54 protein-coding genes and 4 pseudogenes (1 of these 58 cut by a window edge) are annotated in these 54487 nt (G+C 71.6%); 33 read left to right on the forward strand and 25 right to left on the reverse strand.

Annotation, left to right across the window (positions count from 1 at the left end):
• Positions 1-349 precede the first annotated feature (349 nt).
• Positions 350-1942, forward strand: coding sequence for a phosphoglycerate dehydrogenase (serA, locus tag ACZ4D5_RS35685; RefSeq protein ID WP_467776645.1), 1593 nt, complete (start codon positions 350-352; stop codon positions 1940-1942).
• Positions 1943-2060: 118 nt separating this feature from the next.
• Here the strand turns inward: serA and ACZ4D5_RS35690 are convergent, their stop codons facing one another.
• Together ACZ4D5_RS35690 and ACZ4D5_RS35695 are read right to left on the reverse strand one after the other, a co-directional pair.
• Complete coding sequence (locus tag ACZ4D5_RS35690) at positions 2061-2432, reverse strand: SH3 domain-containing protein (RefSeq protein WP_467776646.1); 372 nt, start codon at positions 2430-2432, stop codon at positions 2061-2063.
• A gap of 111 nt (positions 2433-2543) precedes the next feature.
• Positions 2544-3752 (reverse strand): PucR family transcriptional regulator, encoded by a 1209-nt coding sequence (locus tag ACZ4D5_RS35695; RefSeq protein WP_467776647.1) that lies wholly within the window; start codon positions 3750-3752, stop codon positions 2544-2546.
• A 193-nt stretch (positions 3753-3945) separates the two neighbouring features.
• Here ACZ4D5_RS35695 and ACZ4D5_RS35700 point away from each other — a divergent pair, with 193 nt between their 5' ends.
• Both ACZ4D5_RS35700 and pruA read left to right on the forward strand, forming a co-directional pair.
• Positions 3946-4872 (forward strand): proline dehydrogenase family protein, encoded by a 927-nt coding sequence (locus ACZ4D5_RS35700; RefSeq protein WP_467776648.1) that lies wholly within the window; start codon positions 3946-3948, stop codon positions 4870-4872.
• Between the two features lie 53 nt (positions 4873-4925).
• A complete protein-coding gene (gene pruA / locus ACZ4D5_RS35705) occupies positions 4926-6557 on the forward strand; it encodes an L-glutamate gamma-semialdehyde dehydrogenase (RefSeq protein WP_467776649.1) in 1632 nt (543 codons plus the stop codon).
• An 86-nt stretch (positions 6558-6643) separates the two neighbouring features.
• Here pruA and bla read toward each other — a convergent pair whose 3' ends face one another.
• From bla to ACZ4D5_RS35720, 3 genes are read right to left on the reverse strand one after another with little or no spacing between them, the layout of a single operon-like run.
• A complete protein-coding gene (gene bla / locus ACZ4D5_RS35710; RefSeq protein WP_467776650.1) occupies positions 6644-7537 on the reverse strand; it encodes a class A beta-lactamase in 894 nt (297 codons plus the stop codon).
• On the reverse strand, positions 7534-8475 hold the full coding sequence (locus ACZ4D5_RS35715) for an alpha/beta fold hydrolase (protein ID WP_467776651.1): 942 nt from the start codon (positions 8473-8475) through the stop codon (positions 7534-7536). The genes bla and ACZ4D5_RS35715 overlap by 4 nt, the downstream gene beginning before the upstream one ends.
• Positions 8476-8526: 51 nt before the next feature.
• Positions 8527-8889: a MerR family transcriptional regulator gene (locus ACZ4D5_RS35720; protein ID WP_467776652.1), complete on the reverse strand. Its 363-nt coding sequence runs from the start codon at positions 8887-8889 to the stop codon at positions 8527-8529.
• A 90-nt stretch (positions 8890-8979) separates the two neighbouring features.
• Between ACZ4D5_RS35720 and ACZ4D5_RS35725 the strand changes: the two genes are divergently transcribed.
• The gene (locus ACZ4D5_RS35725) at positions 8980-10107 is read left to right on the forward strand and encodes an alkene reductase (RefSeq protein WP_467776653.1); all 1128 of its coding nucleotides are present in this window, start codon (positions 8980-8982) and stop codon (positions 10105-10107) included.
• Here the strand turns inward: ACZ4D5_RS35725 and ACZ4D5_RS35730 are convergent.
• The 4 genes from ACZ4D5_RS35730 to ACZ4D5_RS35745 form a co-directional block, all read right to left on the reverse strand.
• Positions 10086-10793 carry a nitroreductase family protein gene (locus tag ACZ4D5_RS35730; protein WP_467776654.1) on the reverse strand — a complete coding sequence of 236 codons (708 nt, stop codon included), beginning with the start codon at positions 10791-10793 and terminating at the stop codon, positions 10086-10088. The two genes, ACZ4D5_RS35725 and ACZ4D5_RS35730, sit on opposite strands and share 22 nt — an antisense overlap.
• 103 nt (positions 10794-10896) lie before the next feature.
• On the reverse strand, positions 10897-12048 hold the full coding sequence (locus ACZ4D5_RS35735) for a lysophospholipid acyltransferase family protein (RefSeq protein ID WP_467776655.1): 1152 nt from the start codon (positions 12046-12048) through the stop codon (positions 10897-10899).
• Between the two features lie 107 nt (positions 12049-12155).
• Positions 12156-13019 (reverse strand): phosphatidate cytidylyltransferase, encoded by an 864-nt coding sequence (locus ACZ4D5_RS35740; protein ID WP_467776656.1) that lies wholly within the window; start codon positions 13017-13019, stop codon positions 12156-12158.
• Entirely contained in the window at positions 13016-13615 is a 600-nt protein-coding gene (locus ACZ4D5_RS35745) for a CDP-alcohol phosphatidyltransferase family protein (protein WP_467776657.1), read from the reverse strand. Before ACZ4D5_RS35745 ends, ACZ4D5_RS35740 begins: the two co-directional genes overlap by 4 nt.
• A gap of 76 nt (positions 13616-13691) precedes the next feature.
• On the opposite strand from ACZ4D5_RS35745, the gene ACZ4D5_RS35750 reads away from it, so the two are divergent.
• The 4 genes from ACZ4D5_RS35750 to ACZ4D5_RS35765 all read left to right on the forward strand — a co-directional run bounded on the left by ACZ4D5_RS35750 (position 13692) and on the right by ACZ4D5_RS35765 (position 18539).
• On the forward strand, positions 13692-14219 hold the full coding sequence (locus ACZ4D5_RS35750; RefSeq protein ID WP_467776658.1) for a GNAT family N-acetyltransferase: 528 nt from the start codon (positions 13692-13694) through the stop codon (positions 14217-14219).
• Between the two features lie 238 nt (positions 14220-14457).
• Positions 14458-15261, forward strand: a complete 804-nt coding sequence (locus ACZ4D5_RS35755) for an SDR family NAD(P)-dependent oxidoreductase (RefSeq protein ID WP_467776659.1) — start codon at positions 14458-14460, stop codon at positions 15259-15261.
• 203 nt (positions 15262-15464) lie between these two features.
• Positions 15465-16409, forward strand: a complete 945-nt coding sequence (locus ACZ4D5_RS35760) for a PP2C family protein-serine/threonine phosphatase (RefSeq protein WP_467776660.1) — start codon at positions 15465-15467, stop codon at positions 16407-16409.
• Between the two features lie 84 nt (positions 16410-16493).
• Positions 16494-18539 carry an ATP-binding protein gene (locus ACZ4D5_RS35765; protein ID WP_467776661.1) on the forward strand — a complete coding sequence of 682 codons (2046 nt, stop codon included), beginning with the start codon at positions 16494-16496 and terminating at the stop codon, positions 18537-18539.
• A gap of 48 nt (positions 18540-18587) precedes the next feature.
• Here the strand turns inward: ACZ4D5_RS35765 and ACZ4D5_RS35770 are convergent, their stop codons facing one another.
• Entirely contained in the window at positions 18588-19598 is a 1011-nt protein-coding gene (locus ACZ4D5_RS35770) for an NADP-dependent oxidoreductase (RefSeq protein ID WP_467776662.1), read from the reverse strand.
• A gap of 149 nt (positions 19599-19747) precedes the next feature.
• On the opposite strand from ACZ4D5_RS35770, the gene ACZ4D5_RS35775 reads away from it, so the two are divergent.
• Together ACZ4D5_RS35775 and ACZ4D5_RS35780 are read left to right on the forward strand one after the other, a co-directional pair.
• A complete protein-coding gene (locus ACZ4D5_RS35775) occupies positions 19748-20677 on the forward strand; it encodes a LysR family transcriptional regulator (protein ID WP_467776663.1) in 930 nt (309 codons plus the stop codon).
• A 210-nt stretch (positions 20678-20887) separates the two neighbouring features.
• Entirely contained in the window at positions 20888-21016 is a 129-nt protein-coding gene (locus tag ACZ4D5_RS35780) for a hypothetical protein (RefSeq protein ID WP_467776664.1), read from the forward strand.
• Here ACZ4D5_RS35780 and ACZ4D5_RS35785 read toward each other — a convergent pair.
• Positions 21010-22602 (reverse strand): purple acid phosphatase family protein, encoded by a 1593-nt coding sequence (locus ACZ4D5_RS35785; protein ID WP_467776665.1) that lies wholly within the window; start codon positions 22600-22602, stop codon positions 21010-21012. The two genes, ACZ4D5_RS35780 and ACZ4D5_RS35785, sit on opposite strands and share 7 nt — an antisense overlap.
• A 163-nt stretch (positions 22603-22765) precedes the next feature.
• Between ACZ4D5_RS35785 and ACZ4D5_RS35790 the strand changes: the two genes are divergently transcribed.
• Together ACZ4D5_RS35790 and ACZ4D5_RS35795 are read left to right on the forward strand one after the other, a co-directional pair.
• Positions 22766-23806, forward strand: a complete 1041-nt coding sequence (locus ACZ4D5_RS35790) for a 3-isopropylmalate dehydrogenase (protein ID WP_467776666.1) — start codon at positions 22766-22768, stop codon at positions 23804-23806.
• A gap of 268 nt (positions 23807-24074) precedes the next feature.
• The gene (locus ACZ4D5_RS35795) at positions 24075-25166 is read left to right on the forward strand and encodes a branched-chain amino acid aminotransferase (RefSeq protein ID WP_467776667.1); all 1092 of its coding nucleotides are present in this window, start codon (positions 24075-24077) and stop codon (positions 25164-25166) included.
• Positions 25167-25248: 82 nt separating this feature from the next.
• On the opposite strand, the gene ACZ4D5_RS35800 is transcribed toward ACZ4D5_RS35795, so the two are convergent.
• A complete protein-coding gene (locus tag ACZ4D5_RS35800; RefSeq protein WP_467776668.1) occupies positions 25249-25875 on the reverse strand; it encodes a TetR/AcrR family transcriptional regulator in 627 nt (208 codons plus the stop codon).
• Positions 25876-26004: 129 nt separating this feature from the next.
• Between ACZ4D5_RS35800 and ACZ4D5_RS35805 the strand changes: the two genes are divergently transcribed.
• Positions 26005-26934, forward strand: coding sequence for a zinc-binding dehydrogenase (locus ACZ4D5_RS35805; protein ID WP_467776669.1), 930 nt, complete (start codon positions 26005-26007; stop codon positions 26932-26934).
• A 7-nt stretch (positions 26935-26941) separates the two neighbouring features.
• On the opposite strand, the gene ACZ4D5_RS35810 is transcribed toward ACZ4D5_RS35805, so the two are convergent.
• Positions 26942-27154, reverse strand: a complete 213-nt coding sequence (locus ACZ4D5_RS35810) for a hypothetical protein (RefSeq protein ID WP_467776670.1) — start codon at positions 27152-27154, stop codon at positions 26942-26944.
• Positions 27155-27243: 89 nt separating this feature from the next.
• A complete protein-coding gene (locus tag ACZ4D5_RS35815; protein WP_467776671.1) occupies positions 27244-28521 on the reverse strand; it encodes an FAD-dependent monooxygenase in 1278 nt (425 codons plus the stop codon).
• A 79-nt stretch (positions 28522-28600) separates the two neighbouring features.
• Here ACZ4D5_RS35815 and ACZ4D5_RS35820 point away from each other — a divergent pair, with 79 nt between their 5' ends.
• The 8 genes from ACZ4D5_RS35820 (at position 28601) to ACZ4D5_RS35855 (ending at position 38126) form a co-directional block, all read left to right on the forward strand.
• Positions 28601-29194 (forward strand): TetR/AcrR family transcriptional regulator C-terminal domain-containing protein, encoded by a 594-nt coding sequence (locus tag ACZ4D5_RS35820; protein WP_467776819.1) that lies wholly within the window; start codon positions 28601-28603, stop codon positions 29192-29194.
• Between the two features lie 233 nt (positions 29195-29427).
• Entirely contained in the window at positions 29428-30456 is a 1029-nt protein-coding gene (locus ACZ4D5_RS35825) for an agmatine deiminase family protein (RefSeq protein WP_467776672.1), read from the forward strand.
• 13 nt (positions 30457-30469) lie between these two features.
• Positions 30470-31078 carry a TetR/AcrR family transcriptional regulator gene (locus ACZ4D5_RS35830; protein ID WP_467776673.1) on the forward strand — a complete coding sequence of 203 codons (609 nt, stop codon included), beginning with the start codon at positions 30470-30472 and terminating at the stop codon, positions 31076-31078.
• Between the two features lie 142 nt (positions 31079-31220).
• Complete coding sequence (locus ACZ4D5_RS35835) at positions 31221-32258, forward strand: TolB family protein (protein WP_467776820.1); 1038 nt, start codon at positions 31221-31223, stop codon at positions 32256-32258.
• A gap of 41 nt (positions 32259-32299) precedes the next feature.
• The gene (locus ACZ4D5_RS35840) at positions 32300-33319 is read left to right on the forward strand and encodes a TolB family protein (protein WP_467776674.1); all 1020 of its coding nucleotides are present in this window, start codon (positions 32300-32302) and stop codon (positions 33317-33319) included.
• A 130-nt stretch (positions 33320-33449) separates the two neighbouring features.
• A complete protein-coding gene (locus tag ACZ4D5_RS35845) occupies positions 33450-34718 on the forward strand; it encodes a hypothetical protein (protein ID WP_467776675.1) in 1269 nt (422 codons plus the stop codon).
• A 327-nt stretch (positions 34719-35045) separates the two neighbouring features.
• Positions 35046-36650, forward strand: a complete 1605-nt coding sequence (gene cimA, locus ACZ4D5_RS35850) for a citramalate synthase (RefSeq protein ID WP_467776676.1) — start codon at positions 35046-35048, stop codon at positions 36648-36650.
• A gap of 84 nt (positions 36651-36734) precedes the next feature.
• Positions 36735-38126: a hypothetical protein gene (locus ACZ4D5_RS35855; RefSeq protein WP_467776677.1), complete on the forward strand. Its 1392-nt coding sequence runs from the start codon at positions 36735-36737 to the stop codon at positions 38124-38126.
• Here ACZ4D5_RS35855 and ACZ4D5_RS35860 read toward each other — a convergent pair.
• The 3 genes from ACZ4D5_RS35860 to ACZ4D5_RS35870 are packed head-to-tail and all read right to left on the reverse strand — an operon-like array spanning position 38123 to position 40113.
• Entirely contained in the window at positions 38123-38872 is a 750-nt protein-coding gene (locus tag ACZ4D5_RS35860) for a hypothetical protein (RefSeq protein WP_467776678.1), read from the reverse strand. The two genes, ACZ4D5_RS35855 and ACZ4D5_RS35860, sit on opposite strands and share 4 nt — an antisense overlap.
• Before the next feature lie 19 nt (positions 38873-38891).
• Complete coding sequence (locus ACZ4D5_RS35865) at positions 38892-39461, reverse strand: hypothetical protein (RefSeq protein ID WP_467776679.1); 570 nt, start codon at positions 39459-39461, stop codon at positions 38892-38894.
• Between the two features lie 37 nt (positions 39462-39498).
• Positions 39499-40113: a YceI family protein gene (locus tag ACZ4D5_RS35870; RefSeq protein WP_467776680.1), complete on the reverse strand. Its 615-nt coding sequence runs from the start codon at positions 40111-40113 to the stop codon at positions 39499-39501.
• Positions 40114-40159: 46 nt separating this feature from the next.
• Here ACZ4D5_RS35870 and ACZ4D5_RS35875 point away from each other — a divergent pair, with 46 nt between their 5' ends.
• The 8 genes from ACZ4D5_RS35875 to ACZ4D5_RS35910 all read left to right on the forward strand — a co-directional run bounded on the left by ACZ4D5_RS35875 (position 40160) and on the right by ACZ4D5_RS35910 (position 48525).
• The gene (locus tag ACZ4D5_RS35875; RefSeq protein WP_467776681.1) at positions 40160-40360 is read left to right on the forward strand and encodes a hypothetical protein; all 201 of its coding nucleotides are present in this window, start codon (positions 40160-40162) and stop codon (positions 40358-40360) included.
• A 91-nt stretch (positions 40361-40451) separates the two neighbouring features.
• Positions 40452-40997, forward strand: a complete 546-nt coding sequence (locus ACZ4D5_RS35880; protein ID WP_467776682.1) for an Arc family DNA-binding protein — start codon at positions 40452-40454, stop codon at positions 40995-40997.
• A gap of 65 nt (positions 40998-41062) precedes the next feature.
• Positions 41063-41902: a DUF4097 family beta strand repeat-containing protein gene (locus ACZ4D5_RS35885; protein WP_467776683.1), complete on the forward strand. Its 840-nt coding sequence runs from the start codon at positions 41063-41065 to the stop codon at positions 41900-41902.
• A 204-nt stretch (positions 41903-42106) separates the two neighbouring features.
• Positions 42107-43072: an ATP-binding cassette domain-containing protein gene (locus ACZ4D5_RS35890; protein WP_467776684.1), complete on the forward strand. Its 966-nt coding sequence runs from the start codon at positions 42107-42109 to the stop codon at positions 43070-43072.
• Complete coding sequence (locus ACZ4D5_RS35895; RefSeq protein WP_467776685.1) at positions 43069-43917, forward strand: ABC transporter permease; 849 nt, start codon at positions 43069-43071, stop codon at positions 43915-43917. The genes ACZ4D5_RS35890 and ACZ4D5_RS35895 overlap by 4 nt, the downstream gene beginning before the upstream one ends.
• 188 nt (positions 43918-44105) lie before the next feature.
• Complete coding sequence (locus ACZ4D5_RS35900; RefSeq protein WP_467776686.1) at positions 44106-46469, forward strand: polysaccharide lyase 8 family protein; 2364 nt, start codon at positions 44106-44108, stop codon at positions 46467-46469.
• 218 nt (positions 46470-46687) lie between these two features.
• Positions 46688-48280 carry an acyl-CoA carboxylase subunit beta gene (locus ACZ4D5_RS35905; protein WP_467776687.1) on the forward strand — a complete coding sequence of 531 codons (1593 nt, stop codon included), beginning with the start codon at positions 46688-46690 and terminating at the stop codon, positions 48278-48280.
• A 50-nt stretch (positions 48281-48330) separates the two neighbouring features.
• Entirely contained in the window at positions 48331-48525 is a 195-nt protein-coding gene (locus ACZ4D5_RS35910) for an acyl-CoA carboxylase subunit epsilon (protein WP_467776688.1), read from the forward strand.
• A gap of 62 nt (positions 48526-48587) precedes the next feature.
• On the opposite strand, the gene ACZ4D5_RS35915 is transcribed toward ACZ4D5_RS35910, so the two are convergent.
• Positions 48588-49475, reverse strand: coding sequence for a LysR family transcriptional regulator (locus tag ACZ4D5_RS35915; protein WP_467776689.1), 888 nt, complete (start codon positions 49473-49475; stop codon positions 48588-48590).
• Positions 49476-49588: 113 nt separating this feature from the next.
• On the opposite strand from ACZ4D5_RS35915, the gene ACZ4D5_RS35920 reads away from it, so the two are divergent.
• Entirely contained in the window at positions 49589-49975 is a 387-nt protein-coding gene (locus ACZ4D5_RS35920; protein ID WP_467776690.1) for a tautomerase family protein, read from the forward strand.
• A 67-nt stretch (positions 49976-50042) separates the two neighbouring features.
• Here ACZ4D5_RS35920 and ACZ4D5_RS35925 read toward each other — a convergent pair whose 3' ends face one another.
• Positions 50043-50627 (reverse strand): GTP-binding protein, encoded by a 585-nt coding sequence (locus ACZ4D5_RS35925; RefSeq protein WP_030361923.1) that lies wholly within the window; start codon positions 50625-50627, stop codon positions 50043-50045.
• Positions 50608-50736 (reverse strand): annotated as a pseudogene (locus ACZ4D5_RS35930) (DUF742 domain-containing protein); the annotation flags it as partial. The pseudogene ACZ4D5_RS35930 and the gene ACZ4D5_RS35925, both read right to left, overlap by 20 nt.
• Before the next feature lie 268 nt (positions 50737-51004).
• Between ACZ4D5_RS35930 and ACZ4D5_RS35935 the strand changes: the two are divergent.
• The 3 pseudogenes from ACZ4D5_RS35935 to ACZ4D5_RS35945 form a co-directional block, all read left to right on the forward strand.
• Positions 51005-51136 (forward strand): annotated as a pseudogene (locus ACZ4D5_RS35935) (DUF742 domain-containing protein); the annotation flags it as partial.
• Between the two features lie 122 nt (positions 51137-51258).
• Positions 51259-51369 (forward strand): annotated as a pseudogene (locus ACZ4D5_RS35940) (roadblock/LC7 domain-containing protein); the annotation flags it as partial.
• A 160-nt stretch (positions 51370-51529) separates the two neighbouring features.
• Positions 51530-51932 (forward strand): annotated as a pseudogene (locus ACZ4D5_RS35945) (nitrate- and nitrite sensing domain-containing protein); the annotation flags it as partial.
• On the opposite strand, the gene ACZ4D5_RS35950 reads toward ACZ4D5_RS35945, so the two are convergent.
• From ACZ4D5_RS35950 to ACZ4D5_RS35970, 5 genes are all read right to left on the reverse strand, one after another.
• Positions 51896-52243: a hypothetical protein gene (locus ACZ4D5_RS35950; RefSeq protein WP_467776821.1), complete on the reverse strand. Its 348-nt coding sequence runs from the start codon at positions 52241-52243 to the stop codon at positions 51896-51898. The pseudogene ACZ4D5_RS35945 and the gene ACZ4D5_RS35950 overlap by 37 nt on opposite strands.
• A 483-nt stretch (positions 52244-52726) precedes the next feature.
• Positions 52727-53311 carry a GTP-binding protein gene (locus ACZ4D5_RS35955; RefSeq protein ID WP_467776691.1) on the reverse strand — a complete coding sequence of 195 codons (585 nt, stop codon included), beginning with the start codon at positions 53309-53311 and terminating at the stop codon, positions 52727-52729.
• Positions 53292-53696, reverse strand: coding sequence for a DUF742 domain-containing protein (locus ACZ4D5_RS35960; protein ID WP_467776692.1), 405 nt, complete (start codon positions 53694-53696; stop codon positions 53292-53294). Before ACZ4D5_RS35960 ends, ACZ4D5_RS35955 begins: the two co-directional genes overlap by 20 nt.
• Positions 53697-53836: 140 nt before the next feature.
• The gene (locus ACZ4D5_RS35965) at positions 53837-54250 is read right to left on the reverse strand and encodes a roadblock/LC7 domain-containing protein (protein ID WP_467776693.1); all 414 of its coding nucleotides are present in this window, start codon (positions 54248-54250) and stop codon (positions 53837-53839) included.
• A 9-nt stretch (positions 54251-54259) separates the two neighbouring features.
• Positions 54260-54487 carry the end of a sensor histidine kinase gene (locus ACZ4D5_RS35970; protein WP_467776694.1) on the reverse strand. 3663 nt of this gene lie beyond the right edge of the window, so only the last 228 of its 3891 coding nucleotides appear in the window; its start codon lies off the right edge, out of view; the stop codon is at positions 54260-54262.

Raw genomic sequence — 54487 nt, forward strand, 5'->3', positions numbered from 1 at the left:
TCTTTAATATCCCCTCGTCACACCCCCGCCGGTGCGCCCCCCGGGGCTGGGCCGGCCCCGGGGGGGGGGGGGGGGCCCCCCCGGCGGGGGGGGGGGGGGGGGGGGGGGGGCGCGCCCCCGCACCCCGCTCCTCGAACGCCGGAGGGATGACTTTCCCGCTTGTCCGCGCTGTCCAGCCACGGACGAGTGATCCTTCCAAAGAGGCGCATGAGGAGCCCCGTAACGCCACTACACTTCTGTTCAACATTCGCGTCGGGCCCACAGCGTCGTGCGTCTTCCACGCGGCTAGCACCCTCCACCGCCTGCGGCCGTCGGGACGGCCGTCCGCATTGGACTTGTGAGGACTCACGTGAGCTCGAAACCTGTCGTACTCATCGCTGAAGAGCTGTCGCCCGCCACCGTCGACGCCCTGGGCCCGGACTTCGAGATCCGCCAGTGCAACGGCGCTGACCGCGCCGAACTGCTGCCCGCCATCGCGGACGTCGACGCGATCCTGGTCCGCTCCGCGACCAAGGTCGACGCCGAGGCCATCGCGGCGGCCAAGAAGCTGAAGGTCGTCGCCCGCGCGGGCGTCGGTCTGGACAACGTGGACGTGTCCGCCGCCACCAAGGCCGGCGTGATGGTCGTGAACGCACCGACCTCGAACATCGTCACCGCCGCCGAGCTCGCCTGCGGCCTGCTCCTGGCCACCGCGCGCAACATCCCCCAGGCCAACACCGCCCTGAAGAACGGCGAGTGGAAGCGCTCCAAGTACACGGGCGTCGAGCTCGCCGAGAAGACCCTCGGCGTCGTCGGCCTCGGCCGCATCGGCGCCCTCGTGGCACAGCGCATGAGCGCCTTCGGCATGAAGGTCGTGGCCTACGACCCGTACGTGCAGCCCGCGCGCGCCGCGCAGATGGGCGTGAAGGTGCTGTCCCTCGACGAGCTGCTCGAGGTCTCCGACTTCATCACCGTGCACCTCCCCAAGACGCCCGAGACCCTCGGTCTCATCGGCGACGAGGCGCTGCACAAGGTCAAGCCGACCGTCCGCATCGTCAACGCCGCGCGCGGCGGGATCGTCGACGAGGAGGCGCTGCACTCCGCCCTCAAGGAGGGCCGCGTCGCCGGCGCGGGCCTGGACGTGTACGCGAAGGAGCCCTGCACGGACTCCCCGCTCTTCCAGTTCGACCAGGTCGTCTGCACCCCGCACCTCGGTGCCTCCACGGACGAGGCTCAGGAGAAGGCGGGCATCGCCGTCGCCAAGTCCGTGCGCCTCGCGCTCGCCGGCGAGCTCGTGCCCGACGCGGTGAACGTGCAGGGCGGTGTCATCGCCGAGGACGTGCGCCCCGGTCTGCCGCTCGCCGAGAAGCTCGGCCGCATCTTCACCGCCCTCGCGGGCGAGGTCGCGGCCCGCCTCGACGTCGAGGTGTACGGCGAGATCACCCAGCACGACGTGAAGGTGCTCGAACTGTCCGCGCTGAAGGGCGTGTTCGAGGACGTCGTCGACGAGACCGTCTCGTACGTCAACGCTCCGCTGTTCGCGCAGGAGCGCGGCGTCGAGGTCCGCCTCACCACCAGCTCCGAGTCGCCGGACCACCGCAATGTGGTCACCGTGCGCGGCACGCTCTCGGGCGGCGAGGAGATCGCGGTCTCCGGCACCCTGGCGGGCCCGAAGCACCTGCAGAAGATCGTCTCCATCGGTGAGTACGACGTGGACCTGGCGCTCGCCGACCACATGGTCGTCCTGCGGTACGCCGACCGTCCCGGCGTCGTCGGCACGGTGGGCCGCGTCCTCGGCGAGGCGGGCATCAACATCGCCGGCATGCAGGTCGCTCGCGCCGACGTCGGCGGGGAGGCCCTCGCGGTCCTCACCGTGGACGACACGGTGCCGCAGCCGGTCCTCACGGAGCTTGCGGAGGAGATCGGGGCGGAGTCCGCACGAGCGGTGGACCTCACGGACTAGGAGCCCGCGGGACCACGGCTTCGGTTGCCGTGGATCACCGGCTTCGCCGAGTTCGTCCTCAAACGCCGGACGGGCTGGATATTCCAGCCCGTCCGGCGTTTGTCGTGGACGAGCCTGATCAGAACTTGATGCAGGCCTTGGGGACCCAGCCCTCCTTGTTGGAGCTGTACGGGCCGCCCCAGTACCACTTGTCGCTCGTCTTGCCGCAGAGCGTGTACTTCTGTCCCTTGGTCGGCTTGAGGGGGTTGCAGATGCCGCCCTTCTTGCCCTTGGGCCACAGGCCGACGGCGGTGCTGCTCAGCTTCGTCGACTTGCGGATCTTCACGCTCTCCCTGGCGGGGACGTTGATGATGGCGTCGTTGCAACTGGGCTTGCCGGCGGCGGCCTTGGCCACCGGGGCGGCGGACACCTGGGCCGAGGCGGCGCCGGTCAGGGTGGTGCCGACGAGCGCGACGGCGGCGACGGCGGGTCCGAGCAACCTGTACTTCATGGGTGGTTCGTTCTCCCCTGTGGAGTCGTGAAGCGGTCGGGGAAAACCTAGCGGCCCAAGATCACCGAACCGGTCGGCTGTTGCGGTCCGTTGCCGCCCGTTGCATGTCCATTACAGCCGTGACGACTTCAGGACCATGTGCAGCAGCAGCCGGTCCTCGCCCTCGTCCAGATCGAGACCGGTCAGCTGCTCCACCCGCGAGAGGCGGTAGTACAGCGTCTGGCGGTGGATGCCCAGCTCCGCGGCCGTGCGGCCGGCCTGGCCCGCGCAGTCGAGGAACACCTCGGCGGTGCGGGCCAGTTCGCGGTGGGCGGGGCTCAGGAGCTGCTGCCCCACCGGGTCGTGCGCGGCCTCCGGGGGCAGGGCGGTCAGCAGGCGGTAGGGGCCCACGTCCGACCACTGGGCGACCGGGCCGAAGCGCCGCTCGGCGAGGGCCGCGCGGGCCGCGCCCGACGCCTCCCACCAGGCGGCGCCCAGGTCCTCCAGGCCGTGCCGGGCCCCGGCGATCCCCGCGGCGGCACCCGGCGCCGCGTCCAGGAGGCGCGAGGCCGCCGTGTGCGCGGGGGAGAGCACGTCGGCCGAGCGCAGCCGCACCAGTGCCGCGAGCGACTGCGCGGTCGTGCCCCACGGCACCGTGCACACCGCCGCCGCGCCCGGCACCGTACGGGCCGCCGGGGCGTCGTCCGGGTCCGCAATGGGGTCTCCCCTGCTCGAGCGAAGCCGGGAGCTTGGGGAACGCCACGGGGCCAGGCACACCACCGCGTGCAGGCCCTCGGCGCGGGGACCGAGCGCCGTGCGCAGGGCGGCCACCGCCATGTCGCGCTGCCAGCCCCGCTCCGCGGTGAGGACCGCGCGGAACTCCCGGGTCAGGTCGGCGCCCGCCTGTGCCTCGTCGGCGAGGAGGGCGCCGATCCTCGTGGCGGCCTCCATGGCGGCGGTCAGCTGCTGGTCGCTCGGCCCCGGCTCGTCGTCCAGGAGCCATACGTATCCGAGGGCGAAACCCCGATGGCGTACCGGAAGGCAGATCCGTCCGCGGTAGACGCCGGCCTCCGGGGTGGGCGGGATGCGGACCGGGGCCGTGGCGCGGGTGATGCCGAAGCTCTCGAACCAGGCGCGGACCTCGGCGGTGGAGCGGCGGGTCAGGATCGAGCGGGTCCTGACCGGGTCGAGGACCGTCGCGTCGAAGCCGCTGTCGCCCCCGCCGTCGTGCGCGCCGAAGGCGATGAGCTCGAAATCCCGGTTCTCCAGGGTCGCGGGGGCGCCGAGCAGCGCCGAGATCTCATCGACCAGTTCTTGGTAGTCGCCCTTCACGACGACCATTGTGGCGCAGTCCGCCCCCTCCTTCAGACATCTGTCTGAGATCCAGGGCACGGATGCGTGACAGCTGTCGATGGCTCAGGATCGGAGGGATCCTTAAATTTCACGGTGGTTCTCCGTGCCGTACCGCCGCATTACCCGTATGTAGGGCTATGTCGGTAGGGCACCCGATTTCGTTCTCCCGTGGAGGTGCCCCGTGCTGGGTCCCGTGATCCTCGCCGCGTCACGCAGCGACAAGATGCGCCGTTTCGTCTCGGCGGCCCCCGGCACCAAGCAGGTCGTCGCCCGGTTCATCGCCGGCGAGAGTGTCGACCAGGTCGTGCCGATCATCGTCGACGCCGCCGACAAGGGCCTGGAGGTCACCCTCGACGTGGTCGGTGAGGACATCACCACCGTCGAGCAGTCCCACGCCGCCCGCGACGCGTACCTGGAGCTCGTCGAGCGCCTGAAGGACCTCGGCCTCGGCACCAAGGCCGAGATGTCCGTGAAGCTGTCGATGTTCGGCCAGGCGCTTGAAGGCGGCCACGAGCTCGCGCTGAGCAACGTGCGCCCGGTCGTGGAGGCCGCCGCCGCCATCGGCACCACGGTCACCCTGGACGCCGAGGACCACACCACCCTCGACTCGATGTTCGCCATCCACGAGGAGCTGCGGAAGGACTTCCCGCAGACCGGCTGCGTCATCCAGGCCTACCTCTTCCGCACCGAGGCCGACGCCCGGCGCCTGGCCGCGAACGGCAGCCGTGTCCGCATCGTGAAGGGCGCCTACAAGGAGCCCGCCGAGGTCGCCTTCCAGGACAAGGCCGAGATCGACAAGGCGTACGTCCGCATCCTGCGCATCCTGATGGAGGGCGAGGGGTACCCGATGATCGGGTCCCACGACCCGCGCCTGATCTCCATCGCGCAGGAGCTCGCGCGGCGCGCGGGGCGCAAGCTGGACGAGTACGAGTTCCAGATGCTGTACGGCATCCGCAGCGACGAGCACCTGCGGCTCGCGGCCGAGGGCCACCGGATGCGCGTCTACACCGCCTACGGCACCGACTGGTACGGCTACTTCATGCGCCGTCTCGCCGAGAAGCCCGCCAACCTGCTCTTCTTCGCCCGCTCCATCCTCACCAAGGACTGAACCAAGGGCTGAGCTCCCAACCCCCTCGACCCTCTTAAGGAGATACGGAACTCATGGACGCTGTGACCCAGGTCCCCGCCCCGGTCAACGAGCCGGTACACGGTTACGCCCCCGGCTCCCCGGAGCGCGCCCGCCTCGAGGCCAAGCTCAAGGAGCTGGCCGAGAACCCCATCGAGCTGCCGATGACCATCGGTGGCGTCAAGCGCCTCGGTGGCGGCGAGCCCTTCCAGGTCGTGCAGCCGCACAACCACAAGGCCGTCATCGGCACCGGCCGCGGCGCCACGCAGCAGGACGCCCAGGACGCGATCGACGCCGCCCTGGCCGCCGCCCCGGCGTGGCGCGCGATGTCCTTCGACGACCGCGCCGCGATCATCCTGCGCGCCGCCGAGCTGCTCTCCACGACGTGGCGCGAGACCATGGCCGCCTCCACGATGCTCGGCCAGTCGAAGACCGCCCAGCAGGCCGAGATCGACACTCCCTGTGAGCTCGTCGACTTCTGGCGCTTCAACGTGAAGTACGCCCGTGACCTGCTCGCCGAGCAGCCCCCGGCGAACTCCACCGGTGTCTGGAACCGCCTGGACCACCGCCCGCTGGAGGGCTTCGTCTACGCGATCACGCCGTTCAACTTCACGGCCATCGCGGGCAACCTGCCGACCGCCCCGGCCCTGATGGGCAACGTGGTCGTGTGGAAGCCGTCCCCGACGCAGACCCACGCCGCCGTGCTGCTCATGCAGCTCCTGGAGGAGGCGGGTCTGCCCAAGGGCGTCATCAACCTCGTCACCGGTGACGGCATCGCGGTCTCCGAGGTCGCCCTCAACCACCGCGACCTGGCCGGCATCCACTTCACCGGCTCGACCGCGACCTTCCAGCACCTGTGGAAGACGGTCGGCGAGAACATCTCCACGTACCGCACGTACCCGCGTCTGGTCGGCGAGACGGGCGGCAAGGACTTCGTCGTCGCGCACCCCAGCGCCGACCGCGCCGTCCTGAAGACCGCGCTGACCCGCGGCGCCTTCGAGTTCCAGGGCCAGAAGTGCTCCGCCACCTCGCGTGCGTACATCCCGGCCTCCATCTGGAACTCCGGCTTCAAGGAGGAGTTCGCGGCCGAGGTCGACGGCATCAAGATGGGTGACGTCACCGACCTGTCGAACTTCATCGGCGCCGTCATCGACGAGCGCGCGTTCGCCAAGAACAAGGCGGCCATCGACCGCGCGAAGTCGGACGCCTCCTGCACGATCGTCGCCGGTGGCACCTACGACGACTCCGAGGGCTACTTCGTGCGCCCGACCGTCGTCGAGTGCACCGACCCGGAGAACGAGGTCTTCACGACCGAGTACTTCGGCCCGTTCCTCGCCGTGTACGTCTACGAGGACGACAAGTACGAGGAGATGCTGACCCAGATGGAGTCGGCCTCCGACTACGCCCTGACGGGCTCGGTCATCTCGGGCGACCGCGCCGCGGCCGCGTACACGATGGAGAAGCTCCGCTACGCCGCGGGCAACTTCTACATCAACGACAAGTCGACCGGCGCCGTCGTCGGCCAGCAGCCCTTCGGCGGCGGCCGTGCCTCCGGCACCAACGACAAGGCCGGTGCCCCGCAGAACCTGCAGCGCTGGACGCTGACCCGCGCCATCAAGGAGACGCTGGTCCCGCCGACCGAGTACGGCTACCCGCACATGGGCTGACGCCCACCCCAGGGCCGCACGGCCCTCCCTGAACCCCGCCTCCGACTTGGGCCCCACCCCGGTCGGAGGCGGTGTCATGTCCGGGGTCAGCCGCCGAGCGCGTCGACGACGATCCTGGTGATGTCCTCGGCGATCCGGTCCTCGCCCGGGGTGTCCGGGTCGAGGCGGGTCGTGTAGACGGAGATCACCAGCGGTGCCTGGTGCGGCGGCCAGGCCACGGCGACGTCGTTGACCCCTCCGTAGGCGGGGGACCCGGTCTTGTCGCCGACCCGCCAGTCCTTCGGGAGCCCGGCGCGGATCCTCTGGTCGCCGGTGGTGTTCTCCACGAGCCACCGGGTCAACTGGCCGCGGTCGAGCGGGTGGAGGGCGTCGCCGACGATCAGCTTGCGCAGGTTCTCGGTCATGACCGCGGGGGTCGTGGTGTCGCGCCGGTCGCCGGGGATGTTGGAGTTGAGGTCGGTCTCCCACCGGTCGAGGCGGGTGTGCGGGTCGCCGAGCGAGCGCGCGAACTCGGTGATGCCGGACGGGCCGCCGATGCGCCGCATCAGCAGGTTGGCGGCCGCGTTGTCGCTGTACGTGATGGTCGCGTCGCACAACTCCCGTACCGTCATGCCGGTTTCGAGGTGCATCTCGCAGCGCGGCGAGTGGGTGACCAGGTCCTCGCGGCCGTACCGGATCAGTACGTCGAGCAGTCCGGGCTCCTGTTCACGCGCCCTGCGCAGGATCGCGGCGGCGGCCAGGACCTTGAACGTGGAGGCGATGGCGAAGCGTTCGTGCGCGCGGTAGCCGACGGTGGCGCCGGTTCCGGTGTGCAGGGCGTGCACCCCGATGCGTCCGGGATAGTCCTCTTCCAGCGTGCGCAGTCGGCGCCGGACGCCGGGCGCGGCGGCCGTGGCGTGCGCGGCGGCGGGCATCGAGAGGAGTAACGGCGTCACGGCGGCGGCGCCGAGGAGCGTCCTGCGGGAGGGGATCGAGTTCATGATCCCGACGGTACCGGGGCGGTGAGGCGCCGGCTCAGGAAGTCCTCGATCAGGGCGGCGATCTGCGCGGCGTGCGTCTCCAGGGCGAAGTGCCCGGTGGGCAGCAGGTGCACCTCGGCCTCCGGCAGGTCCCGGAGGAAGGCGAGGGCGCCCTCCCGCACGAAGATCTCGTCATGGGCTCCCCAGGTCGCGAGCAGCGGGACCTGGGACTGGCGGAAGTACTCCTGGAAGGCCGGGTACAGGTCGATGTTGCTGCCGTAGTCGCCGATCAGGGCCAGCTGGATCGCGTCCTGTCCCTCGCGCGCCATCAGCGCGGCGTCGTGGTGCCAGGCGTCGGGGTTCAGCAGGCTCTGGTCCGAAACCCCCTGCGTGTACTGCCACTTGATGCCCTCCAGGGAGCGGATCTCCCGGACGGGCGCGGCGGTCTTCTCGGTCGGGTCCGCGATGTACGCGAGGACGGGGGCCCAGGCCTCGGCGCCGAGCCCTTCCTCGTAGGCGTTGCCGTTCTGCGTGACGATCGCCGTGACGCGCCCGGGGTGGGCGAGGGCGAGGCGCAGGCCGATCGGGGCGCCGTAGTCCTGGACGTACAGGGCGAAGGAGGTCAGGCCGATCTGCTCGGTGAACTCGGCGGTGAGGGAGGCCAGTTCGGCGAAGGTGTACGTGAACTCGTCGGCGGACGGCGTCGCCGAACGGCCGAAGCCGATGTGGTCGGGGGCGATGACGCGGTAGCGGTGCGCGAGTAGGGGGAGGAGGTCGCGGAACATGTGCGAGCTGGTCGGGAAGCCGTGCAGCAGGAGGAGGGCGGGGGCGTCGGTGGGGCCCGCCTCGCGGTAGGAGATCTCGTGGCCGCGGACGGTGGTGGAGCGGTGGTGGATGCTCACGTCTAACCCCTCAAATTCGTTTCGGCGGTTGCGATGAGACGAGTAGAGCACGCTCATGACTAACCGGTCAATGAACTTTTAAGGGTTAGGTGTCCGGCGGTCGGGTGCTCAGTGGCTCCCCGCGGCCGCCGTGATCACTTCGTCCAGGACCTCGCGCGCCCGCAGCAGGTCCTCCACCTGGCGGTCGATGCGGGCCCGTTCCCGGGACAGCTCGTCCACCAGCCACGGCGTCGCCGTCTCGGACGGGCCGCCGTCCCTGTCCCGCATGCACGGCAGCAACTGGTGGATCTTCGCGCTGCACAGGCCCGCCGCGAACAGCTCCTGGATGTGGACGACGCGGTCCACCGCCGCCTCCGGGTAGTCGCGGTGGCCGCCGGGGGTGCGGTCCGCGTGCAGCAGGCCCTGCTTCTCGTAGTAGCGCAGGGACCGCTCGCTCACCGCGGTACGCTTCGCCAGCTCGCCGATCCTCATGTCCCGCGCTCCCTCGTCATCCATGTGCTCGTGCTCGTACGCGAACTCGGACTTGAATCTGACACCTGTGTCAGCTTCTACCGTTCCGGCATGACGAACACCTCGCTTCTCGCCCCGTATTCCGCAGGCCACCTCGGCCTCCTGCCCAACCGCATCGTCATGGCCCCCATGACCCGCGCCCGCGCCGCCGAGGACGGCACCCCGCTGCCCGTCGTCGCCGACCACTACGCCCAGCGCGCGAGCGCCGGGCTCATCGTCACCGAGGGCATCTGGCCCAGCAGCCGGGGTCAGAGCGGCTGGCGCTTCCCCGGGCTGCAGACCGCCGCCCACATCGAGGGCTGGCGGCACGTGACCGACGCCGTGCACGCCGCGGGGGGCCGCATCTACGCCCAGTTGATGCACGGCGGCCGCAACGGCCACCCCCTGGCCCGCATCGACGGCGACCTGCCGCTCGCGCCCTCGGCCGTCACCCCGCCCGGACACGCGCACGGCCCGGACGGCAGCAAGCCCGACTACGTCGCCCCGCGCGAGATGAGCCTCGACGACATCCGCACCGCGGTCCAGGACTTCGTGGACGCCGCCCGCAACGCCGTCGAGGCCGGCTTCGACGGCGTCGAACTGCACGGCGCCAACAGCTACTTGATCCACCAGTTCCTCGCCGACAACACCAACCTGCGCGACGACGCGTACGGCAAGGGATCGGTCGCCGACCGCATCCGCTTCGCCGTCGAGGTGGTGCGCGCCGTCGCCGAGGCCGTCGGCGCCCAGCGGCTCGGCCTGCGGCTCTCGCCCGGCAACCCGCAGTTCGGCATGGCGGAGGCCGACCCCGGACCGGTCTACCGCGCGCTGCTCGACGAGATCGACGGCCTCGGGCTCGCCTACCTCCACCTCACCGACAACGACACCTACCCCGCCCTCGCCGACCTGCGCCCGCACTGGCACGGCCTGCTCATCGGCAACGTCGGCGAGAACGGCGACCCGACCACGCGCGAGGCGGGCGAGGCCGTCCTCGCGTCCGGCCGCGCCGACCTCGTCTCGTACGGGCGGGCGTTCATCTCCAATCCCGACCTGCCCGAGCGGTTCGCGGTGGGAGCGCCCCTCCAGGACATCGACCACGCGCACCTCTACACGCACGGCGCGCAGGGGTACACCGACTACCCGTCCCTGGACGGCCTGTTGGTGTCCGCCCAGGCCGCTCAGACCTCCACGAGGACCTGATCGAGGGACTTCCGTACGAGGTCGGGGACCTGGCAGTCCGCCGCCGGGTAGCCCACGGGGATCACCGCGAACGCCTTCTCGTTCTCCGGCCGGCCGAGCACCTGGGACAGGAACCGCATCGGGCTCGGCGTGTGGATCAGCGCGGAAAGGCCCGACAGGTGCAGCGCGGACAGCAGCATCCCCACGGCGATGCCGACCGACTCGTCCACGTAGTAGTGCTTGTGCTTGGTGCCGTCGTCGCCCAGCCAGTACCGCTGCTGGAAGACGACGATCAGCGCGGGCGCGTCCGTCAGGTGGGTCTTCACCTCGTCCGTGCCGAGCGGGCGCAGGGCGGCGAGCCACTCCTCGCCGAGCCGCCCGTCGTAGGAGATCCGCTCCTCGTGCTCGGCGGCCTCGCGGATGCGGCGCCGCACCTGCGGGTCCTGGACGAGGACGAACGTCCACGGCTGCTGGTGCGCCCCGGACGGCGCGGTCGCCGCGCACGCGATGGCGTCCCGCACGACCTGCGTGGGCACGGGGTCGGGCGCGAACTGCCGCACCGTGCGCCGCTCGTCCATCCGCGTCCTCAACTCGGCGGCGTGCGCGAGGGATTCGGCCTCGGGCATGCGCTCCGGGCGGTAGGGCACGGAACGGTAGGGCTCACCGTGGATGGGGGCCCACTCTCGCTGCTGCTGGTTCTCAGGCATGGGTCAGATTCTGGGGCGCGCCACCGTGCCCGCGCCATGGTGCAGACCAATTTCGGACCCCCGTCGGCCGGAACGGCCCGGTCGGCTCCACCCCGCCGCCCGGTCAGCTCCACTCCGCCACGATGAGCGAGAGCCCGACGGCGAAGCCGGTGCCGAGCAGCGGCAGGTACAGCCCGTAGAACCGCCGCATCCGGTGCGCGAGGAAGCCGAAGGCGCCGAAGGCGATCCCCACCGTGAGGGTGCGTGAGCCGCGGGAGAGCGCCGAGTGGGCCAGCCAGTCGGACGGGGCGACGCCGGCGCGGCCCGCCTCCTGTGCGTACACCTTGAACGGGATGCCGTTCCACGGCTGGTGGCGCACGGCAGCCGCCGACTCGACGGACAGCTCGTGGCGCACCTCGGCCCGCATCCGGTCCGTGGTGAGCGGCTGCGGCAACTGCACGCCCGAAGTCGCCAGTTGAAGAGCGAGCAGACCTCCCGCAAGGCTGCCGGCGAGCGCCGCCAGCGACAGCTTCAGGGCCTGCCGCGGCACCGCGACGCACGCCACGGCGAGGAACAGCTCCGGCATCAGCGGCCAGCTCAGCGCCTCCGCGCACGCCCACGCGAAGCCGAGCGCCAGGCCGGCCCCGGAGCCCGCGACCGCGGCGACCCGCTTGCGCACGGCGGAGTCGGCGAGCGGCTCGGACGTCGTACGAAGATGCAGTGCCGCCACCGCGTCGCGGGCCTCCTCCGGCGTGGCCGACGCGGGCAGCGGCGCACCGATGGCGACCCGCACCAGGGCGGGGCGGAGCCTGCCGTGCTTGGGCAGTAGCCGGTCCGTGCCCGCGATGGCGACCGGCACGACCGGCACGCGCGCGTGCTCGGCGAGCACCAGGGCGCCGCGGTGGAAGGACCCCAGCTCGCCGTCCCGCGCGCGGGTGCCCTCGGGGAACAGGACCACGGCACGGCCCGCGCGCAGGTCGTCCGCCCTGGACAGCAGGTCGTCCATGCCGCCGCCGGTGCGGCGCACGGGGAAGCCGGCGGCCAGGCGGCTGCAGATCCGCCTGCGCCACGGCGAGGCGAACCAGTAGTCGGCGGCCGCGCCGATCGCGGGGGCGTGCCGGGCGTCGAGGGCGGCGAGCAGGGCCGCGGTGTCCGCGTGGGAGGAGTGGTTGGCCACGACCACGCAGCCGCCTCGCGGCAGACGGCCGCGCCGGGTCACACCTCCGGTGAGGGTGAGCAGGGTCCACCACAGCGCGCGGCGGATGAGCGCCGACACGGGGGGCCGGGGGCGGACCACGTGGCTCGGTCGGTCACCGGCTTCGCCGAGTTCGTCCTCAATCGCCGGACGGGCTCGATCTTCTGCCGCGCGGGCCGAATGTGTCCTCACAGCGTCACCACCATCGTCAGCAACAGCGCCACCAGCAGCGAATCGATCCGGTCGAGCAGCCCGCCGAACCCGGGCAGCCAGCTCCCCGCGTCCTTCACGCCCGCCTCGCGCTTGACCATCGACTCCAGCAGGTCGCCGAGTACGCAGCCGACGAGCACCGTCGCCCACAGCGCGGGGGAGAACGCGCCGACCGCGGCCAGCGCGGCGGCCGTCGCCGCGGCGGCTCCCACGACACCCGCCCAGGTCTTGTTGGGCGACAGCGGGGACAGCGCGCGGGACAGCGGCCCCGTGCGGCCCAGCGCCGTGCCGCCGCACCACGCGCCCACGTCCCCGAACGCCACCGCGACGCCGACCGCCACCGCCGTCTCGCCGAGCAGGACGAGGCCGCTCAGCGAGACCGGGATCCACAGGAGCCCGAAAGCCGTGCGGCACGCGCGCGTGAAGCCCTGCGAGGCGTCCCCGGAGAACAGCGCCACCGCGGCCGCGGCGATCAACAGCGCCCCGGCCGCCCGCAGATCGAGGGCGCCCGGCGCCGCCCACGCGAGGCCGGGCACGGCCACCGCCGCGCCGCCGAGCACCGCGCGCTCGCCCCGGGGCAGCGCCGCCATCCGCGCGTACTCGCCCACCGCGACCACACCGAGCCCCGCCGCGAGCGCGAACGCCCCCGCACGGCCCACGAAGAACGCCCCGAGGAACAGCGGCGCCGCCAGCGCCCAGGTCCGCCACCGCTTGCGCAGCTCGGCCCGCATCCGTACCCGCGAGGGCAGCGCCGCCACCGCGACCCCGCCCGCGCCGAGCACCCCGGCGACCACGGGCACGGCACGCCCCGCGACCTCCCCCGCGACGAACGCCGCGCTCATCGGGTGCCGCCGGTGGCGGACGCGGTGCCCAACTCCCGCCAGAGCCGCGCGAGACGCAGCAAGGCGGTCAGCGCCGACCCCGCCGCGATCACCGCGAGCACCGGCACGACCCACCCGGCAGCGGCCGCCACCACGACCAGCGCGCAGCGCTCCGTCTTGCCGACGGGTCCGCCGTTCAGCCGCCCCGCGCCCGCCGCCGCGCCCGCGAGCGACACCCAGGACGGCAGCGTCGCCGCGAGCCCCGCCGTCGCCACCAGCCACAGCGGGGCCAGCGGCAGGAAGCCCGCGAGGACGATCAAGTCGGCTGCGCGGTCGCCCAGTTCGTTGAGGAGCGCACCCCTGCGCGTCGTGCCGCCGGTGTCACGGGCGAGCGCGCCGTCGAGGTTCGCGAACGCCAGGCGCGCCGCGAGCAGCACCGCGACCAGCGGCGCCGAGACCCCGAGGGGCAGCAGGCCGAGGGCGGCGGCAGCGCCCGCCGCGCACACCACCCCGGCCGCCGTGAGGGTGTCGGGCGACACCTCGCGACGGACCAGCGCGGCACGTACGCCGGACAACTTGTCCGCGTACCAGGGCTTGAGAGCGTAGAGGCCGTTCATGGGACCGACTCTGCCGCCGGGCGGCCGCGGGCAGATCGGTGTGCGTACTCAGATCCCGGCTGAGTACGGTAGGTGCGTGAACACCCTGCGTACGGCCCACACCAGCGATCTGGCGGCGGCCGAACTGCGCGCCGCCCGCGCCCTCCTGGACGAGGCCTTCGACGGCGACTTCAGCGACGAGGACTGGGACCACGGCCTCGGCGGCATCCACGCCCTCGTCCACGACGACGCGGGCACCCTGCTCGCGCACGGCTCCGTGGTGCAGCGCCGCCTCCTGCACCACGGCCGTTCCCTGCGCGTCGGTTACGTCGAGGCGGTCGCCGTCCGCCCCGGCCTCCAGCGGCAGGGCATCGGCGGGCGCGTGATGGGCGCGCTGGAGCGCGTCATCGACGGGGCGTACGACCTGGGCGCGCTGTCGGCGTCGTCCGAGGGCGAGCGGATGTACCTGTCGCGCGGCTGGGTGGAGTGGAAGGGCGCGGTCGGCGCGCTCGGCCCCACCGGCGCGATCCCCATGCCGGAGGAGGACCCGCCGCTTCTGTGGGGCGCGGACCTCGACCCCTCGTACGAGCTGCTCTTCGACTGGCGCGACGGGGACGTCCTGTGACGCGGCGGCCTTTCGGGGCGCGGTGCGGCTGCCCGACCAGGCCGGCTCCGTCGCCCCCCGCCGACTGGCCGCAGACGCCAGCACCTTAGCAACTCCCGTGCGCCCGGGGAGAGTTGTCGCGGCGACTGCGGCGGATGGCCGACGGAGCCTCCTATGGTGTGGCCCACGTCACGCGACCCGGCGATTCGCGCGGGGCGCGGGGACGTGTCACAGCGGCCGGCCGTAGGAGGAGACCCCCATGAACGTGTACGACCTGACGGGGCGCAAGGCTCTGGTCACCGGGGGAGCGCAGGGGCTCGGGGCGGGGATGGCCGAGGCGCTCGTGCGCGCGGGCGCCGCCGTCGTCGTCGGCGACATCCGGGAGGACGCGGGCGGCGAGACCGTCGAGGTGCTGCGGAAGGCGGGGGGCACGGCGCACTTCGTGCCGCTCGACGTGGCCGACGAGGCGAGCTGGGAGTCGGCCGTCGGCCGCACCGTGGACGAACTCGGCGGTCTGGACATCGTCGTCAACAACGCCGGTGTCGAGATTTCCGGTCTGGTCGTCGACCTCGACCCGCGGGACATCCGCAGGATGCTCGACGTCAATGTGCTCGGTGTCGCGCTCGGCACCAAGCACGCCTTCCGCGCGATGCGCCCCGGAGGCGCGGCCGGGAACGGCGGCGCGGTCGTCAACGTCTCGTCGGTGGCCGCGACGATCCCCTTCCCCGGGATCGCGGGCTACTCCGCGACGAAGTCCGCGGTCGACAGGCTGACCAGGGTGGCCGCCCTGGAGTCCGGCAAGCTGGGCTACGGCGTCCGGGTCAACTGCCTCTACCCGGGCCTGGTCCCGACGGAGATGGGGACCAGGCTCGCCCAGGACATGGAGACCCTCGGGCTGTGGCCGAGCGCGTCGGCGGCCGTGGCGGACGTGGTCGGCCTGACGCCGCTCGGGCGGCTCGGCGAGGTCGGCGACATGGCCGACGCGGTGGTCTTCCTCGCTTCCGACGCCGCCCGTTTCATCACCGGCGCGGGACTTCCGGTCGACGGCGGCATGGGCATGTGAGGGTGGCCCGGGGAAACGGCGGATTCACGGCGTCGATACTGGGCGAATATGTCAAAGGGGCATGTGCGGCGCCATGTCGAGGTCTAGGATTCCGAAGGAACCTGTGTCGGACAAGGCGCTTTCGGTGAACCGAATCAACCCGGTGATGTTGATCCCTCTGAAGAATATGCGGCGTTGTCTCGGCGTGCGCGGGAACGGCTTCCATGGATATGTGCCTTGAGTTCCCCTCGAATCTCGCCGGCGGCGGGGCGAGCGTCCTCTGCTGCGCGCTGCTGGCTCTGACGGTCGGTGCGGCGGCGGTGAAGCTGCGCCGTCAGGCGGGCGCGCTCGACTCGATGCGCGCGGTGGCGCAGACCTTGCAGGAAGGCATGCTGCGGCCGCTGCCGAGCCGGGTGGGCGGGCTGCGCACCGAGGTCCGCTACCTGGCGGCCCAGCCCGGGGCCCAGGTCGGCGGGGACGTCTACGACGTGGTCAGGACGCCCTTCGGGGTGCGGGTGCTCGTGGGCGACGTCATGGGCAAGGGCATGCCCGCGGTCGGCACCGCCATGGACACCCTCGGCGCCTTCCGTGAACTGGTCCAGTGCGAGGCCCGGTTGCCGGTGGTGGCCCAGCGCATGGACGCGGCCCTGGCGCGCAGGGAGAGCGGCGAGGGCTTCGTCACCGCACTGCTGCTCGGCCTCGCCGACGCCGACGACAGCGCCGAACTGGTCTGCTGCGGCCACCCGCCGCCCCTGCTGATCCGCGACCGCCGCGCCACCTTCGTGGACGCCCTGCCGCCGTCGCCGCCACTCGGCCTGTTCGGTCTGCAGGACGAGTGGTGCCGGTCGAGCTCGGTGCCGCTGAGCGAGGGCGACCGGCTGGTGCTCTACACCGACGGCGTCACCGAGGCCCGGGACGGCAAAGGGGAGTTCTACCCCCTCGCGGAGCGGGCGGTGGCGCTCTACAGCGAGGACCCCGAAGCGTTCCTCGACGCGCTCTCCGCCGATCTGCTGAACCATGCGAAGGGGCGGCTGAAAGATGATGCCGCTCTCTTGTTGGTCGATTATGGAGATGTTCGGTCAAGCGGCGGTCAATTTCTGTCGCAGGGGCGGCAATTGAGGCGAAGCCGCGACATGAAATCGACAGGAAATGCGTGGAGGATACGCTAGCCGTCACCTCGCTCCCCCTTTCCGACTCCTGACCTTCCGGCTCCCATTGGCTCCCGCCCTCTGGCTGCCCGAGACGAGGCGACCGTGGTCGACCATCTGCCTGCGGAGAACACCCCTTTCATCGGCCGTCGCCGTGAGCTCACCGAGCTGCGACACCTGTGCGCGCGCTTCCGGATGGTGACCGTGACCGGGCTCGGCGGCGTCGGGAAGACCCGCATCGCCCTGCGCGCCGCCGCCGGCATGGCGGACGGATTCGCCGACGGCGCCTGGTTCGTCGAGCTGTCCGGGCTGCAGGACGCCGAGCTGCTGGTGCACGCGGTCGCCACCACCCTGCGGGCCACCGACCACACGACCAGGCCCCAGCGGGAGGTGCTGGCCGAGCACCTCGCCGACAAGCACCTCCTGCTCGTCCTCGACACCTGCGAACACCTCGTCGAGGCCTGCGGGGAACTCGCCGCGCTGCTCCTGCGCTCGGCCCCTCACCTGCACATCCTCGCCACCAGCCGGCAGCCGCTCGGCAGCCCGGGCGAACACCTCCTCGCCGTCGAGCCCATGCCGGTGACGGCCGACGCGGTACAGCTCTTCGCGCAGCGCGCCGGCGAGGCCTGCCCCGGATTCGCGCTCACCGCCCACAACAGGCCGACGACGGAGCGGATCTGCACCCGGCTCGACGGCATCCCGCTCGCGATCGAACTCGCCGCAGGGCGTCTGGGGAGCGAAGCGCCCGAGGAACTGCTCACCCTGCTCGACGACCGCTTCCGGCTCCACGTCGACGAGCCGGGACACACCAGTCGGCACAGCACACTGCGCACGACGATCGGCTGGAGCCACGAACTCTGCCCGCCACTCGAACGGCTGCTGTGGGCCCGCCTCTCCGTCTTCACGGGAAGCTTCTCCGGCGAGGCCGCGAAGGACGTGTGCGCCGACGCCGCGATCGACCGGACCGCGATCGACCGCCTGCTCGGCGGACTCGTCGACAAGTCCCTTCTCGTACGGGAACACGGCCCCGACGGCGACCGCTTCCGGCAGCTCGACACCGTCCGCGACTACGGCGCCGAGTGGTTGCGGCGGCTCGGCGAGGAGCTGCCCGGACGCGTCCGCCACCTCGCCTGGTGCCAGGAGCTGGCCGAGCGGGGCGAGGCGTCCTGGTTCGGGCCCGGACAGGCCGCCGTCTTCCACGCCACGCGGCGCGAGCACGCACAGCTCTTCGCCGCACTCGACTTCGCCCTGTCGACACCGGGCCGGGAGCGGGCCGGGGCACGGCTCGCCGGGACGCTCTGGTTCTACTGGGTGGGCTGCGGACTCCTCGGCGACGGCCGCTACTGGCTCGACCGCGCGCTCACCGCGGCGCAGGGCCTCAGCCGCGAACGGCTCAAGGCGCTGTGGGTGGGCGGCTACGTCGCCATCCTCCAGGGGGACACGAAGGCCGCGGCGGCCATGCTCACCGACTGCCGGTCCGGAGCCCTGCGCGCCAACGACGACACGGCGTACGCGTACTCCACCCACCGGCTGGGCTGCGCCGCACTCGTGCGCGACGAACACGGCACGGCGGAGCGGTACTTCAATGCCTCCCTGGTCAGCTACGCCGACCTCGGCGAACTCAACAGCAACGTCATGATGGCCCGCATCGAGCTGGCCATGGCCCTCGCGTTCCAGGGCGACCTGGAGACGGCCGTCCGCCTCTGCCAGGAGGCCCGGGCCACCTGCGAGGCGCACGGCGAGCGCTGGGCGAAGGCCTATGCCCTCTACGTCCTCGCCTTCGCGGCGTGGGCGGCGGGCCGGGGCGCGGAGGCGGCACGCCTGGCCAAGGAGTGCCTGGAGATCAACTACGAGTTCCGTGACCTGGTCGGGATCGTGCTGCCCGTCGAGGTCATCGCCCTGCTGCGGGCGTCCGTCGGGGACTGCGAGGAGGCCGCCCTGCTGCAGGGTGCGGCACGGCGGATCTGGGACCGCGTGGGGCTGCCCCTCTTCGGCTCCGCGTACTTCAACGCGCCGCACGACACGGCCGTCGGCCTCGCTCGCCAGAGCCTGGGCGACCAGGGGTACGAGGCGGCGTTCGCGCGGGGCGGGTGCCTCGGTCTGGACGAGGTGGTGGCACTCGTCCTCGAACGGGCGCACGACCGTTGCTGACCCGCCGTCCCCTGCCCCGCTGTCCCAGCCGCCTTTGGGGACGCCCCTCTAGGCTCCCGCGCCGCTCGCGCGGACGATCATCTTCCCCTGGTTCTCGCCCCGCAGCATCCCCAGGAACGCGTCCACGATGTGGTCGAACCCCTCCACCACCGTCTCGTCGAGCCCGACCCGCCCGCTCTGCAGATGCGGCACCACGAACTCGTACAACTCCTCCTGCGCGTCACGGTGGTTGCTCACCAGGAAGCCCTCCATCCGCAGGCTCTTCTCGACGATGTCGGGCAGGTTGCGCAGCGCGTACGGCGCGCCCGTGGCGTTGTACTGGGCGAGGGTGCCGATGCGTACGATCCGCCCGTACTCGCGCAGCGAGGAGATCGCCGCCTCCAGGTGCTCGCCGCCGACGTTGTCCATGTAGAGGTCGATCCCGTCGGGCGCCGCCTTCGCGAGGAGGTCGGCCGTGGGGCCCGTGCGGTAGTCGAAGACCTCGTCGTAGCCGACGTGTTCGGTCAGGTAGGCCGCCTTCGCCGCCGTGCCCGCGCTGCCGACGAGCCGTCCGGCGCCCATGAGGCGCGCGAGCCGCCCGGTCGCCGTGCCGACGCCGCCGGCCGCGGCGGAGACGAACAGGTCCTGTCCCTCGCGGAGTTCGGCGACCCGGGTCAGGCCCACGTATGCGGTCAGGCCGGTGCCGCCGAGGATGCTCAGGTGCGCGGAGAGCGGCACGCCGTGGAAGCGGGGGACGGGGCGGGCCTCTTCGGGGGTGACCACCGCGTGCGTGCGCCAGCCCCGGCGGTGGAAGACGATCTCGCCCTCGGCGAGGGCGGGGGTGCGGGACGCGATGACGCGGCCCAGCGTGCGGCCCTCCAAGGGGGCGTGCAGCGCGAAGTCGCCGTCCATCATCTCGCGGTGGTAGGGGTCGACGGACCAGTAGAGGTTCTCGACGAGGGCCGTGCCCGGCGCGGGCTCGGGCACCGCCGACTCGACGAAGGCGAAGTGGCCGGCGGTCGGGAAGCCGTGGGGGCGGGCGGTCTGGTGGACGGTGAGTGCGGTGGCGTCGCTGTTCATGCCGGTGACAGTAGGAAGGAATGCCGGGCCGGGGGAGAGGGTTGCGCTCATGGAACGGCCCAACCCATGAGGGCCCCTCATAGAAGCAGGTGAGCCCCTTGGCGAGCATTCCGCCAACGAGGAAACCCGCGCCGACGAAGCCGGCCTCCGTGAAGCCGGCCCCGGCGAAGGCCCCCCTCGCCGCCACCCCCCTCGCCACCGCCTCGCTCCCCGCCGATCTCGCCCCGCACGAGCTCCGGGTCCTCGCTGCCGTCGACCGCGAGCGTGGGTTCACGGCGGCGGCGCGGGCGCTCGGGCTCACCCAGTCCGCGGTGTCCCACTCGATCCGCGGCACCGAGCGCAAGATAGGCGCCGTCCTCTTCGAGCGGGGCCGCAAGGGCGCGACGCCGACCCCCGCGGGCGCCACCGCTGCCGCCCACGCCCGGCGCGTGCTGCGGCTCCTGGACACCCTCGTGGCGGAGGCCCGCGGCGCCGAGAGCGGCGAGGTCGCGGGCCCGCTGCGCATCGCCGCCTTCCGCAGCGCGGCCCTGTACCTGCTCCCGGAAGCCCTCGACCGGCTGACCGCGCGCCACCCCGGCATCGAGCCGGAGGTCCGCGTGGTGCGCGAGATCGGCGCGGGCACGGCGGGCGAGGTCGCCGAGGGCCGCGCCGACGTGGGCATCGCGACGATCGGCGGGACCTCGCCGGTGCCCGCCGGGCTCATCGGCGACGTACTCCTCGAGGAGCCCTACGCGCTCGTGCACCCGGCGGGGCACCCCGACCCGCGCTCGCTGCCGCTCGTGGACTGGCACGAGAACTGCGGTTCCTACACCAGGGACTGGTGGAGGCGACAGGACTGGATCCCCCGCGCGACCGTCCTGACCGAGGACGACGGAGCGGTGCTCTCGATGGTGAGCCATGGTCACGGGATGGCGATCATGCCCGCGCTCTCCCTGACCGGAGCACCGGACACCGTCGAGATCACTGATCTCGGAACGGAGCGCCCACAGCGCTCCGTCGGCTATGTCACCACCCCTGAGCTGGCCTCTTCCCTTGTCGTACGGGCGCTGATCCGCGAGCTGAGAGCGGTACGCGGGTGAAGCCCGTCTCAGATAGTAGGAAGTCCGAGTAATTGTGGAGACAGACGCTCCGTCCTCCCTTAGCTTTGTAGGAGCCGAACGTCTCGCTCGATCAAGCGAATGGCGGCCGTGAGCCGGAGCCCCACGCAGGCGAACCCTGCGGCTCCACGGCTTCCCGCCCTTTCCGGCGTCTCGAATGAATACACCCTTCCCTCAAGGAGTGGATCCCCCATGGCCGAGACGACCGTCCGCCGAGTCCGTCACCTCTCCCGCACGAGCGACACCGAGCGCAAGAACGCCGCCGCGGCCCTCCAGCGAGCCCTCGACCGCAGGGACAACGGCGGCGAAACAGGTCACTGAGTCCCGCGTACGACCTCGAAGTGGTCGATGCGCTCCCCGCTCTCGGCGAGCGCGGAGACCGACATCTTCGGGTGCGCCCCGGCGGTCACCTCCACCGCGAGGAACGAGAAGCCGGTGTACCGCACCCGTGACCACTCGACGGTGTCCGGGTCGGGCACCCGTGACTTCGTCCAGTGGAAGCTCACGATGTGGTCGCGGTCGTGGACGTTGCCCTCGTAGCTGTCCTCGACCCCGGGCCCGAAGCCGTAGAGGTCCTTGCCCGCGCCGCCCGCGGTGACGTACACGATGCCGTCGCGCGTCGGATCGGTCGACGCGCCGACCGGCACGGGCTTGCCGACCTCGCCGCCCCTGATCGCGTCCGTGCGCTCGTACACGTGGTTGTGGCCGTTGACGACCAGGTCCACCTGGTGCCTGGTGAACAGCTCCAGCCACGCGTCGCGCACCCCTCCGTCGGAGGCGTGCGTCGACGTCGAGTACACGCAGTGGTGGAAGAAGACGACGACGAAGTCGATGTCCTCGTCCGCCCGCAGCTCGCGCAGCCGCCGGTCGAGCCAGGCGGTCTGCTTCCCGTCCGTGTAGCCCCTGTTGGCGGGTATCTCGTACGAGACGTCGTTGGCGTCGAGGGCGACGACACCGACGTTCCCGTACCGGAACGAGTAGACGCCCGGAGCCTTCACCGGGTCGAAGCCGTTCTCGGGCAGCGACCAGCGCGCGGACTGGCCGCCGTAGCCGTTCGGCGAGTACCACGCCTCCATGTCGTGGTTGCCGGTCGTCACCATCCACGGCACCGACTTCGCCACCGACTCCGTCTGCGCGAGGAAGGTGTCCCACACACGCGCGTCGTAGGTGTCCGACTCCTTGCCGTGCCCGGTGCCGTCCGCGTAGCAGATGTCGCCCGCGTGCAGATGGAAGGACGGGTTCTGCCCCAGGATCACCTGGTCGTTGGCGAGCGCGTGATAGCTGACGCCCTGGTCGCCGAAGGCGGTGAAGACGAACGTCTCCGGCCTCGCGGGCGCGGTCCTGAACGACCCGATCGTCGCCATCCGCTCGGCGGACGCCGGGTCGAAGCCGTCGTGGCCGACGCCGTAGTAGTACGTCGTGCCGGGCTCCAGGCCGTCGAGGGCCGCGTGCAGGTAGTACTGCTCGACCGCGGGCAGCTTCTTCGACAGCGCCGGTGTGTGCAGGTCGCGCACCTCCGCCTCGATCTTCCGGCTCAGCTCCCAGGGCTTCAACCCGACCAGTACACAAGGGGACTTGACCGCGAACGGCACCTGCCAGGAGATCCGCATCTGCGTCTTCGGGTCGGCCCCGAAGGCGAGGTGGCGGCCGAAGGGCGCGACCAGCCTGCCGTCGACCCGGACCGGCGCGGACGGCGCGGCCAGGGGGCGCGCCGCCGACGCGCCCCCGCCGCTCGCGGTACCCGAACTGCCGGCGAGCAGACTCACCCCGCCCACCACCCCGGCCGTGGCGAACGAACTGGCGAGCACCCTGCGGCGGGAGAACTTCCTGCGCAGGTACTCGTGCTGCTCGGGCATGCTCATCCGGTTCGCGAGCCGCTCCGGAATGCCGACGTCGGGAGTGTCCATGTCCACCGAACTTCCCAGCGGATCCCAACTCCCGCCAGGCCCCGAGGTGAAGAGCGGGTGTCCAAGTGGTGGCGTACGCGAGGGCGTATGCGCGGGGCGACCAGGGGTGTCCGTATGCCGGACACCGAGTGTCATCCCGTGGGACGAAGAGTAGGGTGCGGACATGTCTCGCAGCATCAATCTCGCAGTCATCCCCGGCGACGGCATCGGCCAGGAGGTCGTGGCCCAGGGGCTCAAGGTCCTAGGCGCCGTGCTCCCGCAGGACGTGAAGCTGGAGACGACCGAGTTCGACTTCGGCGCCAAGCGGTACCACGCCACCGGTGAGACCCTCACCGACACCGACGCCGAGGCCCTCAAGCAGCACGACGCGATCCTCCTCGGCGCGATCGGCGACCCCTCGGTCCCGTCCGGCGTCCTGGAGCGCGGCTTCCTGCTGAAGCTCCGCTTCCTCTTCGACCACCACGTCAACCTGCGGCCCTCGAAGCTGCTCCCGGGCGTCGCGACCCCCCTCAAGGGCCAGCCCGAGATCGACTTCATCGTCGTACGCGAAGGAACCGAGGGCCCCTACACGGGCAACGGCGGCTCGATCCGCACCGGCACCCCGCACGAGGTGGCCACCGAGGTCTCGGTGAACACGGCCTTCGGCGTGGAGCGCGTGGTCCGCGACGCGTTCGCCCGCGCCCAGGCCCGCCCGCGCAAGAAGCTGACGCTGGTCCACAAGAACAACGTCCTCGCGTACGCGGGCCACCTCTGGACGAACGTCTTCAACGCGGTGGCCAAGGAGTTCCCCGAGGTCACCACCGACTACATCCACGTCGACGCCGCGACGATCTACCTCGTCACCGACCCCGGCCGCTTCGACGTGATCGTCACCGACAACCTCTTCGGCGACATCATCACCGACCTCGCCGCGGCCGTCTCCGGCGGCATCGGCGTCGCGGCCTCCGGCAACATCAACCCGAGCCGCGAGTTCCCGTCCATGTTCGAGCCGGTGCACGGCTCGGCGCCGGACATCGCCGGCCAGGGCAAGGCCGACCCGTCGGCCACCGTCCTGTCCGTCGCCCTCCTGCTGCGCCACCTCGGGTTCGAGGCCGAGGCCGCCCGCATCGAGGAGGCCGTCTCCGCCGACCTCTCCGAGCGCGGGGAGAGCGTGCGCAGCACCGAGCAGATCGGCGACGCGCTCGCCGCACGAGTAGCGGGCTGACCCGCTCGCTCGTCGTCACGGACACAAGCCGCCGGGTCCCGCAAGGCACCCGGCGGCTTCTCGTATGCCGTCCCTGGGTGCCACCATCGACTCCCGGGCCGCATTCATGCCGTTTCTTCCTCGGGACCCCAGGAGCGATAATCGAACGTGGGGCCGTGAAAGACAGGGAAGCTCGGACGTCCTGGTACCGGATTCAGTGCCGGACCGGTGCCGGACGCACGGGCGTGAGCGCGGTCCGTCACCATCACACGTGAAGGACGAAGTACTCATGACGACGACGCCGACCATCGAGCTCAAGCCCTCCTCGACGCCGCTGGCCACCGCCGAGCGCGAGGCGATCCTGGCCAACCCCGGGTTCGGCCGCCACTTCACCGACCACATGGTGACGATCAAGTGGACGGAAGGCCGCGGCTGGCACGACGGTCAGCTCGTGCCGTACGGCCCGCTCGCCCTCGACCCGGCGACGAACGTCCTGCACTACGCCCAGGAGATCTTCGAGGGACTCAAGGCCTACCGCCAGCCCGACGGCACGGTGGCCACCTTCCGCCCCGACGCCAACGCCCGCCGCTTCCAGGCCTCCGCGCGGCGCCTCGCCATGCCGGAGCTGCCCGTCGAGACGTTCATCGAGGCGTGCGACCTGCTGGTCAAGCAGGACAAGGACTGGGTTCCGGCGCACGGCGGCGAGGAGTCCCTGTACCTGCGCCCGTTCATGATCGCGACCGAGGTCGGCCTGGGCGTGAAGCCCGCCAACGAGTACCTCTTCGTCGTCATCGCCTCGCCCGCCGGCGCGTACTTCCCCGGTGGCGTGAAGCCCGTCTCGATCTGGCTCTCCGAGGACCGCGTGCGCGCCGTGCCCGGCGGCATGGGCGACGCCAAGACCGGCGGCAACTACGCCGCGTCGCTGCTCGCGCAGGCCGAGGCCGCGGCGAAGGGCTGCGACCAGGTCGCCTACCTCGACGCGGTCGAGCACAAGTGGGTCGAGGAGCTCGGCGGCATGAACCTGTACTTCGTGTACGGGAACAAGATCGTCACCCCGACCCTGACCGGCTCGATCCTGGAGGGCGTCACCCGCGACTCGCTCCTGGCCGTCGCGCGTGACCTCGGGTACGAGTCCGAGGAGGGCCGCGTCTCCATCGAGCAGTGGCAGCGCGACTCCGAGAACGGCACCCTGACCGAGGTCTTCGCCTGTGGCACCGCCGCGGTCATCACGCCGGTCGGCACGGTCAAGTGCAAGGCCGGTGAGTGGCAGCAGAGCGGTGGCGAGCCGGGCGAGGTCACGATGAGGCTGCGGGACGCGCTGCTGGACATCCAGCGGGGCACGGCGAAGGACCGGCACGGCTGGATGCACGACCTCGGCTGAGGCCGGGGGGCCGCTGCGGGCGGCGTTCGGCCGCGGGTGCGTCGTGGCTGGTCGCGCGGTTCCCCGCGCCCCTCAAGGCCCTTCAGCGGGCCGGGAGCGCAAGGCTTCCCGGCACCGCGGCACAGGCACTCCGAAACCCACTCGCGAGGTTCTCGCGCGTGGGTTTCGGCGTCTTCGCCCAGCTCTCCAGCGCCCGGTGGAACGCCGCCACCAGGAGGTCGATCGCGAGCCGGGGCCGTAGATCATCCGGCCCCGGCAGGGAGAAGCGGGCTCGCGCGACATCCACCGCCGCCCGGCTGGTCCGCTCGCAGAAGGCGAGCCCGTGCGCGTCCATGGACGGGGTGAGCGCGGTCAGTCTGCGGCTGAGCAGGACGCGGTCCGTCCACCCCTGTGCGGGCATCTGGTCCAGCGCCGCCAGCAACACGTCCCGCAGGACCTCGAACAACGGCTGCCCGGGGGCCGGTTCGGCTTCCTCCAGCTCCGCCAGGAACGCCGCCCACAGGTCCTGCGTCGGCGCCATCGCCACGTCTTCCTTGCTGCTGAACGTACGGAAGAACGTCCGCTTGGAGACATCCACCGCATCGCACAGCGCGTCGAGCGTGACGCCGTCGAAGCCGCGCTCCGTGAACAGGTTCAGGGCGGTGTCGACGAGCGCCTGCCGTGTCCGCAGCTTCTTGCGCTCCCGCAGGGGCAGCTGGTCGATGTCCATGGAGGAAGTGTAGCCGGGGAGCGAATGCCCCTTGATGGCTTCTGCCACTCAGTGGCACTATGGCGGCGGCCGGGCCTCGCCCAGGTGTCCCCGGCTCTTCTTCGGCGTACGCAGAAAGGCACAACTCCCATGCGCGCACTGCTCATCGACCCCTCGGCCCGCGGCGGCCTCCGCCTCGGCGAGGCCCCGGCCCCCGAGCCCGCCCCGCACCAGGCCCTGGTCCGCGTGCGGGCGACCTCCCTGAACTACGGCGAGGTGAAGTGGGGCATCGAGGGCTCGCCCGCGGGGGCCGTGCTCGGCTGGGACGCCGCCGGAGTGGTCGAGAGGGCCGCCGCCGACGGCTCGGGCCCGGCGGTCGGAACGCCGGTGGTGACCCTGGGGGAAGCCGGCGGCTGGGCCGAACTCCGCGCGGTGGACACGGAGTTGATCGGCACCGTGCCGGAAGGTGCCGACCTGGGGGCGATCAGCACGGCCCCGGTCGCCGGGGCGAGCGCGCTGCGGGCCCTGCGCCGGATCGGTCCGCTCATGGGCAGGCGGATCCTCGTCACGGGAGCCACCGGCGGCGTCGGGCGGTACGCGCTGCAGCTCGCGCGGCTCGGCGGGGCGCAGGTCGTCGCGGTGACGCGGGACCCCGTGGCGCAGGGGGACGAGCTCCGGCGCCTCGGCGCGCACGAGGTGGTCGCCTCGCCCGGTGCCGCGAGCGCCCCGGTGGACGGCGTGGTCGATGTGGTGGGAGGGCGTCAACTGGTGGAGGCCTTCGGCCGGTTGGCGTCCGACGGCACCCTGGTCTCCGTCGGCCACACCGGCGGCGACGACGAGCACTTCCCGTACGGCGCGCTCTTCGGTGACGGCGGCCGCCACAACCGCACCATCGCCACGTTCTACCTGCTGGACTGCCCTGGCCTGGGCCCGGACCTGACGTGGCTGGCCGCCAGGATCGCGGCCGGCGAACTCGACGCGGGCCAGGCGTGGCGGGGCGCCTGGGAGAAGGCGCCGGAGGCGGTCGACGCACTGCTCGACCGCCGCCTGCACGGCAAGGCGATCCTGGACATCGCCTGAGGGTTCCTTACCCCTCGGCCCCGCCCTGCTTCTCGTCGCCGCCCTCGGCCCCGTCCTCGTCCTTCGTCTCGCCCCTCGTCTCGTCCTTCGCCTCGTCCTTCTTCTCGCCCCCGCCGACGGACTCCCCGCCCGGCGAGTGGCTGAAGACGTCGACCAGGCCGAGGACCGCCGATCCTGCGCCCTTCGCCGCGCGTACGCCGAGTTCGATCAGCTCTTCCATGCGTCGTGCTCCCCGTGTTCGTGTTCGTTTCCGCTGGTCAGTGCGGTGCTCTCAGGCTACGAGGTCCGCGGCCCGCGCCGTACGCGGGGTCATCGCGGGGCCTTCACCCGTGCCTGGGCGGACGGGCGGATCGCGTCGGTGTACGCCGGGAGCCGCCAGTTGCCGCCGCGGTCCTCCTTGGAGAAGCGCGCGACCAGCTCGGGGACGCGGAGGAAGCAGGCCAGGGCGGTGGCCGTCTGGAAGGCGCTGATCGCGTGCTGGTTCCTGGGCATGCCCACGCGCAGCAGGCGGGGGTTGACCTCGGCCTGGATCTCGTCGACGAAGGGCCGCAGGACACGGTCGTAGTCGGCCAGGGCGGTGGGCAGGTCCTCGCTGTGCCGGTTGATCTCACCGGCCAGGACGTAGGCGCCGACCAGGCCGCCGGAGACGCCCATGCCGCTGTAGGGGGAGGCGCAGTGCGCGGCGTCACCTGCCAGGACCACGCGCCCCTTGGACCAGGTGTCGGTGCGCACCTGGGCGATCTCCTGGGAGTGGAAGAACGGGCTCGTCCTCATGCCCGCGATGAAGCGCTCGGTCTGCCAGCCCGCGTCGCAGAAGCGGTCGGCCCAGAACTTCTGCTGCTGCTCGACGGGCGCACGGTGGATCGCGGAGGCTTCCGCCGACTCCTCGCGCATCACGAAGTACACCTGGGTCTCGGTCGCGTTGTGGCTGCGCCGCATGATCTGACGGCCGCCCGGGACCATGTAGGTGTCGCGGATGTTGCTGTCGGAGGCGATGCGCGGGACGAACCAGTAGGCCATGTGGATGCCGACGCGCCAGTACGGGGCGAGCCCCTCGGGCAGGAGCGCCCGCCGGATGCGTGAGCCCTGGCCGTCCGCGCCGATCAGCAGGTCGTACGCGCCGGAGGTGCCGTCGGAGAAGTGGGGGGTGACGTGCCGCTCGTCCTGGTCGAAGCCGTCGACGCTCTTGCCGAAGACGTACTCGGCGTCGTCCTTGGTCGCGTCGTGGAGGATGCGCACGAGGTCGCCGCGCATGATCTCGTACTCGGAGGTGAGGGTCTGGCGGCCCTTGCCGGAGGTGTTCGCCCTGATCGTCGCCTTCGGCTTCCCGCGGGAGTCGACGAACGCGACGCCCGCCTCGTCCACCAGCCGACCGCGCACGGTGTCCAGCAGCCCCATGCGTGCCACTGCCTCGATGCCCTGCCCGCGCAGGTCGACCTGGGCGCCGGAGGCGCGCAGTGCCGGGGAGCGCTCGACGACCGTCACCCGGTGACCGCCGCGGGTGAGCCAGAAGGCCAGCGCCTGTCCGGCGACGCCGCCACCCGCGACGAGAACCCGCAGAGCACGCTTGGTGATCTTGTCCGCCATGACGCCCACCTCGGAATCTATCGGTGATCGATTCTCTTTCAGGGTCATCTATCACCGATAGAATGTCAACGTGACCAAGATGAACCGCGAGACCGTCGTCACCGAGGCGCTGGACCTGCTCGACGAAGTGGGTCTGGAGGGCGTCAGCACCAGGCAGCTGGCCAAGCGGCTCGGCGTGGAACAGCCGTCGCTCTACTACCACTTTCGAACCAAGAAGGACCTCCTGGCGGCCATGGCGGGGGCCGCCATGGCCCCCCACGCCACCGCAGCGCTCCCGTCGCCCGGGGACGACTGGCGCGCGTGGTTCCTGGAGAACGCGCGCAGCTTCCGTCGCACGCTGCTGATGCGCCGTGACGGCGCCCGGCTGCACGCAGGCAGCACCCCGGCCGGTGACCTCGACCGGATCCGCCACAAGATGAACTTCCTGATCACCTCCGGCGTGCCCGAGCGCGCCGCGCAGACGGCGATGCTGGCCGCCGGTCGGTACACGGTCGGCTGCGTCCTGGAGGAGCAGGCGGAACCGGATCCACCCGGCGGCGAGGACCTTCCGGACGGCGTCCCCGCCCTCGACCCTGAAGCGGCGTTCGAGGCGGGCCTCGCGCTCCTGCTCGGCGGCCTCGAACAGCACATCGCGCCGAGCGCCGCGACGGGCGGCCGGGAACCGGGGCGCTGACACCGGGCGGCCCCATGGGCGGCGCGTGGACGAGGGAGAGCGGCAGCCGGCCGAAGGCGATCACCCGGAGCGCCCCTGGCGCTCGCCGGTCCCGATGATCGCCCTATGTTTGAGCATCACTCGATGTGGTGTGCGTGGTGTGTCGCGTACATCCACGTCAATGCTTCCCGCACGCGGATTCCGTCGTTAGAGTGACACTCTAAAGTCCTTCTCCCCTCCTGAAGGTGTACGCCATGACCGCTGCCGCCGACGGCTTCCGCATGCCCCCCGAGTGGGCCCCGCACGAGCGCACCTGGATGGCCTGGCCCGGCCCCAACCCCACCTTCACCACCGAGCGGGAGCTCGCCGACGCGCGCGAGGCCTGGGCGGGCGTGGCCCGCGCCGTGCGCCGCTTCGAGCCCGTCACGATGGTCGTCGGCACCGGCCAGAGCGAGTCGGCCCGCGCGCTGCTCGGACCCGACGTGGAACTCGTCGAGCGCGCACTCGACGACGCGTGGATGCGGGACATCGGCCCCACCTTCGTCCGCGACGGCGACAGGCTCGCCGCCGTGGACTGGACGTTCAACGGCTGGGGCGCCCAGGAGTGGGCCAGGTGGGAGCACGACGCGAAGATCGGCCGGCACGTCGCGGACCTCGCGGGCGTCCCCGTGCACCCCTCGCCGCTCGTCAACGAGGGCGGCGGCATCCACGTGGACGGCGAGGGCACCGTACTGCTCACCGAGACCGTCCAGCTCGACCCGCACCGCAACCCCGGCCTGACCCGCGAGCGCGTGGAGGAGGAGATCCACGCCCGCATCGGCACCGAGAAGGCCATCTGGCTGCCGCGCGGACTCACCGGTGATTACGGGCCGTTCGGCACCCGCGGCCACGTCGACATCGTCGCCGCCTTCGCCGCGCCCGGCGTGGTCCTCGTCCACTCCCAGCAGGACCCCGCCCACCCCGACTTCGAGGTCAGCAAGGAGATCGTCGCGACCCTGCGCGGACAGACGGACGCGCGCGGCCGCGCCCTGCGGATCGTCGAGGTGCCCGCCCCGACCGTCCTGAAGGACGAGGAGGGCTGGGTCGACTACTCGTACATCAACCACTACCTCTGCAACGGCGGTGTCGTCCTGTGCGCCTTCGACGACCCGAACGACGAGGTCGCGGCGGACATCTTCCGAGGCCTCTTCCCGGACCGGACGGTCACGCCCGTCGACGCCCGTACGATCTTTGCCGGGGGCGGTGGCATCCACTGCATCACCCAGCAGCAGCCCAAGGTGTGATCGAGGAGCAGACATGGCCGGACAGGTCCGCGCGCGGAAGAACGCCCCACCGCGTGAGGACGTCCTGGCGGCGGCCATGGAGATGATCGCCGGGCGCGGCCTGGAGAAGCTCACCATGGCCGCGCTCGGCCGCGAGGTCGGCATGAGCTCCGGCCACCTCCTCTACTACTTCCGCACCAAGGACGAGCTGCTCCTGCGCACCCTGGAGTGGAGCGAGGGCCGCCTCGGCGCCGAGCGCGGCCGCCTCCTCGCCCGCTCGGGCACGGCACGCGAACGCCTCGACGCGTTCGTCGAGCTGTACGTCCCCGACCGCGTGGGCGACCCCCACTGGACGCTCTGGCTGGAGGTCTGGAACCGCTCCCTGAACGCCGACGAGGAGGGCCGCGACCGGCAGGCCGCGATCGAGGGCGCCTGGCACCGCGACCTGGTGGCGCTGCTCGCCGAGGGCGTCTCGCGCGGCGAGTTCGGTGCGCTCGACCCCGACCGCTTCGCCGCCCGGCTCAGGGCCCTGCTCGACGGGTTCTCCATCCATGTGGCGATCGGCCTGCGGGGCACGGGGCGCGACCAAGTCCTCGCCCACGTACGGGAGTTCCTGGACGGAGCGCTCGCGTCGGGTGCGTGAGGACGCCCGGCGGCCTGTCTAGGTTGTACGCAGTACAGCGGATTGCCCGACGCCTTGTGGTGCGCTTGTATCCCCGTGGGCCCTGACGTCGGGCCGGGGGAGAGACAGGTCTTTGGGGGAAGCCATGTCCACTGCCAGGCGTGTGTCCTTGAGTGCCGCCTCACTGGTCGCGGTACTCGGCACCACGGTCCTGCCGGCCGCCTCGGCGCATGCGGCGCCGCCCGCGCCGAAGGTCGAGCGCGTGAGCGTGGCGCCCGACGGGACCGAGGCCGACGGCGCATCGGGCGGCGCGACCCTGTCCGGGGACGGCCGCCATGTGGCCTTTCGCAGTGACGCCAAGAACCTGACGGAAGGTCACCATGGGCCGTACGACTACGGATTCGTGCGCGACCTGACGACCGGCGAGGTCACCCGGCTCAAGAACTCCATGGGTGCCCCCGTCATCAGCGACGACGGGCGGTACGCCGCGCACACCGGCTGGGGCGTGCACGGCATCAACGTCTTCCTCACCGACCTGAGCACGGGGAGGATCGAGCAGATCGACGGCAAGGGCTTCAAGGACAGCGCGTCCTCGCCCGCCATCAGCGCCGACGGCCGCCACGTCGCCTACGACCTGCAGCCGCGCCACCCCGGCGACCCCGCGCGGGTCGAGGTCTACGACCGCGAGAGCGGCACCCGCGAGGTCATCAGCGACGGACCGCCCGACTCGGCCCGCGACATGGTGGACCCGTCCATCAGCGCCGACGGCCGCCACGTCGCCTACGAGGACAAGGGCACCCGGCAGGTCTGGCTCCGCGACCGTGTCACGGGCACCCTCACCCGCGTCGACGACGGCACGCCGTCCACCCTGGCGCAGGTCGACGGCCGCACGGTCGCGATGAACTCCGCGGACGGCGCCTACGTACGCGACCTGCGCACCGGAAAAATCCAGCGCTTCCCCGGCAGGAACGCCCTGGCCGTCAGCCGCGACGGGCGCCAACTGCTCTACGGGGACGCCGAGTCGGCCCTCGTGCTCCGGAGCCTCCGCGGCGGCCGCGAGGTGACCGTCGGCCACGGCGCGGCCACCGCCGGCGCGATCGCCGCCAAGGGGAAGGGCGTCGTCTACAGCTCGGCCGACACGGACGTGGTGCCGGGCGACACGAACGGCTTCCGCGACGTGTTCATGTGGACGCCGCGATGAGGGCGCGGGCCGCGACGGCCGTGCTGGGGACGGTGGTTGTCGTGTCCCTCGCCGGGGCGAGCGCGCAGGCGGGGCCGCACGCGCCGCGCACCGAGCGGGTCAGCACCACGAGCGCGGGCGCGCAGCTGGACGGCTACTCCCACCAGGGCGTCCTGAGCGACGACGGCCGGTATCTCGCCTTCTTCACGAAGGCGGCCGAGTTCGGCTGCCGCCAGAACACCTCCACCTGCCTCCAGTTGAAGGACCGCGGGACCGGCGAGGTGACCGCGGTGCCCGGCGCGGGCGGATTCTCCTGGGCGCCGCCGGTCATCAGCGGCGACGGCCGCCACGTCGGCCACACCTCCGGCACCAAGGTCCCCGTCCCGTACGTGTACGACCGCGCGACCGGCATCACGCACGAGGTCCTGCCGGAGTCCGACCCCGAGGCCTGGACCGGTGAGCTGTGGTCGCTCACCCGCGACGGCGGCCATGTCGCCTACGGCGCGGGCAGCCGTCACCGGCCCACCCAGCGCCTGTACGTGCGCGACCTGGCCACCGGCGCCGACGACCTGATCTCCGGCGAGGCGGACGGCGACAAGGAGTTCGCCTCCCTGAGCGCCGACGGTACCCGCGTCGCATACCAGGTCCGCACGGCGGGCGACGACCGCGCCGACGTCCTCGTCAGGAACCGCGCCACCGGAGATGTCGTCCATGTCGACAAGGGCCTGGGCAGGGGCAGCCTCGTCCGGCTCGGCGACGACGGACGGCACGTCGTCTTCGCCGCCGACGGCGGCACCTACGTACGCGACCTGCACACCGGCAGGACCCGCCACGTCGCGGACACGCCGGCGACCTCCGCGAGCCGCGACGGGCGGTACGCGGTCCTCACCGCGGCCGAAGGGGACACCCTGACGCTGCTCGACCTGCGCACGGGCCGCCGCACGCCCGTGGGCCCCGGCGAGGCCGTGCCGGGCGCCGTCACCGCCAAGGGCCGAGAGGTGGCGTTCACCTCCGGGGCCACGGACCTGGTGCCCGACGACACGAACGGCGACACCGACGTCTTCGTACGCCACACACGCTGAGTACGCCACACACGCTGATTCGTACGCCACACGCCGAACCACACGGTGGGAGCGCTCCCGGCACACGCGGAGCGCTCCCGGGACAACCACGCACAGCCCCACCACGAACAGAAAGCACGGGGGACCCACCATGTACTGCACCCACCGCAAGCGACTCGCCCTGGCCCTCGCGGCAGGCGTCGTCGCGACCACCGTCACCGCCCTGCCCGTCGCCGTCGCCGCGGCGGCCGAGGGCAGGGCGCCCCGCACCGAGGGCGTCAGCGTCACCGCCGAGGGCAAGGCGGGCAACGACCGCTCGTCGGACGGATCCGTCAGCCGCGACGGGCGGTACGCGGCGTTCGGCTCCGCGGCGAGCGACCTGGTGGCCGGGGACACGAACGGGCGGCGCGACATCTTCGTACGCGACCTGCGCGCCGGCACGACCGAGCGGATCGCCCTTCAGGGGCGCGAGTTGAGCAGCCCGTCGCTGAGCGCCGACGGGCGGTACGTCGCCTTCGTCGCGGCGACCGTCGAGGGCCATCCGACCGTGCGCGACGTCCACCTCTACGACAGGAGGACCAGGACCTTCGAGCGCCTCGACGTCGAGCTGCCCGACGGCTTCCCCGGCGACAGCGCGGGCAGCGTCTCGCTGAGCGCCGACGCGCGGTACGCCGTCTTCAGCACGGACGGCCCGCAGTTCGACGGCACGGCGGTCTTCCTGCGCGACCGGAAGACCGGCACCACCGAGCGGATCAGCCACCCGTACACGGGCGGCGACGGCGAGCGCGACGCCCACGCGCCGACCGTCAGCGACGACGGCCGCCACGTCGTCTACGCCACCTCCTTCGTGAACGGCCCGCGCGGCGACGACTGGAGCGACCTGTGGCTGCGCGACCGCACGACGGGCAAGCTCTCCCAGGTCGACCGCTCCCACGACGGCGCCAGGACCGAGAAGGAGTCCCTGTCCTCGTCCATCAGCGGCGACGGCCGCACGGTCGTCTTCGAGTCCCGCGACACGCACCTGGTGCCCGACGACAACGACGCCGCCTGGAACGTCTTCGTCCACGACGTCGCGTCCGGCAGGAACCAGCGCATCCACGGCACCCAGGGCGGCCCCGGCGAGGCCTACACCCGCTCGCCCGCGATCAGCGCCGACGGCCGCTACCTCACGTACATGACGGAGCTCGCCGAGCCCGGCAGCGAGTACGGCAAGGAGTGGCCTACCTACCTCAGGGACCTGAAGAAGGGCACCACCACGCTCGTGTCCCCGGACACCGCGGGCGGCGCCGCGACGGCGAACGTCCTGCCCGGCGGCATCGCGCGCAACGGCGCCCGCGTCGTCTTCGAGTCGTCGGACGAGACCCTGCTTCCGGGTGACACCAACGACGGGTACGACATCTTCGTACGCCACCTGCGCTGACGCCCACCACGATGCGGGCGGCGCGTCCACGCGCCGCCCGCATCGTGAGACGGGGCAGCGCGCCGTGTGCGGGCTGTGGCAGGCTGCGTCCGTGCTCTCGTTCGCCATGATTATTGGCAGCAGGCGCGCCGGTCCGCAGTGACCGTCTCGTACCACCAAGTACGGGCGGACACCGTCGTCCTCGACCCGCGCGCAGACCTCTCGCACCCGCGAGGGGTTTTTTCGTTTCCCGGCCCAACCACAGCCGGACGCGGAGCGCGCGGGATCATTGGGGCGGTGGAGCCGGTCCTTCCGGTAGACCGAGATCCGACACAGGAGCCAGACAGCATGACGGAAACCAGCGCACCCGACGATTCCTTCCATGTCTTCGACACGACGCTGCGCGACGGCGCGCAGCGCGAAGGCATCAACCTCACCGTCGCGGACAAGCTGACCATCGCCCGCCATCTGGACGACTTCGGCGTGGGCTTCATCGAGGGCGGCTGGCCCGGCGCCAACCCGCGCGACACCGAGTTCTTCGCGCGGGCCCAGCAGGAGATCACCTTCCGGCACGCCCAGCTCGTCGCCTTCGGCGCCACCCGCCGCGCGGGCGCCAAGGCCGCCGACGACCCGCAGGTCAACGCCCTCCTGGCGAGCGGCGCCCCGGTCGTCACGCTCGTCGCCAAGTCCCACGACCGGCATGTCGAACTCGCCCTGCGCACCACCCTCGACGAGAACGTGGAGATGGTCCGCGACACCGTCTCCTACCTCGTCTCGCAGGGCCGCAGGGTCTTCGTCGACTGCGAGCACTTCTTCGACGGCTACCGCGCCAACCCCGAGTACGCCAAGTCCGTCGTGCGGGCCGCCGCCGAGGCGGGCGCCGACGTCGTCGTCCTGTGCGACACCAACGGCGGCATGCTGCCCGCGCAGGTCCAGGCCGTCGTGGCCACCGTCGCAGCCGACACCGGCGCGCGGCTCGGCATCCACGCCCAGGACGACACCGGCTGCGCCGTCGCCAACACCCTCGCCGCCGTCGACGCGGGCGCCACCCACGTGCAGTGCACCGCCAACGGCTACGGCGAGCGGGTCGGCAACGCCAACCTCTTCCCCGTCGTCGCCGCCCTGGAGCTCAAGTACGGCAAGCGGGTCCTCCCCGAGGGCTCGCTGCGCGAGATGACCCGCGTCTCGCACGCCATCGCCGAGGTCGTGAACCTGACCCCCTCGACCCACCAGCCGTACGTGGGCGTCTCCGCCTTCGCGCACAAGGCGGGCCTGCACGCCTCCGCGATCAAGGTCGACCCGGACCTGTACCAGCACATCGACCCCGATCTGGTGGGCAACCGGCTCCGCATGCTCGTCTCCGACATGGCGGGCCGCGCCTCCATCGAGCTCAAGGGCAAGGAGCTCGGCATCGACCTCGGCGACGACCGGGAGCTGGTCGGCCGCGTGGTGGAGCGCGTCAAGGAGCGCGAGCTCAAGGGGTACACGTACGAGGCCGCCGACGCCTCCTTCGAGCTGCTGCTCCGCGAGGAGGCCGAGGGCAGGGCGCGCAGGTACTTCCGCGTCGAGTCCTGGCGGGCCATCGTCGAGGACCGGCCCGACGGCACGCACGCCAACGAGGCCACGGTGAAGCTGTGGGCCAAGGGCGAGCGCATCGTCGCCACCGCCGAGGGCAACGGCCCGGTCAACGCCCTCGACCGGGCGCTGAGGGTCGGCCTGGAGCGGATCTACCCGCAGCTCGCCGCGTTGGAGCTGGTGGACTACAAGGTCCGCATCCTGGAGGGCAAGCACGGCACGTCGTCGACCACGCGCGTCCTGATCTCCACCTCCGACGGCGTCGGCGAGTGGTCGACCGTCGGCGTCGCGGACAACGTCATCGCCGCGTCGTGGGGCGCCCTGGAGGACGCCTACACGTACGGGCTGCTGCGGGCCGGGGTCGAGCCGGTCGAGTAGGCGCGCGGCCGGACCTGCGGACAGGTCCCTTCGATACCCCTCCCCGGGCCCCCGTCGGCAGCCGTGCTGGGTTACGTTCGAAGTATGAGGAATCGGACGAAGCGGATCACCGTCGGACTGTCCGGGCTGCTGCTCGCCCTGGGTGTCGTGTCCGTCACGACCGCGCCGGGGGTGATGGCCGCGTCCGGCGCACCGGCCGCACTCGGTGCGCTGGACGCGTCCAGCACGACGGTGGTCGCCGAGGCCTGGAAGAAGGGTCCGGTGTACGTGGATCCCGCGGCCTCCGGCCAGCTGTCCGACTCCCAGGCCGACGACCTCGCCCGGAAGATCGAGAAGGCGGGCAAGCCGGTGTTCGTGGCCGTGCTGCCGGACAGCTTCCCGCAGCAGGACCTCTTCCGGAAGCTGCGCACCGAGACCGGCGTGACCGGTGTCTACGCCGTGCGGCTCGGCGGCGGCTTCGACGCCAGGGCCGACAAGTCGGTCCTGACCGGCAACGCCGTCGACAACCTCGTCTCGCTCGTCCAGGGCGAGGGCGCCGCCGCCCAGCTCAACCACTTCGTCGACCAGGCCCTCGTCCAGGCCACCGGCAAGGCCCCCGCCTCCTGGGGCGGCGACGGCTCGGGCGACGGCGTGCCTGTGGGCGCGCTCGTCGGGGTCGGCGTGGTGCTCGTGGCCGGTGCGGGCGGGGCGTACGCCGTGGTGCGCAGGAAGAAGCGGCGGCACGAGGAGGAGCGGCGCGAGGCGCTGCGCAAGCTGTCCGTCGTCGTCGACGAGGACATCACCGCGTTCGGCGAGGAGCTGGAGCGGCTGGACTTCCATCCCGCGGAGGCGGGGGCGGACGACGCGATGCGTGCGGACTACGAGCGGGCGCTCGACGCGTACGAGAAGGCGAAGTCGTACATGGCGGCCGCGGAGCGTCCCGAGGACGTGCGGGGCGTCACCCAGGCCCTGGAGGACGGACGCTTCTCCCTGGCCCTGCTCGCCGCGCGGCGTGAGGGGCGGGAGCTGCCGGAGCGGCGGGCTCCCTGCTTCTTCGACCCCCGGCACGGGCCGTCGGTGGAGGACGTCCCGTGGGCGCCGGCGGGTGGCGAGGAGCGGTCGGTTCCGGTGTGCGCGGCGGATGCGGCGCGCCTCGCGGACGGCCAGGACCCGATGACGCGGACGGTCGCCACGGAGTCGGGCGAGCGCCGCCCCTACTGGGAGGCCGGACCGGCGTACGGCCCGTGGGCCGGCGGGTACTTCGGCGGGGGAGTGCTGCCCGCGCTGCTGGTCGGCACGGTGCTGGGCGGCATGATGTCGAGCCCCGCGTACGCGGCGGACTACGGGTCGGGGTACGGCGACTTCGGCGGCGGATACGGGGGCGGCGACTACTCGGGCGCGGACTTCGACCCGGGTGACTTCGGAGGTGGCGGCGGCGACTTCGGTGGCGGCGACTTCGGGGGTGGCGGGGACTTCGGCGGCGGGGGAGGCTTCTAGGCCGGGGGCTGGGGGCGCAACAGCAGCACGTCGTCCCCCCAGGAGTCGATGACCTCCCCGTGCCCCGCCTCGCGCGCCGCGCTCTCCACCTGGGCGAACAGCTCGCGCTGCGTGGACACGTCGCCGTCCGCCAGGATGCGGCGGATCGCGGGAAGCAGCCGGGGAGGCGACCACTGCGGGGCGCCCAGGGGAGACTTGGCCAGCTCCCACTCCAGGTACTTGTTGTACGGCCGCACCCTGCCGTGCAGGGCGAACAGCGCCGCCAGGAACCACGCCACACTCTCCGCGGCGTCCAGATGCGCGGCACCGACCCGCCCGTCGCGATGACTCTTCACCGAGCGGTAGAGCGAGTTGAGGTACGCGTCCAGGTTCTCGTCGGTGAGGCGGACTGCCTCCTCCGGGGTCAACTTCGCTTTGCGGGCGACCAGTTCGGTGACGTCGCCGTCCAGACGGTCGAGCACGACCTCGCAGTGCACGAAGGCGTACCTGTCCCATGCGTACGCGTCGCCCGGCAACCCGCGCGTACGGAACTCCGCGAGGGGCAGCACCACCACGTCCAGCGCCGGCGACCGCAGCCCCGCAAGGGCCGTCGGCTTCACGCCGTCCGCCGTGACGACGTACACGTCGTGGTCGGAGTGGTCCGTCGCCATGCCCTGCCTGGCCTGTGATCCGCTGAGGATCAGACCGACCACGGCGGGGTCCGCCTCCGCCCGTGCCACCAGCTCCGCGAAGTCGTCGAGCGCCATGTGGATCACGGTACTCGGCTCAGTTGCCCCGAGGGAAAGGGGAATGGGGTCGCGGGGCGGCTGCCGGAGCCGGGGTCGACCACTGGCCCGAATGTCCCGGCGGCAGCGCCAAGTCCCGCCGCACCGCCGCGTAGTACTCCTGCCGCGCGGCCCGCTGCCGCTGCAGCATTCCGCTCCACGCCTGCGGATCCCGGGTCTCGTCGCGCAGGAACTGTTCCATCTCGATCACCGTCACCACCCACACCCGCGCCTTGTCCACCACGTCCGGCGCCCCCAGCATGAGCAGTGCCTCCCCCGCGGGATCCCGCGCGTCGGCGGCCTCGGTGAGGTGGGGCTCCGCGTCGCGCGGCGAAAGGGGGTGCGGATGGGGGTCGTTGCCGAGGTGGGCGGCGATCCGGTAGGTCAGGGTGACGGTCTGCTTCAGGACCCGGGCGTACTCGGTGTAGACCGCGAGCCGCCGTTCCTCCCAACGCGCCGCCTGCTCCCGCCGGAACCGGATCCGGTCGCCCCGCATGATCGCCACGTACGAGCCGAGGGCACCGATGACCACGCCTATGAGTGCGGGCAGTTGCTGTATGAACTCGGGCACTGCGAAACGGTAGCGTGCGCCGTGTCGCCGTGGCCGGTCAGGCGGCGTTCTTGATGGCCGAGATGTCGAAGTTCAGCTTGATCTTGTCGGAGACGAGCACGCCGCCGGTCTCCAGCGCGGCGTTCCACGTCAGGCCCCACTCCGAGCGCAGGATCTCCGCCTTGCCCTCGAAGCCGACGCGCTCGTTGCCGAACGGGTCCTTGGCCGAGCCGTTGAACTCCAGGTCGATGGAGAGCGGCTTCGTGGTGCCGAGGATGGTCAGGTCGCCGGTGATGCGGTAGTCGTCGCCGCCCAGGGCCTCCGCCTTGGTGGAGCGGAAGGTCATCTCGGGGAACTCCTCGGTCTTGAAGAAGTCCGCGCTCTTCAGGTGTCCGTCGCGGTCGGCGTTGCCCGTGTCGATGCTCTCCATCGTGACGTCGATGGAGGCCGTCGAGCGGGACGGATCCGAGCCGTCCAGGTGCAGCGTGCCCGTGAAGTCGAGGAACGAGCCCTTGACGTTCGTGACCATGGCGTGCCGGGCGACGAAGCCGATCGTCGTGTGCGACGGGTCGATGGTGTAGTCGCCGGTCAGCGCGGCGAGCTCCGGGTTCACCGCGGCGGGGGCGGCGGCCGGGGCGGTGACGGTGTCGTTCTTGCGGCCGAAGAGACCCATGACGTGCTCCTTGGGGACGGGCTCCGTTGACGGGAGCTTCTGTTGAATGTTCAACGAGATTGAATGTAGCGCGATTCAGTTCAATGTTCAACCTCTGTCGGTGTGTGGTCCGGTCGTCACCATCAGTCTCCGTTTTGTCGGCCGTTCCTGCGCGGCGTGCGAGATCGATGCCATTTCGGCGCCGCGTGGCGTCATGTGGCACCATCGCGGTGCCAAAATTGCCCCGTATCAATTTCTACCCCTCTGACCTGCGAAAAGGCCTTGCGGTAGCCCCTCGGCGCCAACATTTGGCGCTCTTCACGCTTGCCCTGGCGCCACCGTGATGCCACTATGGCGTCATGAACCTCTCGCAGTACGTCGACCAGCTCCGGCAGGAGCTCGCGGTGGCCGCCGAAGCCGGTGGCGACGAGGCCCGCGCCCTTGCCGAGCGCCTCACCGCCCCGCTCGAGTCGGCCGCCCGGCTCACCCTGCTGAACGCGCTCTCCGCCGCCGCGGACGAGATCACCAGCGATCTCGCGCCGGGCTCGGTCGACCTGCGACTGCGGGGGCTCGACCCCGAGTTCGTGGTGACGCTGCCGCCCACGGCCGACGCGTTCGACGCCCAGGCGGAGTACGAGGCGCTCATGGCCGCACGGCCGGCCCCCGCGCCCCCGCAGCCCGCCGCCTCCGACGCGGCGGACGACGGCGCCACCGCCCGGATCAACCTCCGTCTGCCCGCCAACGTCAAGGCCCGCGTCGAAGAGGCGGCGAGCCGGGACGGCCTCTCGGTCAACGCCTGGCTCGTGCGCGCGGTCTCGGGCGCCCTGGAGCAGCCCGGCGGCCAGCCCGCCGCCCGCCGGGAGTTCGGGCGGCCGGGAAACGGCTTCACCGGTTGGGTGCGGTAGCCACCGCAACTCCCGGCCCCCACGCGGGACTTCACTTCACGCCGAGCCAGTAGGACGGGACAGCCATGCCTTCTTTCGACACTCCGAAGCCCATCACCGCCACGGTCGCCATCGACATCGGCACCCTCAGGGTGGTGGCCGGCGACCGCGCCGACACCGTCGTCGACGTGCGTCCCACGAGCGAGGCCAGGGACCTGGACGTCAAGGCGGCCGAGCGCACCCGCGTGGAGTTCGCCAACGGCAAGCTGCTGGTCAAGGGGCCCAAGGACCGTTCCCCTTTCAGCAAGCACCCGTCGATCGACGTGGAGATCGCGCTGCCCGCGGGCTCCGAGGTGCACGCCACCAGCGCCGCGGTGCACTTCACTGCCGAAGGCAGGCTCGGCGACTGCGAGTTCAAGACGTCCGCCGGTGACGTCCAGGTCGAGCGCGCCGCCTCGGTCAAGCTCACCACCGGCTTCGGCGAGGTGACCGTCGGCCGTGCGAACGGCGGGGCCGAGGTCCGCACCGGCACCGGCGAGATCCGCCTCGGCGAGGTCACGGGAGCCGTCGGGGTCAAGAACTCCAACGGCGCCACCCATCTCGGCGACATCGAGGGCGACATCACGGTGAAGGCGGCCAACGGCGCCGTCTCCGTCGACCGCGCCGCCGCCGACGTCGGCATCAAGACCGCCACCGGCACCATCCGCATCGGCGAGCTGGTGCGCGGCACCGCCGTCGTGGAGACGGCCGCGGGCAGCATCGACATCGGCATCCGCGAGGGCACGGCCACCTGGCTCGACGTCCACACGCGGCTCGGCTCCGTGAAGCAGGCGCTGGAGTCCTCGGACGTGCCGGGCGAGCCCACGGACACCCTCAAGGTGCGGGCCCGCACGGGCATGGGCGACATCGTGGTCCACCGGTCCTGACCCGGGGGCCGGGGCCCCCGGGTTCCCGGGCCGCCCTCGCCCCGCCCCCTCCGGGCCTTCGCCTCACCACTTCTCTGCCTCTCCTCCTCTCTTTCTCTCTTCACCCCACTCCCCTTCTCCCTGCTGCCACCCTGGCAGCCGCCCGGGCTCAGTTTCGAACTGGTGTCCGGTATTGAGGCTGCCCGCACCCGAAAAGGAACGGATATGGCAACGCCCCACCAGGCGCGCCCGGCGGCGATCACCGCCACCGGACTGCGCAAGTCCTTCGGCGAGAAGACCGTCCTCGACGGCATCGACCTGGACATCCCCCAGGGGACGGTCTTCTCCCTGCTCGGTCCCAACGGCGCGGGCAAGACCACCGCCGTGCAGATCCTGTCGACGCTCGTCAGGGCCGACGCGGGGGAGGTGCGGATCGCGGGCCACGACCTGAACCGCGAGCCCGAGAAGGTGCGCGCCGCGATCGGCGTGACCGGTCAGTTCTCCGCCGTCGACAACCTCCTGTCCGGCGAGGAGAACCTGCTCCTCATGGCCGACCTCTACGGCTTCGGCCGCCGCCAGGCCCGGCTGCTCACCGGCGACCTCCTGGACCGGTTCGACCTCGTCGAGGCGGCGAGGAAGCCCGCGGCGACGTACTCCGGCGGCATGCGGCGCCGGCTCGACATCGCGATGACCCTGGTCGGCAACCCGAGCATCATCTTCCTCGACGAGCCCACCACCGGCCTCGACCCGCGCAGCCGCCACGGCATGTGGGAGGTCGTGCGCGGCCTCGTGTCCGACGGCGTCACCGTCCTGCTCACCACGCAGTACCTGGAGGAGGCGGACCAACTCGCCGACCGCATCGCGGTGTTGAGCGGCGGCAAGCTCGTCGCCGAGGGCACCCCCGCCGAGCTCAAGCGCCTCGTCCCCGGCGGCCACGTCGTGCTGCGCTTCGGTGACGTGGCCGCTCTGGAGCGCGCCGCCCGCACCCTCGGCATCGGCAGCCGCGACGACGACTCCCTCACCCTGCAGGTCCCGAGCGACGGCAGCGTCAAGTCCGTCAAGGCCCTGCTCGACTGGGTCGAGGCCACGGAGTCCGAGGTCGAGGGCCTCACCATCGACACCCCCGACCTGGACGACGTCTTCTTCGCCGTCACCGGCCGCCCCGACCACGAGAAAGCGACGACCCGATGAGCACCTCCGCCCCCACCGCCACGCCCGCCGCGGCCTCCGCCGTCATCCGCTCGCACCAGCCCGTGCCGACCTCGGCGCTGAGCAACTCCCTGACCATGCTGCGCCGCAACCTCCGGCACGCGCGCCGCTACCCGGCCATGACGATCAGCCTGGTCAGCATGCCCATCGCCATGCTGCTGCTCTTCAACTACGTCTTCGGCGGCACGATGTCGGCCGGGATGGGCGCCCAGGACTCCGGCGACTACGTCAACTACCTCGTCCCCGGCATCCTGTTGATGGCCGTCGGCTCGGGCGTCCTGCCGACCACGGTCGGCGTCTGCACCGACATGACCGAGGGCATCGTGGCCCGCTTCAGGACCATGCCGATCAACGGCTCCTCGATCCTCACGGGCCGCGCTGTCGGCGCCGTCATCCAGACGCTGCTCACCCTCGTCCTCGTCGTCGGCGTCGCCTTCCTCGTGGGCTTCCGCTCCGGTGCCGAGCCCGTCGAGTGGGTCGCGGCGGCCGCGCTCCTGACCCTCATGAGCACCGCGCTCACCTGGCTCGCGGTCGCGCTCGGCCAGCTGGTCAGGGCCCCGGAGGCGGCCAGCAGCGTCGCCCTGCCCTTCTCCTTCCTGCTGCCCTTCCTCAGCAGCGTGTTCGTGCCGCTCGACTCGATGCCGGACTGGCTGCGCCACTTCGCCGAGTGGCAGCCCTACACCGCCTTTACCGAGACCCTGCGCGGGCTGCTCACCGGCGGTGAGATCGGCAAGTTCGGTCCGCTGGCCGTGGGTTGGGGCATCGCCATCGCCCTGCTCGGCTTCGTGTGGGCGCGCTCGCTCTTCAAGCGAGGCGTCACCCGCTGAACCTGCGGAGTCACAGGGGTACTCCGCAGGGGGCGCCGCGCGGCCGACGTCGCGCGGCGCCCCATTCTGCCGTCGCACGCCGCTCAGCCGTCTTCGCCGTCGTGTGCCGCTCCGTCGTCGCGCACTGCCCGCCGATGTCTGCTCAAGGTATAGACAGCGCTTTCTCTCCCTTGATACACCCCTGTCGCATGACGCCCACCCGTCGCACCTTCCTCGCCGCAACCGCTTTCGGAACTGCCGGAGCAGCAGGAGTCGCCGAAGCCGCCATGTCGACCTTCCCCGCCCAGGCGTACGCCGCACAGGGCGACGACGAGTTCGACACCCTCCGGCGGCGCTGGCTGGAGCTCTCCCTCGGCACCGGCTACGACCCCACCGCCGAGCCGTACGCGTCCCGCCTCAAGGAGACCGGCGACCTCGCCCGCGCCTTCCGCTCGACCATGGAGCCGACCGCCGGCCGGCTCTGGCCCACCGCCCCGTTCGACCCTCCGGCCGGCGTCACCACGAGCTACAGCAGGCTGTGGACGATGACCCAGGCGTACCTCTGCGAGGGCACGGGCTCGACGGGCGACGCGGGGCTCCTCGCCGACGTCCTGCGCGGCCTCGATCACGTCGAGGCCACCGTGTACAACGCCTCCACCACCCGCTACGGCAACTGGTGGGAGTGGCAGATAGGCAGCCCCCGCCTGCTCATGGACATCGTCGCGGCGCTCCACGACCACCTCGGCGCGGCCCGCCGCGACAAGGCCTTCGCCGCCGTCGACCACTTCGTCCCCGACTCCGCGCTCGGCGACTACAGCGGCACCTCGACCGGCGCCAACCGTGTCGACCTGTGCCGCTCCGTCGCCCTGCGCGGCGTACTCGGCAGGGCCCCGGCCAAGGTCGCCCTCGCCCGCGACGCCCTCTCGCCGGTCTTCCCGTACGTCACCAAGGGCGACGGACTCCACGAGGACGGCTCGTTCATCCAGCACGCCTCGGTCGCGTACTCGGGAACGTACGGCCAGGTCATGCTCGACGGACTCGGCCGGCTCTTCGCGCTGCTCGCCGGGTCCACCTGGGAGGTCACCGACCCCAGGAAGCAGATCGTCCTCGACAGCGTCGAGCGCGCGTACGCGCCCCTGATCCTGGACGGTCTGATGATGGACTGCGTCAACGGGCGTGCCATCAGCCGGGGTTACCTGGCGAGCGACGACCGCAAGGTCATGCGCAGCGACCACTTCCACGGGCAGGGCGTGATCGCCGCCGTGGCGCTGCTCGCGGGCGGCGCGAGCGCGGCCGAGCGGGAGCGCTGGTACGGCCGCGTCAAGGGGTGGATCGAGCGCGACACCGTCACGCCGATCCTCACCGCCCGGCAGTTCGGGGTCGCCGACCTGGCGCGGCTGCACGCGGTGGCGGACTCCGGCGTGAGGGCGGCGCCAGAACCGGTGGGGCACCGGCTGTTCCCCGCCATGGACCGCGCCGTGCACCGGCGCCCCGGATTCACGGCGGCCCTCTCGATGGCCTCGGACCGGATCTCGTACTACGAGTGCGGCAACGGCGAGAACCCGCGCGGCTGGCACACGGGTGCCGGAATGCTCTACTGGTGGGCCGCGGGGAAGCGCGCCGATCAGTACACCGACTGGTTCTGGCCGACCGTCGACCCCTACCGGCTGCCGGGGACGACCGTGTCCACCAAGCGGCTGCCCGACAAGGCGGGCGGCGAGTGGGGCGCGGCCAGGCCCGCGGCGACGTGGGTGGGCGGCGCGACGGACGGCGAGTTCGCGGCCGTCGGCCAGCACCTCAAGGGGCTCGGCTCCACGCTCGACGCCCGTAAGTCGTGGTTCTGCGCCGCCGACGCCGTGATCTGCCTCGGCGCCGGGATCACCGCGTCCGACGGCGTCCCCGTCGAGACGGTCGTCGACAACCGCAACCTGGGCGAGGCGGGTACCGCCGCCTTCGCCCTCGACGAGGCCCCGCGCCCCCGCTGGGCCCACCTCGAAGGGCACGGCGGCTGGGTCTTCCCCGGCGGCACGTCCGGCTTGCGGACCCTGCGCGAGGACCGCACCGGAGCCTGGTCCGACATCAACACCACGAGTTCCACGGAGCGGCGCACCCGGCGCTGGCAGACGCTGTGGCTCGACCACGGGACCGACCCCCGGGACGCCGCGTACGCCTATCTCCTCATGCCCGGGGCCTCGCGCCGCGCCCTGCGGGCCCGTGCGGCCGACCGCCGCTGGTTGTCGGTCCTCGCCAATTCAGCGGCGGTCCAGGCCGTGGCCGTCGACTCGCTCGGCCTGATCGCGGCCAACTTCTGGCGGGCGGGCGAGGCCGGACCGCTCACCGTCTCCGCACCCGCGAGCGTCCTGGTCCGGCGGCGGGGGAGAAGCGCTACGGTGCATGTGGGCGAACCCCCGCGCACGGGAGAACCTCTCGAATTCACCTGGAACCGACCGGTGTCCCGGATCGTGGCCAAGGATCCCTCGGTGGAGGTCGTCGGCACGGGCGGGTCGCTGCGGCTGCGGATCAGGCCGGGCACGGCCTGCGCGAGCCACCGGTGTGAGATGTCTCTCGGCTGACGTCGGGCCGTCGGCGGGCTGACGGACGGCCGACGAGGGGAGCCTCAGGAGGCGCATTTCTGCCACTTTTTTATGGAACCCCTACAACGGGAGCGGGTCTGAACCGTCACTTCTTCAGTACCCCTTCCCTCTTCTGTCCGGGGGTGCCAGGAAAACGGCCCGGAGACTGTACAGAGTCGACGGTCCGTTTCCCTGGGGACGCTCCGTAAGGTCGCTACATGACCGTTTTGGACGAGACCGCTTCGACTGGGGACGAGCCCACCGACTCGCGTGGGCGCGTGGCCGAGCTGCACGAGATCCGTGCGGAGGCGCTGCGCGGGCCCAGTGAGAAGGCGACCGAGGCGCAGCACGCCAAGGGCAAGCTGACCGCACGCGAGCGGATCGAGCTCCTTCTCGACCCCGGGTCGTTCCAAGAGGTCGAGCAGCTGCGCCGGCACCGGGCCACGGGCTTCGGCCTGGAGGCCAAGAAGCCGTACACCGACGGTGTCATCACCGGCTGGGGCACGGTCGAGGGCCGGACGGTCTTCGTCTACGCGCACGACTTCCGCATCTTCGGCGGCGCGCTCGGCGAGGCGCACGCCACGAAGATCCACAAGATCATGGACATGGCCATCGCGGCCGGTGCCCCGCTGGTCTCCCTGAACGACGGCGCGGGCGCCCGTATCCAGGAGGGCGTCTCGGCCCTCGCCGGGTACGGCGGCATCTTCCAGCGCAACACCAAGGCCTCCGGCGTCATCCCGCAGATCTCGGTGATGATGGGCCCGTGCGCCGGTGGCGCGGCCTACTCGCCGGCCCTGACGGACTTCGTGTTCATGGTCCGCGAGACCTCGCAGATGTTCATCACGGGACCCGACGTGGTCCGCGCGGTGACGGGCGAGGAGATCACGCAGAACGGCCTCGGCGGCGCCGACGTGCACGCCGAGACCTCGGGCGTGTGCCACTTCGCGTACGACGACGAAGAGACCTGCCTGGCCGAGGTCCGCTACCTGATCTCGATGCTCCCCTCCAACAACCGGGAGAACCCGCCGGCGCACGAGTCCGAGGACCCGGCCGAGCGCCGCTCGGACGTGCTCCTCGACCTGGTCCCCGCGGACGGCAACCGCCCGTACGACATGGCCAAGGTCATCGAGGAGCTCGTCGACGACGGCGACTACCTCGAGGTCCACGAGCGCTGGGCGCGGAACATCATCTGCGCGCTGGCCCGTCTCGACGGCAAGGTCGTCGGCATCGTCGCCAACCAGCCGCAGTCGCTCGCCGGTGTCCTGGACATCGAGGCCTCCGAGAAGGCCGCCCGCTTCGTGCAGATGTGCGACGCCTTCAACATCCCCATCGTCACCCTGCTGGACGTCCCCGGGTTCCTGCCCGGCGTCGACCAGGAGCACGGTGGGATCATCCGGCACGGCGCCAAGCTGCTGTACGCGTACTGCAACGCCACCGTGCCGCGGATCTCGCTGATCCTGCGCAAGGCCTACGGAGGTGCGTACATCGTGATGGACAGCCAGTCCATCGGTGCGGACCTGACCTACGCCTGGCCGACGAACGAGATCGCGGTGATGGGTGCCGAGGGCGCCGCCAACGTGATCTTCCGCCGGCAGATCGCGGCCGCCGAGGACCCCGAGGCGATGCGCGCGCGCATGGTCAAGGAGTACAAGGCCGAGCTGATGCACCCCTACTACGCCGCGGAGCGCGGTCTGGTCGACGACGTCATCGACCCGGCCGAGACGCGCGAGGTCCTCATCAACTCCCTCGCGATGCTCCGCAACAAGCACGCCGACCTGCCCTCGCGCAAGCACGGCAACCCCCCGCAGTAGCAGCCAGACCTGCGCCTGCGCCGCAGTAGCCCACAAGGAGAACGCTGCAGATGACTACGCCTGACATTCGCGTCGAAAAGGGCCACGCCGAGCCCGAGGAAGTCGCGGCCATCACCGCGATCCTGCTGGCCCGCGCCGCCGCGCGGCCCGCCGCCGCCCCGGCCCGCCGCGGCCGCGACAAGGCCGGCTGGCGCCGCCTGGAGCGCACCCCGGGCTTCCGGGCGCCGCACAGCTGGCAGGGCTGACGCCCACGGCTCGCTTCGCCGAGGCCCCGCTCCCCTCCGGGAGGGCGGGGCCTCGGCGCGTTTCAGGGCGTCGCGGGGGTGCCCGTGCGGGACAGCTCGGCCGCCGCCGACTCCGCCAGGGCGCGGACCGCGGGATGCCAGGGACGGGACCCGGGTCCGGTCAGGACCAGCCGCCGGGAGGTCCGCGGCTCCACCGGCAGCAGCACCAGATCGGGCGGGACCAGCGAGCGGGAGACCTCGGACAGGACGGTCACGCCGAGGCCCGCCTGCACCATGCTGATCAGGGTGGCCAGGTCCCGCACGCGGTGCGCGGGCGTGAAGGGCAGCCCCGCGAGGCGGTGGATCGCGCGGACGCGGGCCTCGCAGCCGTTCGGCGAGATCAGGAACTCGTCGTCCTCCAGATCGCGGATGTCGACGGCCTCCTCGCCCGCCAGCGGATGATCGCGGGGGAGCAGGGCGCGGTAGCCGTCCTCGGCGAGCTGGATGCCGGGGCCGGGCGGCGGGTCGACCAGGACGGCGGCGTCGGCCGTGCCCTTCTCCAGCCAGTCGGCGATCTCCGCGCTGTCGCCCTCGAAGACCCGCACGGTGACCCGCGGCCGGCTCTCGCCCCAGTGCCGCAGCAGGGCGGGAACGAGCCCCTGGCAGACCGTGGGGGTCGCGGCGAGGCGCACGGTGCCGCTCATGGTCCGCTCGGCGTCCGCCGCCAGCTCCCGCACCGACGTGACCGCCGCGAGCGCGGTGCGGGCGTGCGGCAGGACCCTTTCGCCGAGCGCGGTCGTCCGCACCGGCCCCGACCGGACGAGAAGCGGCGCGGCCAACTCCCGCTCCAGGGACGCCACGGCGTGCGACACCGCGGACTGGCTGAGGCCGAGCTCGGCGGCGGCCGCACTGAAGCCGCCCGCGTCGACGACGGCGAGAAAGGCCCTGAGCTGGGGGAAGTTCACGGTCATGAGGCGGCCTCATACGTCGATGACGGCTATGCGTTGGATCAATGGTGCCAGGCGGGGCGAGAGTTGCTCCGGGCCGCCGGACCGGCGGCCCTCCCGAAGCACCGAGGAGAGCCATGCCCCACATCAGGGCCACCGTCACCGACCCCGACCTGCCCGCCGACGTCCGAGACGCCCTGGCCGAGGGCCTGACGCGCCTCGCGGTCTCGGCCCTCGGCAAGTCGAGCGCACGCACCATCGTCCACCTCGACCTGGTCCCGGCCGACCGCTACCACGTCGACGGCAAGCCGCTGACCGCGGCCAGGGACGCGCACCTGGAGGTCAGCATCACCGCGGGCACCAACAGCGCGGCGGAGAAGGCCGAGTTCATCACCGGCGCCGCGGCCTTCCTCACGGACCTGCTCGGCCCGCTCGCCCGCGGCGGCGTCGCCCTGCACGAACTGCACCCCGAGAGCTACGGCTACCAGGGCGTGACCCAGTTCGACCACTACCGCCACAACTGACAGGGGCCCGCACGCGCAAGCGTGCGGGCCCTCATCCGCGTACGGGTAAAAAGGCGTGCGCGAGGAACTACCGCAGGCGCGCCATCAGGGCGTGCTCGACCAGAGTGATCAGCGCGCTCTTCGCGTCCGCGCGGTGGCGGGCGTCCGTCGTGATGATCGGGGTGTCGGGCCCGATCTGCAGCGCCTCGCGCACCTCGTCGGGCGTGTACGGCTGGTGGCCGTCGAAGCCGTTGAGGGCGATCACGAAGGGAAGTCCGGAGTTCTCGAAATAGTCGACGGCGGGGAAGCAGTCGGCGAGCCGCCTCGTGTCGACCAGGACGACCGCGCCGATGGCGCCACGGACCAAGTCGTCCCACATGAACCAGAAGCGGTCCTGACCCGGCGTACCGAAGAGGTACAGGATCAGGTCCTGGTCCAGGGTGATGCGACCGAAGTCCATGGCCACCGTCGTGGTGGTCTTGTCTCCGGTGTGGGTGAGGTCGTCGATGCCCGCGGACGCGGACGTCATCACGGCCTCGGTGCGCAGCGGGTTGATCTCAGAGACCGCCCCGACGAACGTGGTCTTGCCCACGCCGAAGCCGCCCGCCACCACGATTTTCGCGCTGGTGGTGGAGCGGGCTGTTGCTCCGCCGCTAGAGCTTGCGAAGTCCACTGAGCACCCTTTCGAGCAGTGTCACGTCTGGCTGGCCGCCGGCGGACTCGTCGCCGCCGGGCTGATGGATGGCGACAAGTCCGGCCTCCGCCAGGTCGGCTACGGCAACACCCCCAGACGGTTCGTCATCGGCGAACTGGTCCCCTGGTCATGGCCAGGGAGGCCAGCACGACGGCGGCCCGAACAGGTACAACTTCCCCTCCGCACCCAGCCACCGCCGTCAGCCGTACGCACAGCCCCAGCAGCCGGGGCCGCGTCCGTACGACCAGGGTGCCCCGGCGCAGGCGCCCCGTATCCAGCCCGTGCAACCCCAGCGGCGCGCCCCCGAGCCGGCGCCCGCGGGCTCGGCGAACAACCCCCTCGTGCGCCCGTACGCCATGACGGGCGGCCGCACCAGGCCCCGTTACCAGCTCGCCATCGAGGCGCTGGTGCACACCACCGCTGGGCCGCACCAGCTGCAGGGCCAGTTGCCCGAGCACCAGCGGATCTGCAACCTGTGCCGCGAGATCAAGTCAGTGGCTGAGATCTCGGCACTGCTCTCCATTCCCCTCGGCGTCGCCCGAATCCTCGGGTGGGCGAGAACGGCGAGCGAGGAGCCGTCGGAGATGGACATGATGAAGAGAAATCCTCGGATGCGGACATCGGTCTCATTGGGTACGAGATGGCACTTCTTGTCGACCGCGCGGGCACGGTTCTCACTCCGGACCTGCGCGCGGAGCTTCAGGGGAGCCTTCTCAACTAACAGACAGACGGTGCGTTTTCGCGTCCCGGGGCCGTAAGGTTTCGGGACGCGGCTCCACAGTGATGGTGCCCGGCACAGTTGGAGGAGGAAGCAACGTGTAGTCGAGGGAGGCCCGCACCAGGCGGGCGGTGCTCTCGGCGTCCTGGGCCTCGCTCCAGGTGTCGATGGAGCTCTTGACCTCGGCAACCGCCTCATCGAGGAGCGGGACATCTCCGCCGCTCCGCTCCTGAACGGCGACCGGAACAACGCGGCCGTCGTCAAGGCCCGCAAGGCCACGGACAAGGCCGCCGCCGCGTTCAAGGCGGCTTCGCAGGACATGCCCGACAAGGAAGGCCTCCAGCGCCGTCTCGACGCCTTCCACAAGGTGGAGCCGCACCTGGGGCCGCTGCGCCAGAACGCGTACACCACCAAGCTCCCCGGCGTGAAGACCCGAAGAGGGCTACGTCGCCATCCAGCACCCCCTGATGGAGTTCGCCAACGAGCTCGGTCTGGGCACCGGCAACATCACCAGCTACGGCCGCACCGTCTACGCGATCTCCCTCTCCAAGGCCGCGCTCTCCCTGTCACTGCCCGCAGTGCGTCCCCGCTGGACGCCGCGGCGCAGGTTGCTCAGTCTGCCCCGTACGTCCTCGGGGTCGCGGGAGACCTGGGGGCCGCCCTGCGGGGTCTGTTCCGCCGTGCCCTCGACCAGATTGGCCTTGGGCACCCGCCGCGGGAGCCCGGACGAGGTGACCCCGCCCGCCTTCGGCTCCTTGAGGCGCTCGGCGCGCTGCCAGCGCTCGTCGTTGAAGCCGCCCATGACCAGGCCGACGAGCACGGGTATGAGCAGGATCGCGTTCAGCCGGGTCGGCACACGCCAGTTGCGGGGAGACATCCGTCCGCCGGAGGCAGCCTCGGGCTCATTGCCGGGTGTGGCGGCCACGTCAACGGGGGACGCCGCTGCGCGCGGCGGCGGGGTGAAGTTGCCCCGCGCGTCCCCGGTGGGGGGTGCCGCGGGGCTCGGCTTGCTTCGCCTCACTCGACCAACAACCTCTCGGCGGCGGCACTCACGTCGTGCCGCTGTCGTCTCCAAGGCCCGTGCTACTGGGCAGTTCAGCGCATTCCAGCACGTCAGGGGCCGCTGTTCCAAACAGTGGGAAGCGGAACTTCCGAGTGGTGTAAGCCTCAGATAAATCGGTCATAAAGAGCGAGCCCCGCCAAAAGGCGGGGCTCTTGTGAGCACAGCGACACCAGATGACCGCGATGTGTGGCGGTCACCGGGTAATTCTCTGTCGAAACGTTATGAACACGGCGTGCGGCCGTGTCAAAGGACACAGGCCGCTCCGTGCGATCTACGGCAACTGCCGTATGGCCCCGCCTACTTGAGACGTGCCATAAGTGCGTGCTCGACCAGCGTGATCAAGCCGCTCTTTGCGTCCGCACGGTGTCGCGCGTCGGTCGTGATGATCGGCGTACCGTCCCCGATCTGCAGCGCCTCGCGTACCTCGTCGGGCGTGTACGGCTGGTGGCCGTCGAAGCCGTTGAGGGCGATGACGAAGGGCAGGCCGCTGTTCTCGAAGTAGTCGACCGCCGGGAAGCAGTCGGCGAGACGGCGGGTGTCCACGAGGACGACGGCGCCGATGGCACCGCGCACCAGGTCGTCCCACATGAACCAGAAGCGGTCCTGACCCGGCGTGCCGAAGAGGTACAGGATCAGATCCTGGTCGAGCGTGATTCGGCCGAAATCCATCGCCACCGTCGTGGTGGTCTTGTCCCCGGTGTGGGTCAGGTCGTCGATGCCCGCGGACGCGGACGTCATCACGGCCTCGGTGCGCAGCGGGTTGATCTCGGAGACCGCCCCGACGAACGTGGTCTTGCCCACGCCGAAGCCGCCCGCCACCACGATCTTGGCGGAAGTGGTGGAACGGACCGCGCCCGAACCGCTAGAGCTTGCGAAGTCCACTGAGCACCCTTTCGAGCAGTGTCACGTCAGGCTGGCCGCCGGCGGACTCGTCGCCGCCGGGCTGGTGGATGGCGACGAGCCCGGCCTCGGCCAGGTCGGCCACGAGGATCCGGGCGACGCCGAGCGGCATCGAAAGGAGTGCCGAGACCTCGGCCACCGACTTGACCTCACGGCACAGGTGGCAGATGCGCTGGTGCTCGGGGAGCAGCCCCATCAGCTGGGCCGGGTCGGCCGTGGTGCTCACCAGCGCCTCGATCGCGAGCTGGTAGCGGGGCCGGGTCCGGCCGCCGGTCATCGCGTAGGGACGCACCAGCGGCTGGTCGCCCTCCATTCCGTACGACGCGTCATGGCCGTACGGGTTGTGAGAGGCGGTGGGCGGGGTCATGGATCCTCCGGGCGGGACAGCAGGTCATCTGCGTGTGCCGTCTGACAGAGCCGGTGGGGGCAGTGTGGCGGCCGGACGGTTGGTCAGTACGTTCGGTCGGTGGGGCGGCCGAAGGGGCGGAAGCTTCGAAGCCGGCGGGCCTAGTGGAGCAGGCTGCCCTGGAGCTCGGCACGGAGGTCCGGGGTCAGGACGGCGCCCGCGCGGTCGACGAGGAGCGCCATCTCGTACCCGACGAGGCCGATGTCGCACTCGGGGTGCGCGAGCACGGCCAGGGACGAGCCGTCGGAGACGGACATGATGAAGAGGAACCCCCGCTCCATCTCCACCACGGTCTGCGTGACGGGGCCGCCCTCGAAGATCCGGGAGGCCCCCGCGGTCAGCGAGGTCAGCCCGGAGGCGACCGCGGCGAGCTGGTCGGCGCGGTCGCGCGGGAAGCCTTCGGACATGGCCAGAAGGAGGCCGTCGGCGGAGACCACGACCGTGTGGGACACCCCGGGGGTGTTGTCCACGAAGTTGGTGATCAACCAGTTCAGATTCTGTGCCGCCTGGCTCATCGGACTCAACTAACGCTCCTGCTGGTGAGTGGGGAAACTGCCGGTCTGGCCGGAACCGGCCTGGCGACCCTGCTGGATGCCCCGACGGAGATTCGTCAGCCGGCCGCGTACCTCTTCGGGCGCACGCGAGACCTGCGGACCTGTGCTGTCCTGCTGCTGCTGGGCCGTGCCCGCGACCAGGTTGGCCCGCGGGACGCGGCGCGGCAGTCCGGATGTGGTGACGCCGCCCGCGGAGGG

The organism is Streptomyces sp. NPDC025651, assembly GCF_055558735.1.

What these genes read in the sequence shown, in the direction of transcription:
- ACZ4D5_RS35690 (WP_467776646.1), bottom strand. Translation starts at nt 2,432, where the DNA reads ATGAAGTACAGGTTGCTCGGACCCGCCGTCGCCGCCGTCGCGCTCGTC.
- ACZ4D5_RS35695 (WP_467776647.1), bottom strand. Translation starts at nt 3,752, where the DNA reads ATGGTCGTCGTGAAGGGCGACTACCAAGAACTGGTCGATGAGATCTCG.
- pruA (WP_467776649.1), top strand. Translation starts at nt 4,926, where the DNA reads ATGGACGCTGTGACCCAGGTCCCCGCCCCGGTCAACGAGCCGGTACAC.
- bla (WP_467776650.1), bottom strand. Translation starts at nt 7,537, where the DNA reads ATGAACTCGATCCCCTCCCGCAGGACGCTCCTCGGCGCCGCCGCCGTG.
- ACZ4D5_RS35715 (WP_467776651.1), bottom strand. Translation starts at nt 8,475, where the DNA reads ATGAGCGTGCTCTACTCGTCTCATCGCAACCGCCGAAACGAATTTGAG.
- ACZ4D5_RS35720 (WP_467776652.1), bottom strand. Translation starts at nt 8,889, where the DNA reads ATGAGGATCGGCGAGCTGGCGAAGCGTACCGCGGTGAGCGAGCGGTCC.
- ACZ4D5_RS35725 (WP_467776653.1), top strand. Translation starts at nt 8,980, where the DNA reads ATGACGAACACCTCGCTTCTCGCCCCGTATTCCGCAGGCCACCTCGGC.
- ACZ4D5_RS35730 (WP_467776654.1), bottom strand. Translation starts at nt 10,793, where the DNA reads ATGCCTGAGAACCAGCAGCAGCGAGAGTGGGCCCCCATCCACGGTGAG.
- ACZ4D5_RS35740 (WP_467776656.1), bottom strand. Translation starts at nt 13,019, where the DNA reads ATGAGCGCGGCGTTCGTCGCGGGGGAGGTCGCGGGGCGTGCCGTGCCC.
- ACZ4D5_RS35745 (WP_467776657.1), bottom strand. Translation starts at nt 13,615, where the DNA reads ATGAACGGCCTCTACGCTCTCAAGCCCTGGTACGCGGACAAGTTGTCC.
- ACZ4D5_RS35755 (WP_467776659.1), top strand. Translation starts at nt 14,458, where the DNA reads ATGAACGTGTACGACCTGACGGGGCGCAAGGCTCTGGTCACCGGGGGA.
- ACZ4D5_RS35760 (WP_467776660.1), top strand. Translation starts at nt 15,465, where the DNA reads ATGGATATGTGCCTTGAGTTCCCCTCGAATCTCGCCGGCGGCGGGGCG.
- ACZ4D5_RS35770 (WP_467776662.1), bottom strand. Translation starts at nt 19,598, where the DNA reads ATGAACAGCGACGCCACCGCACTCACCGTCCACCAGACCGCCCGCCCC.
- ACZ4D5_RS35780 (WP_467776664.1), top strand. Translation starts at nt 20,888, where the DNA reads ATGGCCGAGACGACCGTCCGCCGAGTCCGTCACCTCTCCCGCACGAGC.
- ACZ4D5_RS35785 (WP_467776665.1), bottom strand. Translation starts at nt 22,602, where the DNA reads ATGGACACTCCCGACGTCGGCATTCCGGAGCGGCTCGCGAACCGGATG.
- ACZ4D5_RS35790 (WP_467776666.1), top strand. Translation starts at nt 22,766, where the DNA reads ATGTCTCGCAGCATCAATCTCGCAGTCATCCCCGGCGACGGCATCGGC.
- ACZ4D5_RS35795 (WP_467776667.1), top strand. Translation starts at nt 24,075, where the DNA reads ATGACGACGACGCCGACCATCGAGCTCAAGCCCTCCTCGACGCCGCTG.
- ACZ4D5_RS35800 (WP_467776668.1), bottom strand. Translation starts at nt 25,875, where the DNA reads ATGGACATCGACCAGCTGCCCCTGCGGGAGCGCAAGAAGCTGCGGACA.
- ACZ4D5_RS35805 (WP_467776669.1), top strand. Translation starts at nt 26,005, where the DNA reads ATGCGCGCACTGCTCATCGACCCCTCGGCCCGCGGCGGCCTCCGCCTC.
- ACZ4D5_RS35810 (WP_467776670.1), bottom strand. Translation starts at nt 27,154, where the DNA reads ATGGAAGAGCTGATCGAACTCGGCGTACGCGCGGCGAAGGGCGCAGGA.
- ACZ4D5_RS35815 (WP_467776671.1), bottom strand. Translation starts at nt 28,521, where the DNA reads ATGGCGGACAAGATCACCAAGCGTGCTCTGCGGGTTCTCGTCGCGGGT.
- ACZ4D5_RS35820 (WP_467776819.1), top strand. Translation starts at nt 28,601, where the DNA reads ATGAACCGCGAGACCGTCGTCACCGAGGCGCTGGACCTGCTCGACGAA.
- ACZ4D5_RS35825 (WP_467776672.1), top strand. Translation starts at nt 29,428, where the DNA reads ATGACCGCTGCCGCCGACGGCTTCCGCATGCCCCCCGAGTGGGCCCCG.
- ACZ4D5_RS35830 (WP_467776673.1), top strand. Translation starts at nt 30,470, where the DNA reads ATGGCCGGACAGGTCCGCGCGCGGAAGAACGCCCCACCGCGTGAGGAC.
- ACZ4D5_RS35845 (WP_467776675.1), top strand. Translation starts at nt 33,450, where the DNA reads ATGTACTGCACCCACCGCAAGCGACTCGCCCTGGCCCTCGCGGCAGGC.
- cimA (WP_467776676.1), top strand. Translation starts at nt 35,046, where the DNA reads ATGACGGAAACCAGCGCACCCGACGATTCCTTCCATGTCTTCGACACG.
- ACZ4D5_RS35855 (WP_467776677.1), top strand. Translation starts at nt 36,735, where the DNA reads ATGAGGAATCGGACGAAGCGGATCACCGTCGGACTGTCCGGGCTGCTG.
- ACZ4D5_RS35860 (WP_467776678.1), bottom strand. Translation starts at nt 38,872, where the DNA reads ATGGCGCTCGACGACTTCGCGGAGCTGGTGGCACGGGCGGAGGCGGAC.
- ACZ4D5_RS35870 (WP_467776680.1), bottom strand. Translation starts at nt 40,113, where the DNA reads ATGGGTCTCTTCGGCCGCAAGAACGACACCGTCACCGCCCCGGCCGCC.
- ACZ4D5_RS35875 (WP_467776681.1), top strand. Translation starts at nt 40,160, where the DNA reads ATGTTCAACGAGATTGAATGTAGCGCGATTCAGTTCAATGTTCAACCT.
- ACZ4D5_RS35880 (WP_467776682.1), top strand. Translation starts at nt 40,452, where the DNA reads ATGAACCTCTCGCAGTACGTCGACCAGCTCCGGCAGGAGCTCGCGGTG.
- ACZ4D5_RS35885 (WP_467776683.1), top strand. Translation starts at nt 41,063, where the DNA reads ATGCCTTCTTTCGACACTCCGAAGCCCATCACCGCCACGGTCGCCATC.
- ACZ4D5_RS35890 (WP_467776684.1), top strand. Translation starts at nt 42,107, where the DNA reads ATGGCAACGCCCCACCAGGCGCGCCCGGCGGCGATCACCGCCACCGGA.
- ACZ4D5_RS35895 (WP_467776685.1), top strand. Translation starts at nt 43,069, where the DNA reads ATGAGCACCTCCGCCCCCACCGCCACGCCCGCCGCGGCCTCCGCCGTC.
- ACZ4D5_RS35900 (WP_467776686.1), top strand. Translation starts at nt 44,106, where the DNA reads ATGACGCCCACCCGTCGCACCTTCCTCGCCGCAACCGCTTTCGGAACT.
- ACZ4D5_RS35905 (WP_467776687.1), top strand. Translation starts at nt 46,688, where the DNA reads ATGACCGTTTTGGACGAGACCGCTTCGACTGGGGACGAGCCCACCGAC.
- ACZ4D5_RS35910 (WP_467776688.1), top strand. Translation starts at nt 48,331, where the DNA reads ATGACTACGCCTGACATTCGCGTCGAAAAGGGCCACGCCGAGCCCGAG.
- ACZ4D5_RS35915 (WP_467776689.1), bottom strand. Translation starts at nt 49,475, where the DNA reads ATGACCGTGAACTTCCCCCAGCTCAGGGCCTTTCTCGCCGTCGTCGAC.
- ACZ4D5_RS35920 (WP_467776690.1), top strand. Translation starts at nt 49,589, where the DNA reads ATGCCCCACATCAGGGCCACCGTCACCGACCCCGACCTGCCCGCCGAC.
- ACZ4D5_RS35950 (WP_467776821.1), bottom strand. Translation starts at nt 52,243, where the DNA reads ATGTCTCCCCGCAACTGGCGTGTGCCGACCCGGCTGAACGCGATCCTG.
- ACZ4D5_RS35960 (WP_467776692.1), bottom strand. Translation starts at nt 53,696, where the DNA reads ATGACCCCGCCCACCGCCTCTCACAACCCGTACGGCCATGACGCGTCG.
- ACZ4D5_RS35965 (WP_467776693.1), bottom strand. Translation starts at nt 54,250, where the DNA reads ATGAGCCAGGCGGCACAGAATCTGAACTGGTTGATCACCAACTTCGTG.